Origin of the sequence: Methylobacterium sp. Leaf91, assembly GCF_001422815.1 — a bacterium.
In the GTDB taxonomy this organism is placed as follows: Bacteria; Pseudomonadota; Alphaproteobacteria; order Rhizobiales; family Beijerinckiaceae; genus Methylobacterium.
The window spans coordinates 167,724-218,855 of the sequence record NZ_LMMP01000051.1 but is presented as its reverse complement, the minus strand read 5'-3'; the positions used below and the strand labels follow the sequence as shown (position 1 = coordinate 218,855).

General features: G+C 66.6%; 38 protein-coding genes and 6 pseudogenes (1 of these 44 cut by a window edge). 18 read left to right on the top strand and 26 right to left on the bottom strand.

Annotation, left to right across the window (positions count from 1 at the left end; all coding sequences use genetic code 11):
* Positions 1–297: 297 nt before the first annotated feature.
* Positions 298–836, bottom strand: a pseudogene (locus tag ASF32_RS23075) (IS630 family transposase); the annotation flags it as partial.
* 657 nt (positions 837–1,493) lie between these two features.
* Between ASF32_RS23075 and ASF32_RS24935 the strand changes: the two are divergent.
* Positions 1,494–2,630, top strand: coding sequence for a glycosyltransferase (locus tag ASF32_RS24935; protein WP_082490497.1), 1,137 nt, complete (start codon positions 1,494–1,496; stop codon positions 2,628–2,630).
* 152 nt (positions 2,631–2,782) lie between these two features.
* Positions 2,783–3,022, top strand: a pseudogene (locus ASF32_RS26750) (IS630 family transposase); the annotation flags it as partial.
* Positions 3,023–3,044: 22 nt separating this feature from the next.
* Here the strand turns inward: ASF32_RS26750 and ASF32_RS24930 are convergent.
* The 6 genes and pseudogenes from ASF32_RS24930 to ASF32_RS23050 form a co-directional block, all read right to left on the bottom strand.
* A pseudogene (locus tag ASF32_RS24930) lies at positions 3,045–3,353 on the bottom strand (IS3 family transposase); the annotation flags it as partial.
* Between the two features lie 328 nt (positions 3,354–3,681).
* On the bottom strand, positions 3,682–3,942 hold the full coding sequence (locus tag ASF32_RS24925; RefSeq protein WP_082490496.1) for a helix-turn-helix transcriptional regulator: 261 nt from the start codon (positions 3,940–3,942) through the stop codon (positions 3,682–3,684).
* A gap of 655 nt (positions 3,943–4,597) precedes the next feature.
* Positions 4,598–6,277 carry an ABC transporter ATP-binding protein gene (locus ASF32_RS23065; protein WP_056434246.1) on the bottom strand — a complete coding sequence of 560 codons (1,680 nt, stop codon included), beginning with the start codon at positions 6,275–6,277 and terminating at the stop codon, positions 4,598–4,600.
* Positions 6,274–7,185 carry an ABC transporter permease gene (locus tag ASF32_RS23060; RefSeq protein ID WP_082490495.1) on the bottom strand — a complete coding sequence of 304 codons (912 nt, stop codon included), beginning with the start codon at positions 7,183–7,185 and terminating at the stop codon, positions 6,274–6,276. The genes ASF32_RS23065 and ASF32_RS23060 overlap by 4 nt, the downstream gene beginning before the upstream one ends.
* The gene (locus ASF32_RS23055; RefSeq protein ID WP_056434244.1) at positions 7,182–8,114 is read right to left on the bottom strand and encodes an ABC transporter permease; all 933 of its coding nucleotides are present in this window, start codon (positions 8,112–8,114) and stop codon (positions 7,182–7,184) included. Before ASF32_RS23055 ends, ASF32_RS23060 begins: the two co-directional genes overlap by 4 nt.
* A gap of 5 nt (positions 8,115–8,119) precedes the next feature.
* On the bottom strand, positions 8,120–9,742 hold the full coding sequence (locus ASF32_RS23050; protein ID WP_056434242.1) for an ABC transporter substrate-binding protein: 1,623 nt from the start codon (positions 9,740–9,742) through the stop codon (positions 8,120–8,122).
* A 343-nt stretch (positions 9,743–10,085) separates the two neighbouring features.
* Here ASF32_RS23050 and ASF32_RS23045 point away from each other — a divergent pair, with 343 nt between their 5' ends.
* From ASF32_RS23045 to ASF32_RS23020, 6 genes are all read left to right on the top strand, one after another.
* Positions 10,086–11,426: an LLM class flavin-dependent oxidoreductase gene (locus ASF32_RS23045; RefSeq protein WP_056434240.1), complete on the top strand. Its 1,341-nt coding sequence runs from the start codon at positions 10,086–10,088 to the stop codon at positions 11,424–11,426.
* A gap of 843 nt (positions 11,427–12,269) precedes the next feature.
* A complete protein-coding gene (locus ASF32_RS23040) occupies positions 12,270–13,019 on the top strand; it encodes an ABC transporter ATP-binding protein (RefSeq protein WP_056434237.1) in 750 nt (249 codons plus the stop codon).
* A 14-nt stretch (positions 13,020–13,033) separates the two neighbouring features.
* Positions 13,034–14,251 (top strand): ABC transporter substrate-binding protein, encoded by a 1,218-nt coding sequence (locus ASF32_RS23035; RefSeq protein ID WP_056434293.1) that lies wholly within the window; start codon positions 13,034–13,036, stop codon positions 14,249–14,251.
* Entirely contained in the window at positions 14,248–15,096 is an 849-nt protein-coding gene (locus ASF32_RS23030; protein ID WP_056434235.1) for an ABC transporter permease, read from the top strand. The genes ASF32_RS23035 and ASF32_RS23030 overlap by 4 nt, the downstream gene beginning before the upstream one ends.
* Positions 15,097–15,107: 11 nt before the next feature.
* A complete protein-coding gene (locus tag ASF32_RS23025; RefSeq protein WP_056434233.1) occupies positions 15,108–15,656 on the top strand; it encodes an OsmC family protein in 549 nt (182 codons plus the stop codon).
* Positions 15,653–16,735 carry an acyl-CoA dehydrogenase family protein gene (locus tag ASF32_RS23020; RefSeq protein ID WP_056434231.1) on the top strand — a complete coding sequence of 361 codons (1,083 nt, stop codon included), beginning with the start codon at positions 15,653–15,655 and terminating at the stop codon, positions 16,733–16,735. Before ASF32_RS23025 ends, ASF32_RS23020 begins: the two co-directional genes overlap by 4 nt.
* A gap of 10 nt (positions 16,736–16,745) precedes the next feature.
* Here ASF32_RS23020 and ASF32_RS23015 read toward each other — a convergent pair whose 3' ends face one another.
* The 5 genes from ASF32_RS23015 to ASF32_RS22995 all read right to left on the bottom strand — a co-directional run bounded on the left by ASF32_RS23015 (position 16,746) and on the right by ASF32_RS22995 (position 19,323).
* Complete coding sequence (locus ASF32_RS23015; RefSeq protein ID WP_056434229.1) at positions 16,746–16,928, bottom strand: hypothetical protein; 183 nt, start codon at positions 16,926–16,928, stop codon at positions 16,746–16,748.
* Between the two features lie 11 nt (positions 16,929–16,939).
* The gene (locus tag ASF32_RS26745; RefSeq protein ID WP_244483695.1) at positions 16,940–17,188 is read right to left on the bottom strand and encodes a hypothetical protein; all 249 of its coding nucleotides are present in this window, start codon (positions 17,186–17,188) and stop codon (positions 16,940–16,942) included.
* Positions 17,166–17,540 carry an ABC transporter substrate-binding protein gene (locus ASF32_RS26740; protein ID WP_056434225.1) on the bottom strand — a complete coding sequence of 125 codons (375 nt, stop codon included), beginning with the start codon at positions 17,538–17,540 and terminating at the stop codon, positions 17,166–17,168. Before ASF32_RS26740 ends, ASF32_RS26745 begins: the two co-directional genes overlap by 23 nt.
* A 344-nt stretch (positions 17,541–17,884) precedes the next feature.
* On the bottom strand, positions 17,885–18,847 hold the full coding sequence (locus tag ASF32_RS23000) for a sulfonate ABC transporter substrate-binding protein (RefSeq protein ID WP_056434223.1): 963 nt from the start codon (positions 18,845–18,847) through the stop codon (positions 17,885–17,887).
* Positions 18,844–19,323 (bottom strand): OsmC family protein, encoded by a 480-nt coding sequence (locus tag ASF32_RS22995; RefSeq protein ID WP_244483694.1) that lies wholly within the window; start codon positions 19,321–19,323, stop codon positions 18,844–18,846. The genes ASF32_RS23000 and ASF32_RS22995 overlap by 4 nt, the downstream gene beginning before the upstream one ends.
* A gap of 537 nt (positions 19,324–19,860) precedes the next feature.
* Between ASF32_RS22995 and ASF32_RS22990 the strand changes: the two genes are divergently transcribed.
* Both ASF32_RS22990 and ASF32_RS22985 read left to right on the top strand, forming a co-directional pair.
* Positions 19,861–20,181: a gamma-butyrobetaine hydroxylase-like domain-containing protein gene (locus ASF32_RS22990; protein ID WP_056434219.1), complete on the top strand. Its 321-nt coding sequence runs from the start codon at positions 19,861–19,863 to the stop codon at positions 20,179–20,181.
* Positions 20,174–20,395 (top strand): annotated as a pseudogene (locus ASF32_RS22985) (FAD-binding protein); the annotation flags it as partial. The gene ASF32_RS22990 and the pseudogene ASF32_RS22985, both read left to right, overlap by 8 nt.
* Here ASF32_RS22985 and ASF32_RS22980 read toward each other — a convergent pair.
* From ASF32_RS22980 to ASF32_RS25675, 4 genes and pseudogenes are all read right to left on the bottom strand, one after another.
* Positions 20,377–21,576, bottom strand: coding sequence for an HlyD family type I secretion periplasmic adaptor subunit (locus ASF32_RS22980; protein WP_244483697.1), 1,200 nt, complete (start codon positions 21,574–21,576; stop codon positions 20,377–20,379). The pseudogene ASF32_RS22985 and the gene ASF32_RS22980 overlap by 19 nt on opposite strands.
* A 133-nt stretch (positions 21,577–21,709) precedes the next feature.
* Positions 21,710–23,956: a peptidase domain-containing ABC transporter gene (locus tag ASF32_RS22975; protein WP_082490492.1), complete on the bottom strand. Its 2,247-nt coding sequence runs from the start codon at positions 23,954–23,956 to the stop codon at positions 21,710–21,712.
* A 61-nt stretch (positions 23,957–24,017) separates the two neighbouring features.
* The gene (locus ASF32_RS26945) at positions 24,018–28,166 is read right to left on the bottom strand and encodes a hypothetical protein (protein ID WP_162239927.1); all 4,149 of its coding nucleotides are present in this window, start codon (positions 28,164–28,166) and stop codon (positions 24,018–24,020) included.
* Positions 28,167–28,987: 821 nt separating this feature from the next.
* Positions 28,988–29,262, bottom strand: a pseudogene (locus ASF32_RS25675) (transposase); the annotation flags it as partial.
* On the opposite strand from ASF32_RS25675, the gene ASF32_RS22960 reads away from it, so the two are divergent.
* Positions 29,222–29,773, top strand: a complete 552-nt coding sequence (locus tag ASF32_RS22960) for an MFS transporter (protein ID WP_082490489.1) — start codon at positions 29,222–29,224, stop codon at positions 29,771–29,773. The pseudogene ASF32_RS25675 and the gene ASF32_RS22960 sit on opposite strands and share 41 nt — an antisense overlap.
* A 336-nt stretch (positions 29,774–30,109) precedes the next feature.
* The gene (gene katG, locus ASF32_RS22955) at positions 30,110–32,431 is read left to right on the top strand and encodes a catalase/peroxidase HPI (RefSeq protein ID WP_056434208.1); all 2,322 of its coding nucleotides are present in this window, start codon (positions 30,110–30,112) and stop codon (positions 32,429–32,431) included.
* A gap of 139 nt (positions 32,432–32,570) precedes the next feature.
* On the opposite strand, the gene ASF32_RS22950 is transcribed toward katG, so the two are convergent.
* The gene (locus ASF32_RS22950; RefSeq protein ID WP_056434206.1) at positions 32,571–33,059 is read right to left on the bottom strand and encodes an Lrp/AsnC family transcriptional regulator; all 489 of its coding nucleotides are present in this window, start codon (positions 33,057–33,059) and stop codon (positions 32,571–32,573) included.
* 106 nt (positions 33,060–33,165) lie between these two features.
* Between ASF32_RS22950 and ASF32_RS22945 the strand changes: the two genes are divergently transcribed.
* The 4 genes and pseudogenes from ASF32_RS22945 to ASF32_RS22930 all read left to right on the top strand — a co-directional run bounded on the left by ASF32_RS22945 (position 33,166) and on the right by ASF32_RS22930 (position 37,752).
* Positions 33,166–35,559, top strand: coding sequence for a transketolase (locus ASF32_RS22945; RefSeq protein ID WP_056434204.1), 2,394 nt, complete (start codon positions 33,166–33,168; stop codon positions 35,557–35,559).
* Between the two features lie 99 nt (positions 35,560–35,658).
* Positions 35,659–35,979: pseudogene (locus ASF32_RS24905) on the top strand (L-lactate permease); the annotation flags it as partial.
* Between the two features lie 137 nt (positions 35,980–36,116).
* Positions 36,117–37,262: an alpha-hydroxy acid oxidase gene (locus tag ASF32_RS22935; RefSeq protein WP_056434198.1), complete on the top strand. Its 1,146-nt coding sequence runs from the start codon at positions 36,117–36,119 to the stop codon at positions 37,260–37,262.
* A gap of 256 nt (positions 37,263–37,518) precedes the next feature.
* Positions 37,519–37,752, top strand: a complete 234-nt coding sequence (locus tag ASF32_RS22930; protein ID WP_056434288.1) for a hypothetical protein — start codon at positions 37,519–37,521, stop codon at positions 37,750–37,752.
* Positions 37,753–38,147: 395 nt separating this feature from the next.
* Here ASF32_RS22930 and ASF32_RS22925 read toward each other — a convergent pair whose 3' ends face one another.
* The 3 genes from ASF32_RS22925 to ASF32_RS22915 form a co-directional block, all read right to left on the bottom strand.
* Positions 38,148–38,921 (bottom strand): NADPH-dependent F420 reductase, encoded by a 774-nt coding sequence (locus tag ASF32_RS22925; protein WP_280136577.1) that lies wholly within the window; start codon positions 38,919–38,921, stop codon positions 38,148–38,150.
* A gap of 7 nt (positions 38,922–38,928) precedes the next feature.
* The gene (locus tag ASF32_RS22920; protein WP_056434192.1) at positions 38,929–39,363 is read right to left on the bottom strand and encodes a MarR family winged helix-turn-helix transcriptional regulator; all 435 of its coding nucleotides are present in this window, start codon (positions 39,361–39,363) and stop codon (positions 38,929–38,931) included.
* 320 nt (positions 39,364–39,683) lie between these two features.
* Positions 39,684–40,976 carry an alpha/beta hydrolase gene (locus tag ASF32_RS22915; protein WP_244483693.1) on the bottom strand — a complete coding sequence of 431 codons (1,293 nt, stop codon included), beginning with the start codon at positions 40,974–40,976 and terminating at the stop codon, positions 39,684–39,686.
* 309 nt (positions 40,977–41,285) lie between these two features.
* Between ASF32_RS22915 and ASF32_RS22910 the strand changes: the two genes are divergently transcribed.
* Positions 41,286–42,326: a YihY/virulence factor BrkB family protein gene (locus ASF32_RS22910; RefSeq protein WP_056434187.1), complete on the top strand. Its 1,041-nt coding sequence runs from the start codon at positions 41,286–41,288 to the stop codon at positions 42,324–42,326.
* A 183-nt stretch (positions 42,327–42,509) separates the two neighbouring features.
* Here ASF32_RS22910 and ASF32_RS22905 read toward each other — a convergent pair whose 3' ends face one another.
* The 6 genes from ASF32_RS22905 to ASF32_RS22880 all read right to left on the bottom strand — a co-directional run bounded on the left by ASF32_RS22905 (position 42,510) and on the right by ASF32_RS22880 (position 50,159).
* Positions 42,510–43,886 carry an aspartate aminotransferase family protein gene (locus ASF32_RS22905; RefSeq protein ID WP_056434185.1) on the bottom strand — a complete coding sequence of 459 codons (1,377 nt, stop codon included), beginning with the start codon at positions 43,884–43,886 and terminating at the stop codon, positions 42,510–42,512.
* Positions 43,883–45,643, bottom strand: coding sequence for a putative 2-aminoethylphosphonate ABC transporter permease subunit (locus ASF32_RS22900; RefSeq protein ID WP_082470094.1), 1,761 nt, complete (start codon positions 45,641–45,643; stop codon positions 43,883–43,885). Before ASF32_RS22900 ends, ASF32_RS22905 begins: the two co-directional genes overlap by 4 nt.
* Positions 45,644–45,651: 8 nt before the next feature.
* On the bottom strand, positions 45,652–46,749 hold the full coding sequence (locus ASF32_RS22895; RefSeq protein ID WP_056434180.1) for a putative 2-aminoethylphosphonate ABC transporter ATP-binding protein: 1,098 nt from the start codon (positions 46,747–46,749) through the stop codon (positions 45,652–45,654).
* A 56-nt stretch (positions 46,750–46,805) separates the two neighbouring features.
* Complete coding sequence (locus ASF32_RS22890; RefSeq protein WP_056434178.1) at positions 46,806–47,825, bottom strand: putative 2-aminoethylphosphonate ABC transporter substrate-binding protein; 1,020 nt, start codon at positions 47,823–47,825, stop codon at positions 46,806–46,808.
* 345 nt (positions 47,826–48,170) lie between these two features.
* Positions 48,171–48,998, bottom strand: coding sequence for a phosphonoacetaldehyde hydrolase (phnX, locus tag ASF32_RS22885; protein WP_056434176.1), 828 nt, complete (start codon positions 48,996–48,998; stop codon positions 48,171–48,173).
* Positions 48,999–49,052: 54 nt separating this feature from the next.
* The gene (locus tag ASF32_RS22880) at positions 49,053–50,159 is read right to left on the bottom strand and encodes a 2-aminoethylphosphonate--pyruvate transaminase (RefSeq protein ID WP_056434173.1); all 1,107 of its coding nucleotides are present in this window, start codon (positions 50,157–50,159) and stop codon (positions 49,053–49,055) included.
* Between the two features lie 127 nt (positions 50,160–50,286).
* On the opposite strand from ASF32_RS22880, the gene ASF32_RS22875 reads away from it, so the two are divergent.
* Positions 50,287–51,132, top strand: partial view of a LysR substrate-binding domain-containing protein gene (locus ASF32_RS22875; protein ID WP_056434171.1) — the 5' portion only. Its footprint extends 30 nt past the window's final position; 846 of the gene's 876 nt are visible here — the first part of the coding sequence; its start codon is at positions 50,287–50,289; the stop codon falls past the right edge of the window.

Here is a 51,132-nt window from a genome sequence, read left to right as displayed (position 1 = left end):
GGGTGGGATCTACCGAGCTCCGGCCGTCACCGCGTAGGCGGGGCGGACGCGAGGCTGTCGGAGGGCGTGAGGAGGTCGACGGACAGGTATGGCGCAACGTYGGTGARACGGAGTTGGGAGAACCAGGCGCACGGGGAGCGCTTCGAGYGCGCTGTAGTSATGTGGTCCCGACTCTCGCACTCCCATACGGGCCCGCGGCATGTAACCCGCCGCATCAGAGGCCGGACACATGGCAGCACCCGATCACGCACCGCACCCGTCCARAGATTTTGCTTGCACCCGAAGGGGCGTCCCTACATGCCCGTGAGGCACGGCGATCCGACAGCGCTGGCCGCGTGGCGCGCGACTGTAGCGGCGGGCCATCTTGGTCGTGGCGGCCGTCTCGTCGAGGAAGACCAGGCGATCCGGATCGAGATCGGGTTGACCCTCGAACCAGTCCTCGCGTGCGGCCTTCACATCCGGCCGCTCCTGCTCAGCCGCGTGGACAGCCCCTTTTTACGGGTGATCCCATGCGGGGCGAAGAAGCGTGACAGGCTGCTCGTGCTTGCCCGGACGCCGCGTTCCGAGAGAGCGTCGCGGAGTTCACGCAGGAAGGATTGCGGATGTTCTTCGTTGATCCGAAGGATCAGGGCCGCCTGCGCTTCCAGGCGCTGCGAGTTGTGGTCGCCGCCCATGGGCTTGGGCGCGATCCGCCCGTCTTGCCGAAAGCGCTCGTACCACCGGATCGCGCTGGCTGCCCCGACCCCGAAGCGTTTGGCAGCCTGACGCCGCGATGCACCCGCTTCAATCGCGGCGACCACACGCTCGCCCAGATCGACTGACAGGGCTGAAAGCATGGCAATCTCCCCTCATAAGCCCATCCAGTGAATCACACGCCAGCCAGATCGCCTACCCCGAGCGATTCAACCCGCCAGGGCACGGCTCTAGTGACAGACCACGCAACGAGCACGACACCTGCAACCTTCTCGCTTCCAAGCCCTCCATTCCCTGCTAAAATAATTGGGTCGAGTAAGCTACAAAACGACACCGATTTGTTAGAAGCTATCCATACACAAACCCGTTTCTCGGCGATGAAAACTGACGCAAATGCAAGACGCCTCAACCAGCGACTCTGGATGAAACATTCGAGCAGTCTAGCCTTCTCGCTAAATACAGGACAGATAATGCGTCCACCTATATTGCCGCAGAGGACAAAAAACTCCCCTCGTTCTGCTGGTCAAAACCAGGCGTTCGCTCACACCTATCTAAAAATTACAATTAAAGAAAAATACTCTGAATGATACCTTGAGTTTAAATACTCCATATGATTAGATGTTTATTTAAAGATTAGACAATTCAATATAAGATAGCACCTTAAGATATGTCTCTATTCAATATAACAATTCGAGCCGAGTCAAGAATTGGCTGGAGAGTACAAGTCGCCCATGGTTGAAGGTGCGATGAAAGTGCGGTAGGAATGCAATCATTTGCTTTGACATACGCGAGAGAGATTTATGAAAGTTGCGATTGTTCATTACTGGCTTGTAGGAATGCGTGGCGGCGAAAAGGTTATTGAAGCACTATGTAAGATTTACCCAGATGCCGATATCTTTACTCATGTCTATGTGCCCGAAGCAATCTCAAGCACAATCAATAAGCATCGCGTAACAACATCTTTCATTCAGAAGCTACCCAAGTCTGCGCGTATGTATCAACGCTATCTGCCCTTGATGCCATTGGCTCTCGAGCAACTAGATTTGCGGGGTTACGACCTTATTATCAGTAGCGAATCTGGCCCGGCTAAAGGAATTATTCCTCCCCCGGGATCTTTGCATATTTGTTACTGCCATTCTCCGATGCGATATATTTGGAATATGTTTCATGATTATCGTGAACGATCGGGGCTTCTAACGCGTATGATGATGCCGGTGCTTGCACATTATGTGCGAAATTGGGATGCAATATCAGCAAACCGTGTTGATTATTATATCGCTAATTCGAAAACTGTTGCGGATCGACTTCAGAGATACTACCGGCGAGAGTCATGCGTGATAAACCCTCCTGTGAGTGTCGTTGATTTCGCCCCAGTTAAACCAGGAGATCTCGGTGACTATTATTTGATGGTTGGTGAATTAGTGGCCTATAAACGCCCGGAACTTGCGATTGAAGCTTTCAATCGAACGGGCAAAAAACTTGTTGTCATTGGTGGTGGTCAGATGCTGTCGCAGCTTCGTGCGCTGGCGCAATCCAACATCACCCTCCTCGGTTCACAGCCCTTCCACGTTTTACAAGAGCATTATGCACGTTGCCAAGCCCTGATTTTTCCAGGCGAAGAAGATTTTGGAATTGTGCCTGTCGAAGCAATGGCAAGTGGTCGTCCTGTTATTGCTTTTAAGCGGGGGGGGGCTACTGAGACAGTCATCGACGGTCGCACGGGAGTGTTCTTTGATAATCAGACCCATGAAGCGATACAAAATGCGATCGAACGGTTTGAGTCAATGTCCTTTAACTCAGAAGAAATAATCGCACACGCAGGTAAATTTTCAGAGAGAGTTTTCGATAATAAAATAAGAAAATTCATTCAAGAAGCTATCAACGCCCGAGCAATTACTAACGAAGGCCGGCAAGCGTTAGATCAAATAGGATGCTGATCACTGATCTTTGCTTGGGAAATATTTGGTTTTCTAGAATGTTGCCGTTTCACCCGAGTCGGGGTTGGGGCAGGCCCGAAGCGGATTGATGGGTGATTCACAGCATAGCTCCCCCGACGGAGCGATGTATGGGATGTCCCTACAGCTGAGATGTGCCTGAGCGCGTGGTGGATGCCGCGGCGGCCACCGCACGGCATCAAGCCTTTGTGCGCTTCAACGGTGGGATTGCGACAGCTATTTGCTGGATGGCCGCCGTCAAAGCGATCGGCACGGTGGCAGTACGCCCGCAGGGTCGACCGCGCACGTCAAAGCTCGATCCGCACGAAGTGTTCCTGCGCGACCTGATCGACGCAAAAAACGACGTCATCCTGGAGGGGATACGCGCCCGCTTGAAGGTAGAGCACGGCCTGTTGCTGGCAGTGCGGCTGAGAAGTGTTGCTCCACCGGGTTGGGCGCGATCGGCAGATCGTGGCGGCTGTCGGTGGTGCAGGGTCGGAGTCCACGCCCTACCAGGGCCCGGATGCCGTGGTGGCGCATGAGACGCTCCACGCGTCCGCGAGTGGCTGTTCGGCCCTCTGCTCGCAGGCCAGCATGGATCCAAGGCGAGCCGTAACGCCTGTAATGCCCGATGTGGATACGCCGGACGTCGTCGAGGAGGCGACGATTGGACGTCGACCAAGCGCTCTCGGGGCGAGGCCGCCAATCATGCCCCGCGACAGCAATCGAGCCCTAACCCTTAAGGCAACGCAACGTGCAACATGGTGTGCAACATTTCCAGATAAGATTAGAAAAAACTCCTTTGTTTTGAGTGCATTAACTGCGCGGTGTGGCCAATCTCGAATCCCACCCCTTCCGCCATCCGGCACCGTAAGTTATTGTTGTTGCTGATATTTTTATGAATCGCCGCTGTCGGCCCTATTGTCGGCCCTAACGACGCTGGCGGACATCTGCAGTCGTTCGCACCGGCAGTCGGATACTCGCTTCATAAGATTTGTACCTTCTGAGGATCGGTTCAGTAGCGGGATACACCCCTCCCCGGTGCTTTGGCCGTTCAGCTTCGGCGGCGCCCGGGCCTCAGTGGCGACGGAGGTTGTTCGTTGTCGGCAGGCAACGCAAAAAGCTTCGAGACATCGACCGACAGAGCGGACGCGAGGCGATCTAGAATGTCTACGGTGGGGTTGAAGCTACGACGCTCAATGCCGCTTACGTACCCACGGTCCACGCCAGCATCAACGGCGAGCGCCTTCTGAGACAGCCCCCGTTCAACCCGCAATCGCCGCAGATGCCACGCCACGCGTGCTCGTCCGTCCATGACGCGGACGCGAACAGCTTGCACCCGGGGAAACCATCGAATATCTGCGATACAATTGCTGCGAGAATCTGAGACGAGACGGTTATCCCCGTTGCGCAATCGGTGCGGCGTATGGGGCTCGTCCATTCGATGCAGGTTCGTATCCACCGCGGGGCGCGTGAGATCGGCGGCACCTGCGTGGAGTTGGTCCACGAAGGCGCCCGCATCCTCCTCGACCTCGGTCTTCCGCTAGACGGCGAACCGGATGATGTGTCTTGCTACCCATCCGTGGATGGCATGGCCGGCGGCGGTGATCTGAAGGCCCTCATCCTCTCACACGGCCACCGTGACCATGTCGGGCTGGCTCACCTCACCGGACCTCCCGGTGGTCATGGGCGCCGCGACACAGGCGATCCTGACGGCCGCCGCCCCGTTTGTACTGGACGCCTACCTACCGCCATCGACTGATCAAGTCTGCATCCCCATGGGACCCAGCAAGTCCGCTGCAGGTAGGGGGCAACAGGATCCTGGCAGCCCGCCTCGAAGCGGACGTCCGGCATCCGACCCAACTACCCCGTACGAGCAACCCTACACAATTCCCAGAAGCGGTCGTTCGTAGAGACCATGAGCCTGCGCAGAGCCCCGACTGTCAGGAACCTGCTTGCGAAAGCCCGGCTCAGGCTAAAGCTTGGTCCAGTTCGAGGCGTGGCTGAGAGGCTAGAAGCGCTTTCGTGTAGGCATCTGTCGGATGTGTCAGGATCTCGCCCACTGGCCCCTGTTCCACCAGCTTCCCGTGGTGGAAGACGAGTACGCGATCCGCGAGATGCTGAATGACCCCAAGGTCGTGTGAGATAAATAGGAGCGCCGTTCCGAGGCGCGCCCGCAGATCCGCGAGTAGATCGAGTACCTGGGCCTGGATGCCGATGTCGAGGGCCGAGACCGGCTCGTCGCAGACGATGAGGGCCGGCTCGGCTGCCAGCGCCCGGGCTATCGAGACGCGCTGGCGTTGACCTCCCGATAAGGAGGACGGGTTGCGCGCTGCAATGTCGGCGGCCAGGCCGACCTGCTCGAGAAGTTCGACCACGCGCGCGGCCCTGCCCGCGCGTGCATGACTTGCGAGGTTCTCCCCGATGATGTCGGAAACGCGGTATCGCGGGTCGAAGCTGCTCAGAGCGTCCTGCGGGACGTATTGCAGGCGCGGGCGAAGGCCGCGCCGCTGCGTTTCCGGGATGCCGCTCCAGGGCTGCCCAAGGAGGCGGACGCTGCCACGATCCGGCGCCAGCAAACCGAGGACGATTTTGGCGCAGGTCGACTTTCCCGAGCCGGATTCACCCACGAGGCCCACGACCTCGCCAGCTCGTACCACGAAGCTCACATCGTCGAGGGCCTTCGTGGCGAAGGCCGGGCGGCCATAGCCCGCGGCCCCCGCGTAATGCTTTGCGATCCCGCGCACCTCCAGGACGACCTCCTGGCGGGGAGCGGGTCTCGGATCGCCACCATCCCGGTGAATTGCCTGAGCCGCCCCGGTGAGCCGGCGCCCCCGCGAGGCGGAGGAAGGAATCGCCGCGATCAGACCCTTGGTATAGGGGTGGCGCGGCCGCGTTAGGACCTCCGCCGTTGGCCCGCTATCGACCACCCGGCCGTGCCGCATGACCAGTACCCGGTCCGCGATCCCGGCAACCACCGCGAGATCGTGGCTGATGAGCAGGAGCCCCGCACCCGCCCGCACCCGCCCCGCGAGCACCTGCAGAACCTGCGCCTGTACCGTCACGTCGAGAGAGGTGGTCGGCTCGTCGGCGATGATCAGGTCGGGTTCGCCCGCGATGGCCGAGGCGATGAGGGCGCGCTGGCGCAGCCCCCCGGAGAGCTGGTGAGCATATTGGCGGGCGCGGTGCCCCGGGTCCGGAATTCCCACCCGGGCCAGGACGTCGAGGACGCGCGCGCCGATGGCTTTCCGTCCCGGCAGGAGGCGATGCTCGGACAGGACCTCCGCCACCTCCTGCCCGATGGTGCGCAGCGGATCGAGCGAGACCAGGGCGTCCTGCATCACGAGGCCCGTCACTGTGCCGCGCAGGCGGCGCCAGTCGGCGGCCCCGAAGGCTTTCGCATCGCGACCCTGGAGGCGGAAGCGGTGGGCCTCCACCGTCGCGCCCGCGCCAGCGAGGTTCAGGAGGCTGCGTGCCGTCAAGCTCTTGCCGGACCCGGACTCGCCGACGAGCGCGACGCACTCTCCGGCCCGGACGACGAGATCGACCCCCTGGACGATGGGCGGCCCACCGAAGCCAATGGACAGGTTGCGGATGTCGACCAGCGGCGGAAGCGCGCCGGTGGCAGAGGCCTCGGCCGCGCCCTTCATGCGATGCGTCCCTCAAAGCGCTTTTGTAGGAAGACCCCGACGGTGCTGAAGGCGATGACCGTCAGGGTGATGGCGGCGCCCGGAAACACCGCCGGCCACCAGGCGACGCGCAGAACATCGCGGCTCTCGGCCAGCATGACGCCCCACTCGGGGGTCGGCGGCTGTGGGCCGAGGCCGAGGAAGCTAAGGCCCGACACGGTCAGGATGGTACTGCCGATATACACGGTGGCGATCACCGGGACCGCCACCAGAACGTTCGGCAGCACGTGTTGGAGGAAGATCTGGCGCCGGCCGAGCCCGTAGATGGCGGCCTGCGTCACGTAATCGGCATCGCGGACCAGTTGGGTCTGGGCGCGCACGATGCGGCCGAACTTCGGAATGCCCGCGATGCCCACCGCGAGGGCGATGTTGAGCATGCCCTGGCCGAGGAAGGTGACGACCAACATGGCGAGGAGAACGCCGGGAAACGACGAGAGCACGTCGAAGAGGCGCGAGGTCACCTCATCCAGAAAGCGGTTGCGCTGGCCGGCCAGGATCCCGAGGAAGACGCCCGCCAGCACCGAGACCGTCATGCCGCCGAGGCCGATCAGCAGGGAGTAGCGGGCCCCGTACAAGGTGCGGGCGAGGACATCCCGGCCGAGCCGGTCGGTGCCGAAGGGATGGGCCCAGTCCGGCGCCTTCAGGCCCTCCAGGACATCGCCAACCAGCGGGTCGTGAGCCGTGAAAAGGCCGGGCGCCGCCGCCACAGCGAAAAGGGCGGCGAGGAACAGGGCAGAGCCCAGGACGGGAAGCGGATAGGCGCGGTGCCGGTTCAACGCGACGCTGGCGGGATCATGTCCGGCCCGCGCGGGCGCGCCGAGCTCGTGGAGCAAGCCAGAGGGAGGAGCGATGCGAGCGGAAGCAGTCATGCGGTCCTCAATCTCGGGTCGATCAGTAGGTACAGGATGTCGAGGAGCGTCGAGGCCGCAACGTGAATGAAGGCGGCGAGGAGCACGACCGCGAGCACCACCGGAACGTCATGAGTCAGCACCGCGCCAAGGGTGACGCTGCCGAGTCCCGGCCGGCCGAACACCTTTTCGGTGATGACCGCGCCGCCCAGCAGCCCACCGATCAGCCAGCCGCCGAGGGTGACGGCCGGCAGTGAAGCATGACGCAGGAGGTGGCGGGTCCGGATCGTGAGTTCGCCGACCCCACGGGCGCGGATCGTGGTGACGAAGGGCTGGTCGAGGGCCTTCTCGATGGCCTCCCGGAGCACCTGCGCCAGAAGGCCGGCAGTGGGCAGCGCCAGGGCGATCGCGGGTAGGACCAGGGATTGCCAGCCATTCGCTCCCGAGACCGGAAACCACCGCAAGGTGAAGGAGAACAGCATCAGCAGCAGGATGCCGATCCAGAAGACCGGGGTGGAGGCTAGGACAAGTTCAATGGCGGAGGCGACCTTCCGGGACAGCCGGCCCCGCCCGGCGGTGAGAAGCGCCACCGTCACGGCGAGCGCCACCGCCAGCACGCCTGCCGTCAGTGCGAGCTGAACCGTGGGCCAGAGTTGCGAGCCAACGATCTCGCGTACGGGCTGGCGCAAGACGTAGGAAGTGCCGAGGTCGCCGCCGGCGATGCGGGATAGGAAGGCCCGATATTGCGCGAGCAGGCTCTGATCGAGCCCCCATTCGGCGGCGATGGCCTCGCGCAGCCCCGGGGTATCGATGTCGCCCGCCAGGATGTCCTCGATCCGGCCCGGGAGCGCATGGAGGGCGAGGAAGGCCGCCGTGACGCTGGCCCAGGCGACGATGATGCTCGTGCCCAGGCGTGCGACGACGCGGGACCAGAGGGCGCGCGAACCCATGGGAGCTACTCCTTTGCGAGCCAGACGTCGTAGGCGTTCGACGGCGAGTCGAGCCCCGCCTCGAAGCCCAGCCCGCGCACGGCCGTCTTCGCAGCCAGGAACCAGCTCGGCGCGAACAGGGGGACGATGAACGCCTTCTCGACGCCCAGGACCTGGATGCGGTCCGTGAGCGCGCGCTTGGCGACTGGGTCCGTTGCCTGGAGGGCCTGATCGATCAGGCCGGTGATCTCCGGGTCGGGATTGGGCACCTTCGTGTAGAGGAAGCCCTTTGAGCCGAGCATGTCCCATAATTCGCGGGCCGGGTCGGCGGGGTTGTCGGTGTTGGGATAGATCGACCAAGTGCCGGTGGCGTTGCCCTTGGCGTACTCGCCCGCCGTGACGATGCGCAGGTTGAGGTCCAACCCGATGTTCTTGCGCAAGGCCGCCTGGATGCCCTGGATGAGGATCTCCCGGTTGTCGCGCACGTAGGGTTGCGGATACCCGACATCGAGGGTGAGGCGCCGGCCCTCCCGGGTGCGGAACCCCTGCGCGTCGCGCTGCGTCCACCCGGCCTCGTCGAGCAGCCGGTTCGCGCCCGCGATGTCGTTGCCCCAGGCCCCCACCAGAGCCTTGTTGTAGGCCGGGTTGGCCGGCCCGATGATCGACCAGGCCCGCTTCACGTGGCTGAGATAGACCTGCCGCACGATCGGCTCGGGATCGAACCCGTCGCGTAGGGCGCGTCGAACCCGGATGTCGTCGGCCGGCGCCCGGGTGTAGTTGATGTTGAGGGTGAAGGACGTGCTGGCACCCGACGGGCCGATGAGGAGCCGGTACTGCGGATCGTCCGCGAACAGGGACACGTCGGTGGCCTGAACGCCCTCGATGACGTCTACCTGCCCCGACGTGAGGGCGCCGGTGCGCACGGCGTATTCGGGCAGGAACCGGAAGCTGAACCCGTCGAGATGGGCCGGTCCCCGACGGGCCGCGTAGCCGGGGGGCCAGGCGTAGCGCTCATTACGCACGAAGCTCGCCGACTGGCCGCGCACGTAGCGCTCGAAGACGAACGGGCCGGTGCCGGCGAGGGACGGACCGCCGCCGCAGAGATCGCCCTTGGCCAGGGACTTGGGCGAGATCAGGCCGAGTTTGACGTTGGAAACCGATTCAAGAAACGTCGAATCCGGCTTCGAGAGCGTGAGCCTGACCACGTGCGGTGAGATCACCTCGGCCGAGCTGAAATATTCGAGCAGCGCGACGGCGTTCGCTGCGTTGGCGGGGTTCTTCACGAAGTCGAAATTCGCTTTCACCGCCGCCGCATCGAACACCTCACCGTCGTGGAAGATGACGTCCTCGCGCAAGGTGAAGGTATAGACCTTTCCGTCCGGCGATATCGTCCATTCCGTGGCGAGCCAGGGCGCGAAGGTCCCGTCCGCCCTCTTGCCGACCAGCGAGTCGATGTAGTTGCGCGCCACGAAGAAGGCGGCCTGCTGCGACGAGCGATGCGGATCGAAGCAGGACGGCTCCGTCGTCACGCCCCAGGTGAGGGTGCCGCCGGGCCGAGGCTGCGGTTCCGCAGCATCGACGGGTGACAGAGGAGCGAGCCCGGTCGCGGAGATCGTGGCCAGCGCAAGCAGGGAAACGAATTTTTTCATCAATCTCAGCTCGGGATATGCTTTGTCTACGACCAGACTCAACGCGAGCAAAACATTCCCTAATTGATGCTGAGGGAATTTTTTGACTTCATCTCTGATTTTGATCGGTCTAGTTGTTGCTGGCGTGATCTAGTGCGACGTAGAAGCCAAAATCAACTGGGAAATACCAGGCAACTGACAGCATCGCGCTATTTGAAAACTTACCAGCGCCGAGCCGGCGTTGCGGAGACGAAAACTTCGACTCGCATTGGCGCGAAGAACCGGATCGTCTCCCGGACATGACCGCACCGCGCCACTCTCGCCCCGACACGTCCCACCCCGCGATCGACGGATCACCTTCCCGATGTCTCCACGCCAGCTGCATCTCAACGTGAACCTGCTGCATTCGGGCGTGTACCCGTCGGCCTGGCGCTTGCCCGGCAGTCAGCCCGACGCCTTCGTCGACATCGCCCATTACGTCCGGGTCGCCCAGGTCGCCGAGCGGGGCTTGTTCGACGCGATCTTCCTCGCCGACACCCCCTCGATCTCGGACCGCCTCGATTACCGCCCGTTCAATGCCCTGGAGCCCACCATCGTGCTGGCCAGCATCGCCGCGGCCACGGCGCGGATCGGGCTGATCGCGACGGCCTCGACCAGCTATAACGAGCCCTACAACCTCGCCCGCCGCTTCGCATCACTGGACCACGCGAGCGGCGGACGGGTCGGTTGGAACGTGGTCACCACGGCCGATGCCGCCGCGAGCCGGAACTTCGGGCTGACCGCCGCCGTCGAGCACGGGACGCGCTACGCGCGCGCCCGGGAATTCGTCGAGGTCGCTCACGCCCTGTGGGACAGCTGGGAGGACGATGCCCTCATCGGCGACAAAGCCAGCGGCCGCTTCGTCGACCCGGGGAAGGTGCATGCCATCCGCCACCGGGGCACTCACTTCTCCGTCGACGGGCCCCTCAACGTGCCGCGCTCACCCCAAGGCCGCCCGGTGACGGTTCAGGCCGGCGGCTCGCAGGATGGACGTGATCTGGCGGCGGCCACCGCCGAGGCGGTTTTCACCCTGTCGCAGACCATCCCGGATGGAGTGTCCTATGCGCGGGACCTGCGGGCTCGCGCCGCAACCTTCGGACGCTCGCCCGAGTCCATCGTCATTCTGCCGGGGCTGGCCACTATTCTCGGCAGTACCGAGGCGGAGGCGCGCCAGCGTCAGGACGACCTGTGGAACCTGGTTCCGATCGAGTACAGTCTGGCGCGTCTCGCTGGCACGCTCCAGATCGCACCGGAGCGCCTCGCCCTCGACAAGCCGCTGCCGGACGCGCTGCCACTGCCCGCCAATGCCAACCACACCATGTTCCTCGGAACCGTGGCGCTCGCCCGTCGCGACAACCTCACGGTGCGTGAATTGCTGCGGGCCCTCGGAGGCGGTGTCGGCCACCGCATCATCGTAGGCACGCCGGAGGCCGTGGCCGACGACATCGAGGCGTGGTTCCGGGCCGGAGCGGCGGACGGCTTCAACCTGATGCCCGACGTGCTGCCCGACGGTCTGGAGACCTTCGTAGACGCCGTTGTGCCGATCCTCCAGAAGCGCGGCCTGTTCCGCACCGCCTATTCGGGAACCACTCTGCGGGACCATCTCGGTCTCGCCCGGCCGCCGAGCCGTTTCGCGGATAGCCCGGAGGTTCGAGTTCCGGCCTGAACCCAGCGATCTATCCCCCAACTCGCTACTGGCGCGGGCTTACGGCACGATCGAGGTCAGAACCTCGGCAAGAGGAGGCTTTCGTTAGCCTGCTGACTTTCAAGCTGAACGGAGCAGACCGTGACGTCGAAGTTCGGTCCTCCTCGGGCTACCGAGATCGTCAGGCCGCCGGGATATGGGAAGGCGCCGAGGCGCATGCGGTCGCGGCGGGTCGGTATCGCATGCCTGCCTCAGGCTGTGCCGACGCGGTACTCGCGTGGCGGGCCGTGCTGTTGACTGCGAAGGCGCCGACGATGCGGTCGCGGTAGATCGACGAAGAACCTGGCTTCAGACATGCGATGTTCCCAGGAGCGATTTCGCCTTGGGCTCGTCCTTGTAGGCCTACCATAGCGCCAGCATCTTCACACAAGGACCCAAGTGGCTTTTCCTTTGGAAGTGCATCGGCTGCTTCACGGCCGCGGTTGTCGCAGAATTCGATTCGACCGCCGTCGAGGCCAGATCGTCGAGTTCGTGGGCCTTCCGGAGCGCATCCAACTCGATGAAGCGCGGCCCACGCGAACTCTGACGATATCGGTCACGGTCGACCTCGCACCGGTGCCGAATGAAACCCGATCGCGTCTCCAGCTGTGAAAGGCTTCACTCGTAGGCGCGCTGGGTATCATGCAGCCAATAGGGAGAGGTTTTTCTTCGTTAATCCGAAACTCAGGAATTCGCCTTCTACTTCGGCCTCGATTTTTATTATATTAATCTATCGACTTGGCTCGCCGAGGTCTTCATGTTCTACAGACGAGACTTGATGGTCTTGGCTCGATGAAAAACTCTCGGTTCGGCGTACCATTCCCTGTGCCTGAGAATCTTGCGCCATCGCCGCAATTCGTCTTCGATGCCGTTGGTTTCCGGCGCGGCGGCCGACCGATCCTCAATGGGATCTCGCTGAGGATCGCCCCCGGTGAACGGATCGGCATCGTCGGGCGGTCCGGCGTCGGGAAGTCGACGCTGCTGCAGATCGCCGCCGGCCTTGTCCCGCCATCCTCCGGTGACCTGACGATCAACGGTGCGCGCGTGAAGGGCCCCGTCCCGGGGGCCACGATGATGTTCCAGCGGCCCGCCTTGCTGCCCTGGGCGAGCGTCCTCGACAACGTGCTGCTGCCGGCCCGCCTGTCCGGCCGACCCCTGGGAAGCCCCGGCGGCGACCGCGCGGACGCACTGCGCATCCTCGGAGAAGTCGGCCTGGCCGACAGGGTCGATGCCAAGCCACATGAGCTCTCGGGCGGCCAGCAGCAGCGCGTGGCCCTGGCGCGGGCGCTCGCGAGCCGGCCGCGCCTCCTCCTCCTCGACGAGCCGTTCTCCGCCCTCGATCCGGAGATGCGGACCGCCCTGCGCGCGGACGTGAAGCGCCTTGCGAGCGAGCGTGGCCTGACGCTCGTGATCGTGACCCACGATCCGGCCGACGTCGCAGCTCTGGCCGAACGTGCCCTCGTTCTTGCAGGCACTCCCGCCGTGATCGTCGCGGATTTCCCCGTCCGATCCGAGGTCGAACTGAGGGCGCGGCTCGGCGCATCACCCCTCCCCGTCGACCGCGAAGCGGCGTGAACCGGACCCTCCTGATGACCGCTCCCGACGACCTCTCCGCCCTTTGGACGCATGAATGGGCGCGCGCGGACTGGACCCGCCGCGACACCCTCGACAGCCTCGCGCGCGGCGGCCTCGCCGCCCTGCTGGGTGGTGCCGGCCTCGGCCTGTCGAGCCGGGCCGTGCACGCGGCCGACGACGATGTGGTGCGCATCGGCTACCTTCCGATCACCGACGCCACCGCCCTCCTGGTCGCCCACGCCAAGGGCTATTTCGAGGAGGCAGGCCTCAAGGTGGCCGAGCCAACCCCCGTGCGGTCCTGGTCGGCCCTGGTCGAAGGTTTCGCCGCCGGCAAGTTCAACCTCGCCCACCTGCTCAAGCCCATCCCGGTCTGGATGCGCTACAACAACAAGTTCCCGGTCAAGGTTCTGGCCTGGGCCCACACCAACGGCTCCGGCATCGTCGTCGGGGGCAAGGGCGGCATCACCGACTTCAGGGGGCTCGCCGGCAAGCGGGTCGCGGTTCCGTACTGGTACTCGATGCACAACGTGGTGCTGCAGTACGCGCTGCGTGAATCCGGCATCACGCCGGTGATCCGGGGCGAGGCGGGCCCAGGTGAATGCGCTCTCCAGATCCTGCCGCCACCCGAGATGCCGGCGGCGCTGGCGGCCGGCAAGGTCGACGGCTACATCGTGGCCGAGCCGTTCAATGCGCTCGGCGAGATCAAGGCCGGCGCCCGGATGCTGCGCTTCACCGGGGACATCTGGAAAAATCACCCCTGCTGCGTGGTCGTCGCGCATGAGCGGACAACGGTGGAGCGCCCCGAATGGACGGGCAAGGCCATCGACGCCATCGTGCGCGCGCAGGCCTATGCGTCCGCCAACAAGGAGGCCGTGGCCCGGCTCATCTCGAAGGACGGACGCGGTTACCTGCCGATGGCCGCCGACGTGGTGGTCAAGGCAATGACCGATTACGGTCCCGCCTATGCGGCGAGCGGTGCCATCCGCCACGCGGACTGGGCGGCGAGCCGCATCGACTTCCAGCCCTGGCCCTACCCGTCCGCGACCCGCCTGATCGTCGAGGCCATGGGCCGGACCGTGGTGGAGGGCGACGCGACCTTCCTGAACGGCCTCGATCCGGATTTCGTCGCGCGCGACCTCGTCGACGACCGCTTCGTGGCCGCATCCCTCAAGCGCTTCCCGGATGCGTTCCCCGGGTCCGGCACCGACCGCACCGAGACGCTGTCGCTATGACCGCGGGCCTCCTGAAGTCCGCACCATTGGACATCGGCGGCCCCACGTCCGCGCGCGCCTGGCCGGAGAGCCGATCCTTTGCCGGCGTGCTGCATTGGACAGCGCCGCTTCTCGGTGTCGGCACCATCCTTTTGCTGTGGTTCGCGGCCGGCTGCCTCCTCGCGAAGGATCCGGCCTATACCGCCTTCGCGGGCTTCGCTGCCGGACCGGCCATCGCGTCGTTCGCCGATCTTCTCACCTCCGGCGAGGCCTGGCGGGCCGCGCTGCCGAGCCTTGCCAGGATCGGCCAAGGCCTCGCCTACGCCTTCGTGCTCGGGGTGCCATTCGGATTGCTCGTCGGGGCCTCGCCGTTGGCCGAACGCGCCCTGCAGCCCCCCTTCCAGCTCCTGCGCATGGTCTCGCCGCTGGCCTGGATGCCGGTGGCGGTGCTGGCCTTCCCGACCTGGGAGGGCGCCATCGTGTTCCTTATCGCGGCCGCCGCGATCTGGCCGATCCTGTTCTCGACCGCGGCCGGCGTGAAGCGGATCGATCCGATCTGGCTCACCCTCGCGCGCAACCTCGGCGGCGGCCGGATCGCCACCCTGCACCGGATCGTGGTTCCGGCGGTGCTGCAGGACATCCTCACGGGCCTGCGCCTGGCGCTCGGCGTCGCCTGGATCGTGCTCGTGCCGGCCGAGTATCTCGGGGTCACTAGCGGCCTCGGCTATGCCATCAACGATGCGCGCGACACCCTCTCGTACGACCGCTTGGCGGCCCTCGTCCTGCTGATCGGACTGATCGGCTACGCCCTCGACGCCGGCCTCGGACGGCTCGCTGCCCGCGCCCGCTGGATTCCCGCGACCTGAAAGGAACGCCCATGTCGTCCGCCTCCGTGAGAGAGATCGTCCAGACTTTCGAGACCATCGACCGGGACGCCCTGGCGGCCCTGTCGGAGAAGGGCCGCGCCGATCCGACGGCCGTTCGCACGGTGCGCGCCCGGACCATCGCCGAGGGTCGGCGCTTCCGCCATCTCAACTACGTGCGCAACCTCGACGCCCACGTGGTGGACGAGCCGCCCGGCCTCCTCGGCGATGACACCGCCCCGAACCCCACCGAGGCGCTGCTCGCAGCCCTCGGCACCTGCGTGGCGGTTGGCCTCCAAGCCAACGCGGTCGCGCGCGGCTGGACCGTGCGCGGCATCGAGATCGAGAGCGAGGGGGATATCAACATCACCTCGGTCTGGGGGACGGGCGACCTGTCGCCGAAGACCGTCGGCCTCACTGCCGTGCGCCTGACTGCGCGCCTCGACATCGAGGGTGCGAGCCAAGCCGAACTCGACGACCTCGTGGCCCATGCGGGTGACTGGTCGCCGGTGCTCAACACGGTCAGGAATCCCGTCGCCGTCAGCCTCGTCCGCAATCGATGAGCGCGGCCCTCGCCCGCCCCGCGGCGCTTCCCGAAGTCCCTCGGGACGTCGCCGGCGTCGTGCGTGACGAGCTCGCGCCGATCGTCGGTGCGATCGACGGGGGGCTCTATCCAGACGGCGTGCTGCGCGGCCTCGGCGCAGCCGGTGCCTATGCCCACCACACGCAGGGTACACCCGAGGGACTGATCCGAGCCGTGGAAGCGATGGCGGCGGTGGGGGCCACCTGCCTGTCGACGGCCTTCTGCGTCTGGTGCCAGGACGCCCTTGCCTGGTACCTCGCCCATGGCGATGCGCTTGCCCGCGACCGCCATCTGGCCGACATCGCCAACGGCGTACGCCTCGGCGGCACCGGACTGTCTAATCCGATGAAGGCGTTCGCCGGCATCGAGCCCCTCGCCCTCACGGGTCGACGGGTGCCAGGCGGCTACAGGGTGCGCGGGCGCTTGCCCTGGGTCTCCAATCTCGGCCCCGACCACCCGTTCGCCAGCATCTTCGCCCTGGACGACGGCCGCCGTGTCATGGCGGTGTTCGCGGCAGGCCAGGAAGGGGTTGCCATCGCAGCCAATGCCCGCTTCGTAGCCCTCGAAGGCACCGGGACCTACACGGTGATGGTCCGCGACGCCTTCGTGCCTGACGACGACGTGATCGCCCCTGACGCCGCGGCCTTCGTCCCCCGCATCCGCAACGGCTTCGTTCTACTCCAGGCCGGCATGGGACTGGGGCTCGCCCGTGGCGTCGCCGCGCTGATGCGCGCGGATGGCCGGGGCAGCCGGGACGGCGCGGCGCTTCCTCTTGGGGCCGAGGGGATCGACGCGCGGGCGGCCGACCTGTGGACGCGGTTCGTGCACGCGGCCGAACGCCATGCCGACCCGGCGGCGGGCGCGTTCCGCGAGACCCTGCGCCTACGCCTCGACATTTCCTGGCTCGCCCTGGAGGCGGCGCAAGCCGCCATGCTTCAGTTCGGCGCGCGCGGGTATCTCGAAGGCTCCGAACCCTTCCGGCGACTGCGTGAGGCGCAGTTCGTGGCCATCGTCACGCCCTCGGTGAAGCACATCACGCGGGAACTCGCGGGCGGGTGACGGCTGCTTGTCAACGCGCGGTGCTCGACAGGTGCGGCCGGATGGATCCCAGCAGGAAGCCCACAGGAACCCGCGCAAGGCTCGCGGCTAGGTCCGACGGCAGTTCACCAGAGATCAGCCATTCGTGCAGCGCCTGCGCCACGACGGTCGGCGGCGGGAAAAGCACGGTGTTGACGATGCCCGCCTGCGACACGGCTTCCTAGATCAGGAGAAACAGCGGGAGCGACAGGTATCCCACGGCAGCATCAAGGAGTGACCCGTGCCGACCGGCTTTTTATTGTAAGGGTTCGAGAGCACGTCCGTGCCCTCATAGAGGTGCTTGGGAAGCACCTGCGCGCCATTGCTATTGAGGGACGATAGGATCGCAGGCGAGGGCTGGCTGAGGCGCAGGATCACGGTAAGCGGATCGGGCGTCTCGACGGTCGTCACCTTACCAAAGGTGATCTGGGCCAAAGCTGATCTGGTCGCGCGGATGGATCTTGGTCCAGACGTTCTCGAGGGTCCATTTAACGTCCGCCGCCGTGAAAGGCTGGCCGTCGTGCCAGCTCACGCCGGAGCGCAGGTGCAGGGTCAGACTGAGCCCGTCGCGTGCAGTCTCCCAGGCCGTGGCGAGAGCCGGAATCGGCTTGAGGTCGCGGTCGTAGTCGACGAGCCCGTCGAAAATTGTCCCGCTTACCACCCCGGTTGGAGCGGCTGAACTGACCGCCGCGGTCAGGATCACCGGCTCTGGCTGGACGATCGCGGTCAGGGTCCCGTCTTGCCGCTCGGGCTCTGCGCATACCGGACTTACCGCGAGCGCTAGCATCACACCTGCGACGCCTCGCATATTTCTTAACACCATTCCGCCGCCCCCAATCACACACGCCGAAGGCCAAGACAGCCGAGCTGTCCCGCCAAGCCACGATGTCCGCGTATTGAACAATGTACTCATCAGCTACACTACAATAAGATCGACTGAATACTATATTAATTCGATTTAGTAGATGGTTTTTCTACGGGGTAGCAAGATCGATACCGACATCTGTTCGTCTAATGCCGGGCGGTTCTTCCGGCAACTCAGTTTTCGGACGAAAGCCGAACGACGTCGTATTCGTCTCATCGGGCGTTCTAAAGGCGATTCAACTCTGCAACAGACCGAGGCAGCCGCGTTCAGGTGCGAGGCGGTGTCCATACGGCGTCACGGACCTGGATGGCGCGGGGAATCAGGCCGAGGCGATGGAACCGGTCCGCCGTCGCCTGTTGGTTCGCAAGGATCGGGTCGGAAAGTGGCCGCACACCGAACTGCGTTCGGTCCGCAGCCGTCTTCTGGATCGCAAAGGGAATACCGGTCACGGTCGCTAGCGCTTGGGCCACTTCGTCGCGATGTCCTTCGGCCCAGGCCGCCGCCTCGGAGAGTGCCGACAGGGCGCTGACCACGACGCCCGGATGCTTGTCGGCGAAGGTCTTGTTCGCCAGGAAATAGGCGGACACGTCGAGGGTCTGGCCCGAGGTGGCAAGAACTCGTGTCTTGCTCCGCGCCTGCGCGACAGCAAAGTAAGGGTCCCAGATCGACCAGGCGTCGACGCTGTCGTTGGCGAAGGCCGAGCCGGCATCGGCCGGCGTCAGGTAGGCCGGCGTGATGTCGGCGAAGGTCAGGCCAGCTTTCTCAAGAGCGGCGATGAGAAGGTTGTGCGCAGAGGTGCCACGTCCGAACGCGATCTTCTTGCCCTTGAGGTCGGCAACCGAGCGGATCGGTGAATCCTCCTTGACCAGGATCGCCTCTCCGTCTCCCGAGGGCGCCGAGGCGGCGACATAAACGAGATTGCCGCCCGCAGCCTGATTGAAGATCGGTGGCGCGTCGCCGGTATAGCCGAAGTCGATGCTGCCTGCGCTCAAAGCTTCGAGCAGGGGTGGTCCCGCCTGGAACTCGACCCACTGTACCTTTGTGCCCTGGGACGCCAAGCGCTTCTCGATCACGCCCTGCTGGCGTGCGACGACGATAAGGCCGATCTTCTGATAGCCGATGCGGAAGTCCTTGGGTGCGCTCTCATCGGCGACCGCCCCAGTAAAGGCCGCGAGGCCCGTTCCGAGGGCAAGAAGCAAGGCCGGCACACGGCGTCGGGTCATCGTCACGGGTTCGTCTCCTGTAGAGTGGCATCCGCCCCATGGCCGGGCGCGGTGTGGGTGAAGCGGCCGCTCACGGATTGTGGCAGGCGAAGCAGATTGAGGATGGGGCAGGCCTTCTCGACCCGGGCCCGAAACGCCTGGACCGTCGACGGTTCGGCCGGTGAATCGAGGCGTACCTCGTAGGTCAGGTCCCGCGGATGCACGGGGATATCCTCGAAGCCCTCCGTGCCCGCCCGCGGGTCGAACGTCCCCGCGACCTCGACCTCCAGGGAGGTGATCGGCAGATCCTGAAGGGCGGCCTGGATCAGGATCGTATGGGCGAGGCAGGAGCCGAGGACGCCGAGCTGAAGCTCCGGGGAGCTCGGCCCGAGGTCGAACCCCGCGAAGTCGGGCTGGCTGTCGGACACGATCGCGTGCCGGCGAATTCCGATGCGGCGCACGCCGCTGCGGCCCTCCACCGACGCGCGCGCCGTCAGGGGCACCGCGGAAACCTTGCCCTGCCGGACGCGCTCTTGGCGAGAATCAAGCGCGCGGCGTTTGTCTTCGAGATACAAATCTATTTCGCTCATCGGCTGGCCGCTACAGTGCTTGCATCCGCGGATGAACCCAGAGGCGTATTGCGTATGCCTCTGTATAGCCTTCATGCAGCAGAATGAGCGTTCGTTGTTGTGATGAATATGGGAACGATATTCTGGAAAATCCCGATGTCAGGGTTTCCCGATGCCGCCGACTCTGACGAGCGGGACCTGGAACCGCCCGTCGGACAGCGTTCGGTTTGACGTCATGGCCCGCATGCTCATCCGCTTGAAAAGGGGGATGTTTGCAACGTCAGCGCTCGCGTTGCCGGCACGGACAGGCTCTGGGCGGCAAACCGCCTTGCAAGGCTTGGCGTGATGGCTTGGCTTTAAGGCCGGGCTCGCCGCCGAGGCAATTAGTTTCTTAACAACCGGGCACGCCCTCCGCTCTAACCGTTCCGAGCCGCCGGTCTCCCTGGCCTTCGGCTCGACGAGAAGGAGGCGATGGTGGACATCCCACGCGAGATCAGACTGACGAAAGGGTCCAGACGCCTCGACGTCCGGTGGGAGGACGGCACCGTCTCGTCCCTGTCGGCCGCGACCCTCAGGGCGGGAAGTCGGAGCGCAGGCTCGGTGCGGGCATCCGTGGATGCGGTCCCCTCGGTCCCAACGGCGGATCTGGTGATCCGCGATGTCCTGCCGGTGGGCGCCTATGCGGTGAACCTCGTCTTCTCCGACGGTCACGACCGGGGGATTTTCCCGTGGTCCTACCTGCGCACGCTGGCCGAGGGCGCCAGCACCACATCCGAGGCCGGCCATGGATGAGATTCACGATGCCACGTCGGAGATCGCGTGCGACGTCCTGGTCATCGGCGGCGGCACGGCGGGCCCAATGGCAGCCCTGAAGGCCAAGCTGCGCAACCCGAAAGCCAGGGTCGTGCTCCTGGAGAAAGCAAATGTGAAGCGTTCGGGCGCGATCGCAATGGGAATGGACGGGCTGAACAACGCCGTCATCCCAGGCTATGCCACTCCCGAGCGATAGTCCAGCACCGTGCGTCGGCCCACAGAGACATCCGCTGCCACCGGCATGCCCGATACCACCCGAAACCCCTCCGGCACGTCGTGCAGGGCTGTCCGGTCGAGGGAAATCCTGACCCGGTAGTATGGCTCGGTGCTATCCTGCCGCGGCAGGGATGCCGCGGCCGGGTCCGAGCGCTCGGTGAAGCTTGCAGGGCTGATCGCCTGGACGGTTCCCTGTGCCGTTCCGTAGCGCGAGAACGGCAAAGTATCGAACTTCACCGTCACGGCCTGGCCGGGCCGGACCCAGCCGATATCACGACCCGACACCGCCGCTTCCACCTCGAGATGAGCGTCGTTCGGCACGAGGGTGATCAGTTCCGCGCCGGATTGCAGCACCGACCCGACGGAAACACGGGCGACACTCAGCACGATCGCATCGGCCTGTGCCCTCAAGGAGACCAGTCCTTGGCGCAAGTTCGCCTTGGCCAGAGCCGCCTGGGCGCCTGAGAGCCGGCTTTGTAGCAACGTCAGGTCCGCCTCGTTGTGGGCGATCCGGCCGCGGGCATAAGCCTCGCGTTCGCTGGCTTTGGCTTCCAGGGCGCTCAGTCCCGCCGTGACGGCACTCTGTGCCTCCTCGAGGGATTGTTGCATCTGCGCCTGTGTGTCGTTGGCCGCCAGCGTGTTCATCAGGCTGCCGACCTGCAGCCGCTGCAACTCGGCCCGGCGGCTCGCCAGATCGGTGGCGATGCCGAGACGCTTGGTGCCGATCGCGACGTCGGTCTGCGCCCGCTGCAATTGCGCCTGAAGCGCGCCGGTCTCGGCGTCGAAGCGCGCGAGGGTCGCGCGGTGTTCGGCCACACGTTCTTCGAAGAGGGCGGCCTGCTGCACGTGCACGGGATCCTGCGTCGAAGGGGCGTAGGGCCGACCGGCGATCTCCGCCTGGAGTCGCTCGATCTGGGCCGTCAGGCTCGCGACCTGCTCCTGCCGGCTCGACTGGTCCGAGCCGGTGAAGGTGGGATCGAGTTGAGCGAGCATGTCGCCCTTGCGAACCAGTTGCCCGGGTTCGACGTGGATGGCGCGCACGATACTGGTGTCCAGCGGCTGCACCACGAGCGTCCCGTTAGGGGCCGCCACGATGCCGCGTCCGGTGACCACCTTGTCGATCGGGATGAACGCGAGCGCCGCGAGACTGCTCAGCATCAGCGTACTGATCACTAGGGTAGTGCTGCGCGCCAGCGGCTGCATTGGCAGCGTGACCAGGGCGCGGCTGGGGCCGGCGAAGTCGAGGAGAGCGGCAGCGCCGTCGTCCGGCTGACGATGGAACCCGTACATCTCAGATCTCCGCCGCGACAAGTTCGTGGGCATCGGCCGGCGCCTGGACCGGCCGCCCCTTGGGTTCACGAGCGAGGTAACGGTTTTGCTGACGCCAGAGCTGCTGGTAGATCGCGCATCGCTCGACCAGCGCGTCGTGCGGCGCGATATCGACGAGGCGTCCTTGGTCGAGAACCGCGATGAGGTCGCAATCCAGGAGCGAGGACAGGCGGTGCGACACGATCACCATCGTGCGACCGCGGGCGATCCGCTGCAGGTTGGCGTTCACCACTGCCTCGCTCTCGGGATCGAGGGCACTCGTGGCTTCGTCGAGGATCAGCACCGGCGGGTCGGCGACCAAGGCTCGCGCGATGGCGAGACGCTGACGCTGGCCCCCGGACAGATTGGACGAGCCCTCCTCGATCCACGTGCCGTAGCCCTGCGGCAGGCGCTCGATGAACTCGTCCGCTCCCGCGAGACGGGCCGCCTCCATGGCGTCTTCAAGGGTGAGATTGGGACGTCCGGCCAGGATATTGTCGGCGACCGTCCCGCGGAACAGTACGTTGTCCTGCAGCACGATGCCGAACGAACGGCGCAGATGCGCCAAGTTGATCTCACGCAGGTCGGTCCCATCGACCCGCACCGTTCCGGAATAGTCTCGGCTGATCCCCTGGAGAAGCCGCGTAATGGTACTCTTGCCTGAGCCGGAGCGGCCGACGATACCGAGCATCGTTCCGGCCGGGATTCCGAATGAAACGCCGTCGAGGGCCGGTCCACGGGCTCCGGGATAGGTGAAGCTTACGCCTTCGAGGCGCAGGGCGCCGGCGATCCGCGGTGAGATGCCGCCTTGCATCGCCGCGGTCTCGGTCGGGTTGTTCAGCACCAGCGCGACCTGCTGCACGGATGTGCGAACCTCCTCCACGTCTTCGAGCAGCCGGGCGAAACCGATGAGGGGCGCCGCGAGTCGGCCGCTCAGCATGACGAAGGCGACGAGCGCACCGACCTGTACGCCGGAGACTCCGTCGAGAACGAGGTAGGCGGCAACCAGCAGGACCCCGCGATCGATGAAGCGCTCCGCCGGGAGGGTCAGGGTGCGCGGCCAGCGGCCGAGCCGGCCCGCCGCAACCTGCGCGAGGCCAGCCTCGGCGACGGCGGCGTCCCATGCCTCCCGCCGTTGCGGCTCGAGCACCAGCGACTTGACCGTCCGGATGCCCTGCACCGTCTCGACCAGAAGCCCGCTCTTGCGCACCTCGGCAGCGATCGCCCGGCCATAGGCGCGGCGCATCGCCGGCATGAAGGCTATGATCACGAGGGCGACGACGCCGGACGCTGCCAGCACCATCGCGGCAAGGATGGGTTGAAGCCAGAACACCACCGGCAGCAACACCAGCAGCGTGGTGCCGTCGAGGACGGTACTCATCAACTTTCCGGTCAGAAACGCGCGAATCCGGAAGATCTGGCCGATGCGGTGGTTGGTCTCGCCCGTGGGATGCCGCTCGAAATGATCGAGCGGCAACATCAGGAGTCGCTCGAACACAGCAAGATTGAGCTGTGCGTCGATCCGGGTAGACAGAACCTGTAGCGCTTCGCCTCGAGCATGGGTCAGCAGCGCCTCGAACAGCACAGTGATGCCGACCATGACGCCCACCAGGGTCAGGGTGGACCAGCTCTGATAGACCAGCACCCGATCGAGCACGATGGAGGTCAGCAGCGCGGGAACGATGGCCAGGACGCTGAGGACCAGGGATGCCAGCACGACGTGGCGAAGGATTTCGCGTTCGCCAAAAACCAGGCGGGCCACGGAGGCGAAACCGAACGGTGCCTCGGCCTGCGCAACGCCACGTCCCTTCCGAACCAATAGCGCCTCGCCCGACCACCATTGTGAAAGCCGCAGGGCGTCCATCGGGACCGGCTCGCCCCGTGGATTAGCCGGATCCCGCAGCCAGGCGAGGTCGCGCTTGGTATCGGCTGCGACGACCAGGCCGGCGCTTCCATCGGTGAAGAGCACGACAACCGGGCGGTCGGGTGCGGCCTGGGCGAGTTGGCGCCAGGAGAGCTTGACCGCCCGCGCCCAGAGCCCTGCCTCCGATAGCCAAGCCGCCAAAGCAGCGGTTGAGGGTGGCACGCCCTCCTCCCTCAACCGGGTGCGATCGAGGTCGATGCCGTGAAAGCGCGCCGCCGCCGCGACGGCGGCGATGCGCAGTTCAGCCGGATCGGAACCGTCCGGCCCGCCAGGAGGCGGGCCGGCGGTGGAAGGGGAGTCCGGCATCGTTGTGGTCCTGGCAGATCTGAGGGTGTCCGGCCTCCCGAAAGAGGCCGCACGGCTCGTTTCAGCGTTGATGGAGGCTTGAGGTGGCTTGACCGGACTCGTGGGCGAGCCCCGCTACTCCGTGACGGTCGTCCTCTCCGGGCATCGGCAAGAGACCGGCCTGCGCCTCCGGATCGTGGATCGCCGCCGCGACTCCACCGGCTGGCGCGGGAACCGGGACCGCAACTCCGGGAGGAGACGAGGCCTGAAACAGCATGCTGTTGACCGCATTCCGTGGATCGCCGGTTCCAAGGCTGCTGATCTGCCCTGGCGGCAGGGTGAACAGCTCCGTCGCAGGTGCCGCATCGGCGCCCCCCGGAGCGGCTGCGGCTACGGCCGAGGAATCGGCTGAGGCAGTCCCGGCCGGCTGAGCGAGGCTCACCAGAGTTCCCCCTTGGCCGTCGCTCGCCAGGGTCAAGGCAGCCTGCGGTGCCAGTCCCTCGATCGCCAGAACGGCATGGTCTGTGCCGTTGCCGATCAGCACCTGCGAGGCTGCCATACCGCCGGCGGCGGTTGGTGCGCTACCGGGCGCACCGATGGCCTGGGTCATCGCCCCCTGCTGGTACGCGACGCCGGCGAGGTCGATCGCGTCGCCGGCCGCCAGTCCGGAGATGCCATTGAGGAGGGCGCCGCTTCTCGTGACCGCCGCGTCCACCTTCAGCGTGCCCACATTGCCGGTTGCAAACGTGATGTCGCCGGTGCCGGCCGCACCGGCCGCACCGAGTTCGAGGGTGCCGCCGTCGATGACGGTGCCGCCGGTATAGGTATTCTGCACCTCGAGCGCGACCGTGCCGGGCCCTGCGGCGATTACGGTACCGGCACCGGTCGCGCCACTTGCGTCATGTGACCCGGTCTCGTCGGAAATGACGTCGTTGATGGTCGTGGTTTGACCGGAGAGAGCCCCGAGTGTGATCGCCTGATTGCCCTGAATGAACCAGCCCGCGCCATAGGCCTGACCGTCGCCGCCGCCGTTCTGTCCCTGGCCGCCGGCGACGGTATCGCCCGTGCTGCCGGAATTGACGACCGTCAGGCTCGACCCCTGCTCGACGAAGACCGCGCCTCCCGCACCCAGGCCGCCGCCACCGCCCAGTTGGCTACCTGCGATGCTGCCGCTCCCGCCGGCTCCGCCGCCAAATCCCCCTTGATGGCCCGTGTCCTGCAGAATTGGAAGACCGCCCCCGCCGCCGCCGCCGAAGCCACCGATGCCGCCGCCATTGCCCAGACCAGCGCCACCGCCGCCTCCGAAGCCACCATTACCACCGAAGGTGTTGTTGCCGCCGCCGCCGCCGCCCCAGCCGCCCGTGCTGCCATCGCCCCCCTCGCTCGTGTCGGCACCGCTCAAACCGTAGATGCCGCCACCGCCACCATTGGTTGGGTCTTGATCGATGTTTCCACCGTTGCCGCCGCCGCCCTCAATGCCACCGGTGACGCCTTTGAGACTGCTTCCTTGATCCGTTGGGGCGTTGATAAGAGTACCGACGACGCCCTGCGCATTGCCGCCGTCGGAGCCCACGCCATCCCCACCCGTAGAGGCCCTGCCGATCCCGCCGCCGCCGCCATTGGCACCATAATGAGAGCCGGACGACATGCCGTCGCTCGATCCGTCGCCCCCATTTCCACCAAGGCCGCCGCCGCCACCTACGCCTGTGCTCAACGCGCTAGCACCACCGATACCGCCCTGGGCGGTATCGTCGGAGAAGTTGACGTCGTCGAGGGCAACGTTCGCGGTCCCGGCCACCATGAGGCCGCCACCGAGACCCGCTCCGCCGCCGCCGCCGGCTGCCCCGCTCCCGCCTGTTCCACCCTGTGCCACAGTATCGGCGATGGCGAGGTTATTGACGGCAACGAGGCCCCCGAACACCATCAGCCCACGCGCGGCATGATCACCATCCAATGTGTAGCCGTTGCCCATGAGCGCGACAGAATTTGCTGCGTCGAGAATGGGCAGGTCACCGCTAGCGAGGGTGATGTCGTTGGTGAACTCGATCGCCAGCGGCCCCGGCGTTGTGCCGGCATTGGCCTGATCGATGGCCGCCGTGAGCTGCGCCTCGGTGCCGACGCGCAGGACGATGCTTCCCGGGGCCGGCATGCCGAAACTCGCATCGGTGGCGGGCGGCGTGCCGCCGGTCCCGGCCGGAAGGGTGAGTGCGGCGGACAGCACCGACTGGTTGCCCGAGGCGTCGGCAGCCATGGCCACGACGGGGCCGGCACCGACATCCGGCAGAGTATCGGGCGACAGGCTGAACGTGCCATTCGATGTGGCGGTCGCAGTCCCGAGTTGAAGCAGGATGCCAGCCTGCGCTTGCACCTGATACAGGGTGACGGAGCTTCCGGCCTGGGCCTGACCGGACACGACCGGCGAGCCATCCGCAGCGGTCGTCTCGACCAACCCAGTCGGTGCCGGCATCGCCTGGGTCATGGTCAAGGTCGAGCCGCCCTGGCCATCGCTCGCCACGGCGAAGGTAGCCCCGGCGTTCAGACCTTCGATCAGGACCGACTCCGACTGCGCGCCGTTCGAGGCCGTGACCTGTGTCGCGGTTTGCCCGTCCGTAGCCATGGCTCCGCCGACCGTCCCAACCGTGACCTGGGTCGCACCGGCGAGACCTGCGAAGTCTACCCGATCACCGGTCTGCATATCGCGCAAGCCCGTAACGAGAAGGCCGCCAGCGGGAAGGGCGGGAGCATCCACGCGCAAGGTCGCGCCGTCGCCGGTATCTCCGAAGGCGATCGCACTGGTGGCGCCTGCGGCCCCGCTCACCGCGAGCTCCAGCGTAGTGCCGTCACCGATGACGATGCCTCCCGAGAGGGCGTTCTCTTCCGTGATCGCGACGGTACCGCCGCCGACGGCCATCACCACTGCCGCGCCGCCCTGACCGCTCGGATCATGGACGCCGGACTGGTCGGAGATTCCCCCACCGAGTGTCGTCGTCTCGCCCGGCTTGGCGAAGGCCGTCAGGACCTGATTGCCCGAGAGGAAGATCGAATTTCCGTATCCCTGGCCGCTTCCTCCACCGCTCGCACCCTGGCCACCGGTCGCCGTGTCGCCGGTGAAGCTGCCACCTTCGATACTGATCGTGCTGGTAGCGTCGGCGAAGGCACCGCCGCCGAGACCCGCTCCACCGCCACCGCCGTCCGTAGCACCGGCACCGCCGCCGAATCCGGCCTGGCCCTGGTCGACGCCCATGATGCCAACGGCGCCGCCACCACCGCCACCGCCACCGCCGTAGCCGGCGGCTCCACCACCACCGCCGCCGCCGCCGCCATACCCGCCATTACCGCCGACGTCGCCGCTGTCGCCATCTCCGGCGCTGCCGGCGCCACCGCCTCCCCAACCGCCCTGAACGCCATTGGCGCCGAGGCCTCCACCGACGCCCGCGGCATCGTTGTTGGCGGATGTGCCATCGTCCAAGCCCAAGCCACCATCCGCGCCGGTCAGGATGGAACTGCGCCCACCAGGGCCGCTGGCGCTCCCCGTCGCCGCAATGCCGAGGCCGCCGCCACCGCCGCTGCTGCCGTCCCGCCCATCGTCCTCGTCGGCCTGAACTAGGGGGTTGAGGTGCTGGCCGATATCGCCGAACACACCCCCGACGCTCGAATGCCAGGCGCTTCCCGCTCCCCCGGCGCCGCCCATGCCACCGCCGCCGCCATAGCCCGCACTCCCGAGCAGAGCGCCGGCCTCCCTTGCGCCGCCCTGTCCGCCGGTGGCGGCGTCGTTCGTGAACGAGACGTCATCGAGGGCGATCGTCGCGTGGTTGACCGCAAGCACGCCGCCACCGAGACCCGCGCCGCCGCCGCCGCCGGCCTTGCCAATGCCGCCGGCGCCCCCCTGGGCGACAGCGTCCTGAATAGTAAGGTCTTTCAAGAGAGCCTGCGTATCGTCCACCATCAGGCCGCGGTAAGTATCGGCACCGTCGAGCACGTGTCCTTCGCCGTCGATCCGAACCACGCCGAGGGGCTGGTTCAGCGCTGGAAGGTCCGCATTCAGGGAGATGTCGGCCGTGACATGGATCGCGTAGTTGCCAGGCGAGGCGTTGACCGTCTCGATGGCGGCGGCGAGCTGGGCTTGATTGGCGACAGCGAGGACTTGCACTGCCCCATGGGTGGGGAGGATCGATGGCGCCGTGGGCGTGCCGTCCGGGTTCCAAGGGGTGCCGGGTTGCAGCGTCGACACCTGCTCATCCGGCGACCCCTTGGCCACCGGATAAAGTAGGATGCCCGCCGCGACCACGGCAGAAGCCGGCCCGGCGAACTCGCCTCCGACTCTCACAGCGTTTCCAAGATACCCAAGTGATCTAATGAAGACTGCAGCTCCATCTGGCGACAGTGAGCTCGCGAAGTTGGCCGCCCAGTCATTGAAGCCTTGTGCGAACGCCGATCTAGTCCCGTAATTCTCCGCATCCCTCAGAATCGTGGAGCCATAGCCGCTCGATTCATCGAGCACGCTGTCTTCGCCTGCCACCCCCGGGACGGTCGGTGGACCCCCGTTAGGCCCGACTGCCCTTCGCAGTCCCTGCAAAAGGATGCTGACTTCTGTACCGCCGGCGGTCGTATTGACGGCCTCCTGTACAGTCCCACCCTCAGGATTTGCCTGATTTTCGATAGTCGCGCCAGACATGCTCTAACCTTTTGTCGTCACATCTGGGGATACGGTCCATCTTTATGGCCCGCTCCTGAAGCAACGAGGCAACGGCGCAGCCAGAACTTGATAAACAATTGAATGCCGTAGCTGGGATGACACCAAGGTGAGCGGAACCTTAATAAAACGACATGCAATGAATTGTTGTACGTGGTCGCCCCGACCTCGTTCGATCCACCGATCCCAGGCTGACTCTGACGCTACCGCCAAGCTCGTCTGCGCTCGGGCAGCCGGGCGAACTGCCAGAGCAAATCGGTTGTCATGCTGCAGAATATGGACACGAGCTTCTTTCCGCTGAAAGGAAAGAGCCACGCTCCTTATGAGCCCCGAGCCACCACCCTTAGAGCGTTCGCGATTTAATCTGGCTCATATCCTGCTGCGGCGAAGAAGTTGGCGCACTCGTCGGGTGTGACGGCGTCGACGAGGCGCCCGATGGCCGACCACATTCCCTCGACGGTCCGTTCCTCGGCTTTGCGCAGCAGCGCTTTCAGCTCCGAGAAGGCCATCTCGATAGAGTTGAAGTCGCTGCGCGGTCCTTCGGTTCAGGGCTGTAGGGCGGGAGGAACAACAGCTGTGCGCCCGCGGCCTCGATGGCGGCTCGCACGGCAGGCCCCTTGTGGCTGCCGAGGTTGACCCAGCAGACCCTGTCCTTCTACGTCCAGGACCTGCTCGGCCTCGATTCTGCGGCTGCGACGCGACACGTCGGCTTCGCCCTGGCCGGTTTCGCGTTGGCCGCCCTGGCGAGCCAGATCCTCATCGTCAGACAGCTCTCGCCGACGCCGCGTACGATGCTGAGACTTGGAGCGGCAGGACTACTGACAGGTTTCGTCGCCCTCGCCTTGGCACAGAATCTTGCCCTCATCGTCGCTGGCTGTACCGCCTTGGGCGTCGGCTACGGCGTCATCATGCCGGGTCTGCAGACCACGGCCTCCCTGGCGGTCGGGCAGGCTGAGCAGGGCGCCGCCGCCGGACTGGTCTCCGCCGCTATGGCTCTCGGATTCGTGGTGGGGCCGATCCTCGGCATCTCCCTCTATTACGTCGAGCCGCGTCTCCCCTTTCTGATGGCCGTCGGCCTCAGCATCGGCCTCCTGGCGGCGGTCGCATCGGATCGCCTCGCTCCCGTCGCCCGGAGGATCGGATGATAACGCACCCGATCCCCCTCGCGATCTCCCTCGGCAGAGCGACGTTTGCGGTACTACCGCTGTGCGCATCATCGCGCTCGGCTCTGAAGCGGGTTGCGCGCCGAGGCCTCGCGCAAACGTGAGGCGGCTTCGCGTCAGGCGTTTCCGACGGCGTCCCGCAAAGATCGAAGGCGACCGCACCTTGATTTTTGTTAGACGCGCCAGATTTCGCTCGCAGCGTCGGGTCGCGCGAAAGTTGCTGTCGCTCGAGGCGTTGCACGCTCCACGTCGCATCAGGCGACAGACAGGCGACCCGATCCGTCCGATGGCGCCGGCCCTGCGCCAAGGGAAACGTTGATGAACGAGTTGATGATCGACAAGACCAATACCGAATCGTACCCGATGGCCGGCAAGTGCCCGTTTGGCGGCGATCGCATCGGCGGAGCACTCGGCAGCCGTCCGGCACTGGAGAACTGGTATCCCCACCGTCTGAGGGTCGAACTCTTGCACCAGAATGGGGTCGCGTCGGATCCGCTCGGACCGGATTTCGACTACGGCAGCGCATTCCGGACGATCGACCTCGATGCCCTGAAAAGCGACATCAAGCAGTTCCTGACCTCGTCGGTGGCGTGGTGGCCGTCCGATTACAAGAATTACGGCCCGCAGATGGTCCGCATGGCCTGGCACTCGGCCGGTACCTACCGCATCGCGGACGGGCGGGGCGGGGCCGGCACCGGGATGCAGCGCTTCGCGCCGATCTCGAGCTGGTGGGACAATGGCAACACCGACAAGTCGCGCCGGCTGCTGCAGCCGATCAAGCACAAATACGGCAACGCCCTCTCCTGGGCCGACCTGATGGTGCTCACCGGCAATTGCGCCCTGGAGATCATGGGCCTGCCGACATACGGATTCGCTGGCGGACGTCTCGACGCCTGGGAGGCGGACAACGCCACCTACTGGGGCCCCGAGGTCGTCGAGATGGGCAAGGTCTCGAGCTTCGACGAGATGGTCAACCGTGACGAGCGCTGGCGCGGCAAGAACGGCGACGCCGACTACGACCTGGAGAACCCCCTCGCCGCCTCCCACCAATCGCTGATCTACGTGAACCCCGAGGGACCCTACGCGAACGGGGACCCGCAGGGCTCGGCCAACGACATCCGGACGACGTTCACCCGCATGGCCATGAACGACGAGGAGACCGTGGCGCTCATCGCCGGCGGTCATGCCTTCGGCAAGAGCCACGGCATGACGCCCGCCAAGGAGATCGGACCGCCGCCCGAGATGGCGCCGATGGAGGCGATGGGGCTCGGCTGGCACAACCCGAAGGGCGCCGGCTCGGGCAAGGACACGATGACGAACGGCATCGAGGGCAGCTGGACCCCCGATCCGACCCAGTGGGACAATGCCTACCTCGAGAACCTCTTCCGGTTCGAGTGGGAGCAGACCAAGAGCCCGGCCGGTGCCCTGCAATGGACCCCGACGGATCCGAACGCGCCCAAGACCCCCGACGCCCATGTGGCGGGGCAGATGCATCCCCTCATGATGATGACCTCCGACATCGCCCTCAAGGTCGATCCGGAATACCGCAAGGTCTGCGAGAAGTTCCTCAACGACTTCGATGCCTTCACGCAGGCCTTCTCCAAGGCCTGGTACAAGCTCACCCACCGCGACATGGGCCCCAAGCACCGCTACCTCGGCCCGGAGGTGACGATCGAGAACGGTCTGCTGTGGCAGGATCCGATCCCCGATGCCGCCTATGCCCCGGTCGGCGAGTCCGAGATCGCCGCCCTCAAGCAGGCGATCCTGGCCCGGAACCTCTCGGTCTCGGACCTGGCCTTCACGGCCTTCTCGGCGGCCTCGACCTACCGGGACAGCGACAAGCGCGGCGGCGCCAATGGCGGCCGGCTCGCCCTGGCCCCGCAGAAGGATTGGGCCGTCAACCGGCGAGCCGCACCCGTGGTCGAGGCGCTCCGTGGGGTCATGGCCGACTTCAACCATGGGCGCAGCGACGGCAAGCAGGTCTCGCTGGCCGACCTCATCGTGCTCGCCGGCTGCGTCGCCGTGGAGAAAGCGGCTCGGGACGCCGGGGTCGAGACGCAGGTGCCGTTCACGCCCGGCCGGGTCGATACCACGCAGGACCTGACCGACGTCGAGATGTTCCAGTGGCTGAAGCCCGTCGTGGACGGCTTCCGCAACTACGTCGATGACGGGTTCGGGGAGATGGCGCAGCGTCTGGCGCCGGAGGAGATGTTCCTCGACAAGGCCAACCTGCTGACGCTGACCGCGCCGGAATGGGTGGTGCTGACCGGCGGCCTGCGTGCCCTCAACGCCAACCACGACGGGTCGAACCGGGGCATCTTCACCGACCGGGTCGGCGTGCTGACGACGGACTTCTTCCGGAACCTGACCGATACGAATCTGGTCTGGGAGAAGGCCGACTCGGCCGGGACGTCCTTCGCCCTCAAGGACCGCGAGAGCGGGCAGACGAAGTTCCAGGCCACGCGCAACGATCTCGTTTTCGGGTCGAACGCGCAGCTGCGCAACATCGCCGATGCCTATGCCGGCAGCGATGGCCAAAGCCGGTTCGTGGCGGATTTCGTGCGGGTCTGGGACAAGGTCATGATGCTGGACCGGTTCGACGTGAAGGGTCACCGTCGTTACGGACCCATGGCGGCCTGATCGTCGCGGCTGCGAGCAACCCGTGCCTCCGTTCCACCCTTCGGTGGGCCGGGGGCACCACGAGAGCAGGTCGGCTCAGAGGCGATGTGTCATCGCCTGGTTGTTCCGACCCCAGCGGATCGAGGGCGAGGCCCGGTCATCACCGTTTTCCATCCTCCGCTCGGATCGGCAACGCGTTCGCGCGCTTGATCTGGCCGAGGGCGAAGCTCGATTCGATCGCTGCGACGCCGTCGAGGCGGGTGAGCTTGTTCTTGAGAAAGCGCTCGTAGGCTTCGAGATCCTCGACGACGATCCGGAGCAGGTAGTCGCGCTGCCCCGTCATCAGGTAGCAATCGACCACCTCCGGCCAGCGGATGACGGCCATGGTGAAGCGGTCGAGCTCCTCCTCGCGCTGGCGTTCCAGCTTCACCGAGGCGAAGACGCTGACCGGCAGCCCGACCGCCGTCTGGTCGACGACCGCCACGTAGGCCTTGATCACCCCGGCGGCCTCCAGGCGGCGCACGCGCCTCGCGCAGGGCGAGGCGGAAAGCCCGACCCGTTCGCCGAGCTGCAGCACCGTCAGACGGGCATCCTCCTGGAGCGCGACGAGGATATTGCAGTCGATGGCGTCGAAATCGGCTTTTGGCACAGAACACTCGCGATCGTGACCCCGGCAGCCGATCTGAGCCACAATCCTTGCATCCGGCAAGTGGGTTTGGTCCCTTTTCGCCCCACGCCATGGCTACGATTGGCCCATGAGCGATCCGCGATTACCCCACCTGACCGCGCTGGCCCGGAAGAGCCTCTGGCTCTCGACCTGGATCATCCACAACGCCAACCACCTCCGCGCCTCGGCGGACGGGTTGAAGGTGGGCGGCCACCAGGCCTCCTCGGCCTCGCTCTGCGCGATCATGACGACGCTCTACGGCGCCGTGCTGCGCCCTGAGGATCGGGTCGCGGTGAAGCCCCATGCGAGCCCGGTCTTCCACGCCCTGCAATACCTGTTCGGCCAGCAGACCCGTGAGAAGCTGGAGAACTTCCGCGGCTTCGGCGGCGCCCAGTCCTATCCGTCGCGCACCAAGGACGTGGACGACGTCGACTTCTCCACGGGCTCGGTCGGCCTCGGCGTGGCGCAGACGCTCTTCGCGTCGCTGACGCAGGATTACGTACGGGCGAAGGGGTGGGGCGGCGAGCGGCCCGAGGGCAAGATGGTCGCCCTCATCGGCGATGCCGAGATGGACGAAGGCAACATCTTCGAGGCCCTGCTGGAGGGCTGGAAGCACGGCTTGCGCAACACCTGGTGGATCGTCGACTACAACCGCCAGAGCCTCGACGCGGTGGTGCGCGAGGGATTGTGGTCGAAGTTCGAGGCGATGTTCCGCAATTTCGGCTGGGACGTCGTCGTGCTCCGCCACGGCACGCTCCAGCGCGCCGCCTTCGCGGAGCCGGGCGGCGAGCACCTGAAGGACTGGATCGAGTCCTGCCCGAACCAGACCTATTCGGCGCTGGCCTTCCAGGGCGGCGCGGCCTGGCGGCGGCGCCTCACGGAGGAACTCGGCGACCAGGGCGACGTGTCGGCCCTGATCGACCGGCGCTCGGATGCGGAACTCGCCGCCCTGATGGGCAATCTCGGCGGCCACGACCTGCCCATGCTGCTGGAGGCCTTCGAGGCGGCCCGCGCCCATGACCGCCCGGTCTGCTTCATCGCCTACACGATCAAGGGCCACGGCCTGCCGCTCGCAGGCCACAAGGACAACCATGCGGGCCTGCTGACCCCGACCCAGGTCGAGGGCTTCCGGGCCGAAATGGGCATCCGGCCCGGCCGCGAATGGGACCCTTTCGAGGGCCTCGACATCGCGCCGGAGGCCATGCGGCGCTTCCTCGCCGAGGTGCCCTTCGTCCAGCGGGGGCGCCGCCGCTACGAGGCCCCGGCGATCCCGGTGCCGGAGCGCTTCGCGACTCCGAGGCAGGCCTCGCTCTCGACCCAAGCCGGGTTCGGCCTGCTGATGCACGAGATCGCCAAGACCGACGGCGCCTTCGCGGCGCGCATCGTCACCACCTCGCCCGACGTCACGGTCTCGACCAATCTCGGTGCCTGGGTGAACCGGCGCGGCCTCTTCGCCAAGCAAGCCATGGCCGACCTCTTCCGCCAGGAGCGCATTCCCTCGACCTTCAACTGGACCTTCGCGCCCACCGGCCAGCACCTCGAACTCGGCATCGCCGAATCGAACCTGTTCACCGCGCTCTCGGCGCTCGGCCTGTCGCACGCGATCTTCGGCGAGCGCCTGCTGCCGGTGGGCACCCTCTACGATCCCTTCATCGAGCGCGGCTTGGACGCCCTGAACTACGCCTGCTACCAGGATGCGCGCTTCATCCTGGTGGCGACGCCGGCCGGCATCACCCTCGCCCCCGAGGGCGGCGCCCATCAGTCGATCAAGACGCCGCTGATCGGCATGGGCCAGGACGGGCTCTCCGCCTTCGAGCCGGCCTTCGTGGACGAACTCGCCGTGCTGCTGCGCTTCGCCTTCGCGCATATGCAGCGGAGCGGCGCGCCCGAGCCCGACCCGGTCACCTGCCTGCCCGATGCGGCCGGCGGCTCGGCCTATTTCCGGCTCTCGACGCGGGTCGTGGAGCAGCCGGTCCGAGTGATCGATTCGGATCTTGCCGCCGACATGGTGGCGGGGGCCTACTGGCTGCGCCGGCCCGGCCCGAACGCGGAGGTCGTCGTCGCCTATCAGGGCGCCATCGCCCCCGAGGCGATCGCCGCCACGGGCCTGATGGCCGAGGATCGGCGCGATGTCGGCCTCCTCGCCGTCACCTCCGCCGACCGGCTGCAGGCCGGCTGGAATACCGCGCAAGGGCTGCGCGAGCGGGGGGCGCCGGGCGCGTCGAGCCATATCGAGCGACTGCTCGCCGACGTGCCCAGCCATTGCGGCCTCGTCACCGTCCTCGACGGCCACCCCGCCACCCTCGGCTGGCTCGGCTCGGTGATGGGCCACCGCACCCGCGCCCTCGGCGTCTCGCATTTTGGGCAGACCGGCACGATCGCCGACCTCCACCGGTATTTCGGCATCGATGCACGGGGCATCGCCACGGCGGCCCAGGCCATCGCCCCGGGTCGCCGGATCCGGCATCTCCAACTCGCTTGAGCCTGACGCCCGCTGCATCCGCATCCGCTTCCTCGCGCTGCACGCCGTTGGCGTGAGCGGTGCCGATGTGGTGCATCTGTCACCGCGTACTCCGGCACCGGTGCCATGCTGGGTTGGTTCGGTGTTGCCCTTGCGGCCTCGAACGTGTTGTTCGGCGGCCTGCAGAAGATCACGGCGGTGCAACTCGGGCTGTCGCCGGTCCTGATGGCCGCGTCCAACTCCTCCGGGGGCGTAATGGGCAAGATGATCGACGCGCAGTCCATCGTCGTCGCCTCCACTGCGACGCAGTGGTAGGGCACTGAGGCGAGGATATTGCGCTACGACATCTTCCAATCGATCGCGCTTGCCTGCCTCGTCGGTGTGCTGGTGATGCCGCAAACCTATCTGCCGTCCTTCACAGCCATGGTCCCGGCGCATTGAAACCTGCTAGAGCGCTCACCGCCGAAGTGGATGCCGGTTCGGCGATAAGAGAGCGCAGATCTTGGCAGGGGGCGCAGGAGCGCCCCCGCTTCTTTCCTTCATTCGGCGATGGCGCGACGCGCCCGCGGAGACCCACGATGCGTCTGAGCGACTGTCACAGCTTCCACGATTTCCGCCGCATGGCACAGGCGCGCCTGCCGGGACCGATCTTCGACTACATCGACGGGGCAGCGGACGACGAAGTGACCTACCGGCGCAACACCGCCGCGTTCGAGACTTGCCAACTCGTCCCCAACGTCCTGCGTGGCGTGGGCGAGATCGACATGTCCGTGACGGTGATGGGCCAGAAGCTCGCCATGCCGGTCTATTGCTCGCCGACCGCCTTGCAGCGGCTGTTCCACCACGAGGGCGAGCGGGCCGTCGCCGCTGCGGCCGGCAAGCATGGAACGATGTTCGGCGTGTCCTCCCTCGGGACGGTGAGCCTGGAAGAGGCACGCCGGATCAGCAGCGGTCCGCAGGTCTATCAGTTCTACTTTCACAAGGACCGCGGCCTGAACCGCGCGATGATGGAACGGGCCAAGCAGGCGGGTATCGAGGTGATGATGCTGACGGTCGACAGCATCACGGGCGGCAACCGCGAACGCGACAAGCGGACGGGCTTCTCCATCCCGTTTCGCCTGACCCTCGCCGGGATGATGCAGTTCGCGGTGAAGCCGGCCTGGGCGATCAACTACCTGACCCACGAGAGCTTCAAGCTGCCTCAGCTCGACGGCCATGTGGACATGGGTGGGGGCGCGCTCTCGATCAGCCGTTACTTCACCGAGATGCTCGATCCCTGCCTGTCATGGGACGACGTGGCCGCCATGGTTCGGGAATGGGGCGGCCAGTTCTGCCTCAAAGGCGTGATGTCGGTGGACGATGCCAAGCGCGCGGTCGAGATCGGCTGCACCGGTATCGTGCTGTCGAATCACGGCGGACGCCAGCTCGACGGCTCCTGCTCGGCATTCGATCAGCTCGCGGAGATCGTGGACGCGGTCGGCGACCGGATCGACGTGATCATGGATGGGGGCGTTCAGCGCGGTACCCACGTGTTGAAGGCCCTGTCACTCGGCGCGAAGGCGGTCGGCCTGGGTCGGTACTACCTGTTCCCTCTCGCCGCAGCCGGTCAGCCGGGCGTCGAGCGCGCCCTGGACCTGATGCGGTCCGAAATCGAACGCGACATGAGGTTGATGGGCTGCGCGTCCATCGACCAGCTGACGCGCAGCAACCTGCGGTTCGTCTGAGAGGGATACCGTCCCTTCCCGATGCCCGATCTCCGAGAACGTTGGGGATCGGGTGTCATGGGATACGTCCGCGTAAGATGGACGGGGCGGTGCCCTAGGAGCGCGCAAGTGCGTCTTCCGGTCGGTCCTTGCATTTGCGGGGAATCCTGATGGGATAGTCATGCGGAAGCCGCCGTCTCCCGCTCGAACCTTTATGCGCCCGGATACAGCTTTTGGGGGCGGTCCACCGATGGATCGCGCGAACCCCGGCCGTTCCATGCCTGTCACCATTCCGGTCGCCGCCCTCGCCTCGAAAGCGGCCGAGCCTCCCTCCAGACGCTTCATCGTTGGCCAGGACCCGCAGGGGAACTGGGTCGCCATGGAAGTCCACGGCCTCGGCGGCGGTCTGTTCCGCACACGGCACGATGCGCTGCACTACGCGACCGACCTCACCGGCCATCGTCCGGATGCGGTGGTGATGTCGGCCGACCAAATCGAGCTTCTTCTATGAGATCGACGCCTGAGCCGGCGGGCGCGGTGTATCCGTCATCAGGCTGCGCGCCCCCTCGCCTCTCGACGCGCCGGGCGCGTACGGCCTCGAAGCCACTGGGCTTCGGCGTGAGCCACCTGGAACGCCCATCCCGAGGCCTGTCCGTCACGAGAGGCGGACAGGAATGCTGGCTCTGAGCCGCGTTGAGGATCTGCGAGAGCCACACGATGAAGTCCCGACCCGGATTGGTCCCGAATTCGAACCGCTCCTGGTTAGACTGCGAACATCAGGTCCCGCCGCCTGCGCGAGCGTGCCAGATCGGCGGCCGCCAGTGCTTCGGGCAGGTCTGCCAGGGTCACCTCGGTGCAGGAGCAGGTTTTTAAGTCGCGTATTCCCAGGGTTCGCGTTGGCCGTTCTCAATTGCCGGAATGCACCGAACGGTTCATGGCGATGATGTCGGCATGGCTGGGGTTGGGACCGAGCTTTCCCATGAGGCCGTAGACCCGGTTCAAGGTCTTCGGAGCCTCTCCCTTCACCGCGGCGAGCAGGGCCTCGTGCATCGTCTCCGCGTCGTAGTCGCAGCAATAGCTCGGGGTGGCGGGCTGCTGACGCCAGGATTCCGCCAGCATTCCGGCATCCACCGGGTCGAAGCCGATCTGGTCCACGATGCCCATGACGGTCCGCTTCGCGGCATCGTCATCGCCGGCCACGGCGACGGCGATCCGGTCGGGCGCACCCGCCGGACGACCGAGTTCGGCGAGGGAATGGGCGAGGATGTTGTTGAACGCCTTGATGATGGGGCGGCCGACCTGTTCCGACACCCAGACGCTCTCCGTCTTCCCGGCGTCGAGTTCGGCGATCTGCGGATCGCGCAGGCCGGGATAGTAATTGCCCGTGTCGACGATGGGAGTGGCCGCGGGCAAGCCGTCGAACAGGTCCTTCGGCAGCGTCGCCACGGCGGGGAACGGGATCGACAGGATCACGAGGTCCGCGCCCTCGACGGCGCCACGGATATCGACCGGAGTCGCGCCGATCTCCTGGGCGAAGGCGCGGACGCCGTCGGGGCCCTTGGAATTCGCGACGCGGACCTCGTGCCCTGCCGCGCTGAGCTTGCGGGCGAGCGTGCCGCCGATATTGCCGGTGCCGATGACGCCGATGTTCATGCCTGGTTCCTGTGCAGTTGGATGGATGGCCCCTTCAGGGGGCGGTGGTCGGGCGCGCGAGAGCGTCCAGCGTGCGCCGTAGCGATTCGAGGCCGTCCGGGGTCAGCTGGCACGCCGTCCGGATCTTGTCGGGAATGCCGCGAAGCGCGTCTTCCATGGCCCGGCCATGCGGGGTGAGATCGATCAGAACCCGGCGTTCGTCGGACGCGTCACGCGTCCGCGTGACCACGCCAGCGGCTTCCAGCCGCTTGAGCAACGGCGTCAGTGTGCCGGTCTCCATGTCGAGCCGGGCACACAACTCGCCTACGGATTGCGGTGAGCCGTTCATCAATTCGAGGGCGACGAGGTACTGCGAGAACGTCAGGCCCAGCGGCTCCAGGAACGGCTTGTGCAGCCGCACCATGCGGTTGGCGGCCGCGTTGAGCGCGAAGGAGAATTCCGCGGCGGTGCTTTGTCGATCGTCTGCCATTTGTGAAGCTTGCTATCATGTAGTGTACTATATAACTGGCTGTGAGATAGCGGCTCGTCAACCCCCGCGATGCCGACATTGCAGCGGAGCAGGCGTGCCGACGAGGGGCCGGAACGGGTCGCGAGAGCGGTGGAGGAGATCGGTACGGCATCCCGAAGCCATGGACGCAGCCAAGCCGATCCTGACGACGAAGCAGCGCCTTGACGAAGCTAACGGAATCTCATCGGGTCGTAGCGCCGGGACGCCGGCATTCTCCGACGCCCGCCCTGCCCCTGCCCCGCCGTGAGACCGGACGTCTCCGCCTCCGTCCGAGCGACCCGCTAACGCCCGCTTCCACCCAGCGCGCGAACCGGGGCACCGGCGAGGTCGACTGTGGAGCCCACGGTGTCGCGGAGGCCCGAGCCCATGTTCGACAGGTGCTCGCCATATGTTTCACGGGTCTGCGGGTCGACGAGCGCGACCGGGGCCGCAACCGCCAACGCCGCCCCCGTCGCCACCGTCGATGCGGCACCCGCGGCCGTACTCACCAGCCGGTCGCCGATGCCGATCTGCCCGTCCGAGATCGGCTGGCCGTCGGCAAGCCGTCTACCCAGCAAGGCGACGACTTCGCCGGATGCGAACTTGCCGTGGTTGAGCGCATCGTCCGACTTCACTGTCGACAGGTTCAGGACTGCGACGTTCTCCCGTTCCAACTCGGAACGATAGGGCTCGGCAGCAGGGTCGATGGCCCCCAATCGTACGCTGTCACCCCAGACCAAGCGGGAGACGGCGAGAGCCTGGTCGTCCCCGGACACCATCAGCGTCAGGCGTGGGCGGTCCTTGCCCATGTCGTGGAACGCAGCGCGGGCGAGGTCCATATCGACGTCGGGTGCCGCCAGGATCACGTTTCGGATCTTGGGGGCCACGCGCTTGTCGCGGATGGCCATCTGACGGAGGCTTTCCAGGGCGAGCCAGTTGCCCATCGAGTGGGCCAGGACGGTGATCTCACCGACATTCGGGTCCCGCGCGAGGTCGCGCAACAGCGTCTCCAGGGCGTTGCGGGAGAAGTTGGTACTCTCCCGGTCGTACCCATAGGCGAGCACACTGCCGCGCGACGGCCACGTGAACAGGACGGGTGCGACCTCGGCGCCGGAATCATGCACGATCTGCGCGAACCGAAAGACCGCGTCCTCGAACTTGTTGTTGAAGCCGTGCACGAAGACGAGAGCGTGGCGCTTGGCCCCGCGCCGGACCGACCGACCTGTCCAGGTGGCGACCTTCGACCGCTCGACCGGGTCGGCGCGCAGTGCCACGAAGTCGGTGGCCGGATTGCCCGGAACGGATTTCGGCCATTGAACCGAGCCGGGCTGTCGCGTGGCGTCCGGCGGGATAGAGACCGCGAGGTCGGTATAGGTCACGGCCTCGCCCCGCTCGCCGGAGAACAGAACGCCCTTGTCCGCCGCGGATTTGCGGGTCGTCGCAACGAGCATGTCGACACGCGAGGTCCCGGGCACCGCCCCCGCATCGGCGATGGGCAGGAGCACGCCGGACGGGCGGCCGGCGCAGGCCGGCAGGGCGAGTAGTGCCGTCAGGACGAGCGCCGCACGCCCATCCCGTTCAATTCGTCCGAACACTCGTGCCCCCGAAAACTGCCGTCCCATGCAACCTGGACGACCGGCCGGTTAACGGGCTGTCAAGGTCGGTACGGGCTATCGCAGGATTGAGGCGGGACCCAGGCTCGGCTCGGATTGCGATCGCCTCATGCGCCGGTCTTTTCCAGCGCCGATGCGCCGTGCTTTTCTGACGCCGATGCGCTGTCCCGGCGGATGCCATAAGGTGAGATGGCGCCCATCGTCGGGTTCCCGGTTTCGCCGGTTCCGAGGCTTGCCGGTTCCGAGGCTTGCAGCCCGATGACGCGACCCGGCCCCCACAGAGATGCAGCCATGGTCCAGGACGTTGACGAGGGAGACGACTGGCGCTCGGTCGGCACGCGGTCGCAGGATTCCGCCGCCCTCGAGACGGCCCGGCAGCGGGCGCGGGAGCCGGACCGGGGCCGCGATGCCAGCCGTCCCTCCGACATTCCTGGGGCCGGATGGAAGGACATCCTCTGGCGTGTCCTGTGGGCCCTGCCGCAGGATCGCGTGCTGACCACCGCCGGCGGCGTCGCCTTCTTCGCCCTGCTCGCCGTGTTTCCCGGTCTCGTCGCCGTGGTCTCGATCTACGGGGTGTTTTCCGATCCCGCCGTGATCAGCCAGCATGTCGGCCTCCTGACCTACATCCTCCCCACCGCGGCCCTCGATCTTTTGGCCGAGCAGCTGGTGCGGATCGCCGAACGCAGCACGGGGTCGCTCGGTCTCACCTCGACGATCAGCCTGCTCATCGCCCTGTGGAGCGCGAATTCCGGCGTCAGCGCCCTCTTCGATGCCCTCAACGTCATCTACCGGGAGCGGGAGGACCGGACCCTGGTCCGGTTCTATGCCACGACCTTCCTGTTCACACTCGGCGGGGCCGCGTTTCTCCTCCTGACGATCAGCGTCGTCGTCCTCCTTCCCGCGATCCTGGAGCGGGTCGGGTTCGGGGGATTGGCCGACACGCTCCTGTCCGTGGCGCGGTGGCCGGTCATCCTGGTCGTGGTGAGTCTGAGCCTGTCGCTGATCTATCGCTACGGCCCGAGCCGGCGCCGGGCGAAATGGCGCTGGGTGACCTGGGGCAGTGCGCTGGCGGCGTTTCTCTGGGTCTGCACCTCCGGGGTGTTCTCCTGGTACGTCGCCAGCTTCGACAGCTACAACCGCATCTACGGGTCGCTCGGCGCCGGCATCGGCTTGATGTCGTGGATGTGGCTGTCGATCGTGGTCGTCCTGCTCGGCGCCGAGATCAACTCGGAGATGGAACGCCAGACCGCCCGCGACAGCACGGAGGGGCGGCCGAAACCCCTCGGCGGCCGGGACGCCTTCGCCGCCGACAACGTCGGACCGGGGCGCTGATGGCCCCCTCCATCGCGGTCGTCGGCCGGAAAGCCCGGTTTCATCGAGCTGTGTAAGGCCGGATAGACCTGAGTTCCCAATCCGGTGAACGCGACTGTTGCCTGAGGGGCGCCGAATGCATGGTTGTGCTCCCGGGACTTGACTGCGAACCGCAAGAACCGTCGCGGAGCAGCAGGGGGCCGGTTATCTCCGGCGCTCTCGTGTCGCTTCCTCGATGGCTGTCTCGACGATGTCGAGGGCGTCCATCATCTGCTCCGGCGTGACGGTCAGCGGCGGCGTCAGGGTCAGGACGTTGCCCATGGTGGTCTTGAACGACAGGCCGGCATCGAGCGCCCGGTAGAGCACCGCCTCGGCGAGGTCGGCATCGGGCTCGCGGCTGGCGCGGTCGCGCACGAGTTCGATGCCGATGAGGCAGCCCCGGCCGCGCACGTCGCCGATGGACGGGCAACGGTCCATCATGGCGCCGAGGCGGGCAACGGCCAGCGCCCCGACCCGCGCGGCGTTGGCGACGAGATCCTCGTCCTCGATGATCCGGATCGTCTCCAGGGCGGCCCGCGTCGTCACCGGGTTCTTCTCGTGAGTGTAATGGCCGAACGCCCAGGCGCCGCCGACATCGAGGCTCGGGTCGGCGATCACTGCCGCGATGGGCAGGATGCCGCCGCCGAGCCCCTTGCCGATCACCAGGATGTCGGGGGCGACGCCGTCATGCTCGCAGGAGAACATCCGCCCGGTCTTGCCCAGGCCGGTGGGGATCTCGTCGAAGATCAGCAATACGCCGTGCCGGTCGCAGATGCGCCGGACCTCCGCCCAGAAGCCCGGCGGCGGGATGTAGGGCACTGCCCGCGTCGGCTCGGCGACGAGGGCCGCCACGTCGGGGTCGCGGGTGAGGACGTAATCGATCATCCGGGCGCAGGCCCGGCCGCTCGCCTCGGCGCTGTCGGTGCCGTAGGGGCAGCGATAGCCGCCGAAGGGGGCGACGTGCAGGGCACCGGCCACCAGGGGCCCAGCGGGGCCGGAGCGGAACAGCATCTCGCCCGACATCGCCGCCGAGCCGGTGCCGGCGCCGTGGAAGGCATCCCAGAACGACAGAGTCTTGTGCCGGCCGGTGGCCGTGCGGGCGACCTTCACCGCCACCTCGACCGCGTCCGAGCCGCCGGTGGTGAACAGCACCTTCGCGAGGTTGCCCGGTGTGATCGCCGCGAGCTTCTCGGCCAGAGCCACGGCAGGCTCGCAGGCGTAGCGCCTGGGCGCGAAGGGCAGCGCGTCCATCTGCTCGGCAATGGCGCGCTTGAGGCGCGGATGGCCGTAGCCGATATGGTGGACGTTGTTGCCGTGGAAATCCATGTAGCGGCGCCCGGCCGCGTCCTCGATCCAGATGCCCTCCGCCCGCACGATCGCGTTGAGGCAGGGCGTCGAGACCGACTGGTGCAGGAAGGCGTCCGAATCCCGGGCGAGCAGCCCGCGCGTCGCCGTGTCGAGGCTCCGCGCCTGCCAGGCGGCGCGCCGGTCGGTGCGGTTGGTGTCGCCCTCGGATTCGGCGATCCGTGCGTCCCGGCTCATGCGGTCGCCTCGCGGCGGCGCCAGCCCTGGGCGCGGGCGATCACGAAGCGGTTGACCAGCGCCAGAGCGAGGCGGGCACCGAGGGCGGTCGCCATGATCACGCTCGCCATTGCGGCGGCGGCGGCCGTGGTGCCGGCCTCGTCCATGTGGACGATGGCGATGGCGGCGAGCTTGGTGCTCGGCCCGTAGAGGAAGATCACCGCCGAGACCGTCGTCATGGCGTTGACGAACAGGTAGACGAACAGTTCGAGCACGGTTGGCAGGCAGATCGGCAGGCTGACCCGGCGGAAGGTCTGCCAGAACGGTACCTTCAGGGAGGCCGACACCGCCTCGAATTCCGGGTCGATCTGCTTCAGGGCCGTCGTCGCCGTGACGTGGGCGACCGTGTAGTAATGCGCCAGCGTGTTGATCACGAGGAGCGCCAGGGTCCCGTAGAGGACGTTCAGCGGGTTCCAGGGCGCGTTGAAGAAGAACACGTAGCCGAGGCCGAGCACGAGGCCCGGCACCGCGAGCGGCAGCATCGCCAGCAACTGCGCGAAGGCCCGACCGGCGGGAAACAGCTTCAGCTTCTCGATGAGGTAGGCCCCGCAGAACACCGTCATCGTGCCGATGGCCGCGACCGAGAGCGCCATGGCGAGCGAGTTCCAGTAGGGCGACCAGCCATCGGAATCGGCCGCCGCGAAGTCGTAATGGTCCAGGGTCAGGCCGAGATTGTAGGGCCAGTAGCGGATGAACGAGGCCCAGACCGCGACCCCGTAGGTGCCCACGATCACGCCGGCCACGAGCATGGCGTAGACCAGGACGAGGCGGTCGCGGACCGGATGGGGCTTCGGTTCGTAGGGTACGGAGCGGGCCGAGAGCAGGGACGATTGCCGGCGCTGGATGAGCCGGTCGACGATGAAGGCCAGCACCGCCGGCACCAGCATCAGGAGGCCGACCACGGCGCCCATGGGGAAGTTCTGCTGGCCGACCACCTGGCGGTAGGCGTCGGTGGCGAGCACCGGGTACTGGCCGCCGATCACCTTCGGGATGCCGAAATCCGTGACCACGAGGGTGAAGACCACGAAGGCCGCGCTGACGAGGCCGTAGCGGGCACCCGGCAGCGTCACGGTCACGAAGGTGCGCAGGCGGCTCGTGCCCATGGCGGAGGCGGCCTCGTAGAGGCGTCCGTCCGAGAGGCCGAGGGCGGTGACGAGGATGATGAGGGCGTGCGGGAAGGCGTAGAGGCATTCGGCGAGGGTGATGCCGATCGGCCCGTAGACGCTGTGGCCGAACAGGAGCCCGCGTAGGAAGCCCTGGTTGCCGAGGATGTAGGTGAGCGCGATCCCCGAGAGCAGCGAGGGCGCGAACAGCGGCAGCAGGGCCAGGGCCAGGAATAGGGCCTTGAACGGCATTGCCGTGCGGGTGAGCGCGTAGGCGTAGCCGAAGGCCAGGGGCACCACGAGTGCCACGACGATGCCGGCCACGGTGAGGCTGTTGAGCAGCGCATCGACCAGGGTCGGCGTCGCGAAGTAGGTGCGGAAGTTGGACAGGCCCGCCATCCCGCCATCCGGCGCCTCCAGGCTCTTGATCAGCAGCGTGCCCAGCGGCAGCGCGATGATGAGCAGAAGGAACAGGCACAGCACCGCGATCAGGGCGGTGCCGATGGCGGCTTCGGGCACGGTGCGGCGCTTGGCGGGCAAGGCCTTCGGCAGGGACAGGGCCGCCTCCGGCAGGGAGACGACGAGGGAAGATGTCCCCAGGACGGACTCGGCCATGGCGCGGCTCACGGGCGGGCGGCCACGGGGAAGGCCCGCAGGGCCGCCGGCGGCAGGGAGACGTAGAGGTACTGGCCTTCCGTCAGGGCGAGGTCGCCGTGGAGATTGGCCGAGACGTCGGCGACCAGGGAGCCGCCCAGGTCGAGGCTCGGTTCCAGGCGGGCGCGGGTGAAGGCTCCGAGGAATTCGAGGCTGCGCACCCGCACCTGGAAGGCGTTGACATCGGTGGGACGCACGTTGCCGACCCGGATCTCCTCCGGGCGGAAGCCGAGGCGCACGGGACTGCCGGGGACGAAGCCGCGCCCGTCCTCGCAGACGAGATCGACGGCACCGACCCGGATCTGCCGGGCCGATCCCACCCGGGCGTCGAGGAACGTCATGGCGCCGATGAAGTCGGCCACGAAGGCGGTGGCCGGGTTCCGGTAGATCTCCGCCGGGGTGCCGACCTGCTCGATCGCGCCGCGATTCATCACCACGACCCGGTCGGCCATGGCGAGCGCCTCCTCCTGGTCGTGCGTGACCATGATGGTGGTGATCCCGAGGCGCTTCTGAAGCTGGCGAATCTCGTCGCGCAGCCGGGTACGGACCTTGGCATCGAGGGCCGAGAGCGGCTCGTCGAGGAGGAGCAGGGAGGGCGAGGTCGCCAGCGCCCGGGCGAGGGCCACCCGCTGCTGCTGGCCCCCCGAAAGCTGGACCGGATATTTAGGCCCCTGCTCGGGCAGCCCGACCAGGGCCAGGAGTTCGGCGACCCGCGCGGTGACCTGCGCCTTCGGCATTCGCCCGTTGACGAGGCCGTAGGCGACGTTGGCCGCCACCGTCAGGTTCGGAAATAGCGCGTAGGATTGGAACACGATGCCGAAGTCGCGCGCCGCCGGGGGCGCCGTCGAGACGTCGACGCCGCCGATCACGATACGTCCCGAATCCTGACGGTCGAGCCCGGCGATCAGGCGCAGCAGGGTGGTCTTGCCGCAGCCGGAGGGACCGAGGAAGCAGACGAACTCGCCCCGGCCGATTTCCAGGTCGATTCCGTCGAGGGCGGTGAAGGCCCCGTAACGCTTCGACAATCCCGAAACCCTGAGGAACGGCGTCGCATCGCGAAGCGTCATGGCGGTGCCCCCTACTCTTTCGTGTGGTCGTTCAGGCTCGCTTTGCGTCGTCGCGGCTACTTCTTGGCAGCCTTCGCCTCGTAGCGGCGCGACCATTCGGCGAGCACCCGCTCACGGTTGTCGGCCATCCAGCCGAGATCGTTCTTGATCATCGCGGCCTCGGCATTGGCGGGGTAGTTCGCCGGCACGTTGGCGACGCCCGGATAGGCCACCACCGCGTAGCTCTTGGCGTAGAGTTCGTTGGCGGCCTTGGTGGTGCCCCAGTCGGCGACCTTGCGGGCCAGATCCAGGTGCTTGGTGGTGCCGACGATGGCGTAGGCCTCTTCGTCCCAGCCCGTGCCGTCGGCGGGGACGACGACGGCCAGAGGTGCGCCCTTCGTCTTCTCCGAGGCGCCGCGCATGTCCAGCGACAGGCCGGCGGTGCGCTCGCCGCGCGCGGCCTGGACGCAGGGGGCCGAGCCCGAATGCAGGTAGGCGGCGATGTTCTCGTGGAGTTTGTCCATGTAGGCCCAGCCGGCCTCCTCGCCCATGCCCTGGAGCCAGCCGGCGACCAGCAGGTAACCGGTGCCCGAGGAGGCGGGATGCGGCATCACCACCTTGCCCTTCAGTGCGGGCACCAGGAGATCGGCCCAGCGCACGGGGGTCTTCACCCCGTCCTTCTCGGCTTCCGCCGTATTGAAACAGACCACGCCGATGGAGGCGTCGGTTCCGGTCCAGCTGTAGGGGCCGATGGAATCGCGGAAGGCGGGCTTCAGCGCATCGGCGCCCTTCGGCTCGTAGGTGGCGAGCAGGCCCTGCTTCTCGAACAGCAGCAGGCTGGAGGCGGCCAGCCCCATCACCATGTCGGCGCGGGGATTATCCTTCTCGGCCAGGAACCGTGCGGTGATGACGCCCGTCGAATCGCGCACCCAGACCACCTCGACCTCCGGCACCGCCCGCTCGATCCCGGCTTTGAAGGGAACGAGCTGATCGTTCTCGAGGGCCGTGTAGATCGTGAGCTTTGTGCGCTCGGCGGCCATGGCCAGGGTCGGCGACGTCAGGGCGAGGGTCAGAGCGAGGAGGCCGAGGATTTTCATCGATAATGCTCCGGAGTCTTGTCGTTCCGACGTTTAAATCCTGATGCATGACAGGAAGAAGACAAAACCCCGTGCAATCAAGTCCAGGCTTTTTGCATATGCTGCCTATTTCAAGATCATGGCGCAGAATTACTTACGTTGATTGCGGACGGCCGAAATCGACCCCCGGCGCTTGGCCGCGGGTCGATGTTGAAACCTTTCGATTGCTCCCGTGAAACGGTCTCCAGCCGTGACGCGGTGTCCCTTAGAGTGTTCTCCGCCGAAGCGGATGCCGGTTCGGCGAAAAGGAGCGCGGCAAAATAGAGGTCTAGAGCTGCACCCGGCCCAACGTGGTCGGGTGCAGCTCTAGCAGGCCTGTGGCATGCGTCCGGCCGCCAGCAATCCGTTGATATCGGCGACGACGCCCGGCAGGTCGGCGATCGTGTCGATGAGGAAGTGGGGCTTGGATTCCGCGAACAGGGTGGCGATCCGCCTCCGCTCGGAGGCGAGGCGATCGGCGGACAGCGCGCGGAACGCGTCGTAGGTCAGCCCCAGCGCGTTACCCGAGCAGGTGAGCGCCACCGTCCACATGCCGGCTTTGCGGCCTTCGAGGATGCCCGGCACCGTGTCGTCCACCTTCACGCAGGCGGCGACGTCGTCGATGCCGAGCGCGATGACGTTCGCCAGCGCCTGGGCCGGAAAGGGGCGCCCGTTCGGAACTTCGTCCGTGGCCACCACATGGTCGGCGACGTAGCCGTTGGTGGCGGCGAGCGCGACCACGCGCTCCATGACGCGCGCCGGGTAACCTGAGCAGGAGCCGATCTTGAGCCCCCCTGCCCTGAGGTCGGCGATGGCGTCGAGGGCGCCGGGGATCACGGCCGAGTGTTCGGCGATCTTCTCGATCTGCAACGGCATGAAGCGCTCGTAGATCGCGGTGACGTCGGTGTCGGTGGCCGGATGTCCGTGGGCGGCCGCGTAGCGCGCGGCGATCTCGGGCTGGTTCAGGAGCGTGCGGATATGGTCCCACTTGCCCATGCCCATCGGGCCGCGCGCCTCGGGCAGGCTGACGGCGACGCCGAATTCCGCGAAGGCCTCGACGAAGATCTGGGTCGGCGCGAAGGAGCCGAAATCGACGACGGTCCCGGCCCAGTCGAGGATCGCGGCCTGGAGTTTCTTCGGGGGGGTGTAGGACATGGTGGGACTTTCCGGGTGACCCGCGGAACGCGCGGGAGGCCGAGGAACGGGCGGTCAGACGGTCGTGATGCTCAGTTCGGTGAACACCGCCGCGACGGCCTCGACCGCGCGCTCCATGTCGGCGGATTCGACGTGGCCGATGCAGCCCACGCGAAACGTCTCCAGCTGCGTGAGCTTGCCCGGATAGAGGATGAAGCCCCGTGCGCGGACGGCGGCGTAGAAATCGGCGAAGCGGTACTTCGGGTCGCGCGGGGCGTGGAAGGTCACGATGATCGGCGCCTGGATCTCGGGCGCCAGGAAGGATTTGAGGCCGAGGCGCTCCATGCCGCGGATCAGCACCTCGCAATTGCGCGCGTACTTGGCGTGGCGGGCCGGCAGGCCGCCCTCCTCGTCGTATTGCAGCAGCGCCTCGTGGAGCGCCGCGACCACGTGGGTCGGCGGGGTGAAGCGCCACTGCCCGGTGCGCTGCATGTAATCGTGCTGGTCGCTGAGGTTCAGAGCCAATGAGGCCGAGTTGCCCTCGGCTCGCGCCAGGGCATCCGCCCGCGCGATCACGAAGCCCATGCCGGGCACGCCTTCGAGGCACTTGCCCGAGGCGGCGATCAACGCCTCGAACGGAACCGTGGCCGCGTCGATGGGGAGCGCCCCGAAGGAGCTCATCGCATCGACGATGAGGCCGCGCCCGTGGCGGGCGACCATTGCGGCGATCTCCGGCAGGGGGTTGAGGATGCCGGTGCTGGTCTCGCAATGGATCAGCCCGACATGGCTGATCGTGGGATCGGCCGCGAGCAGACCGTCGACGGCCTCGGGCGTCGTGGGCACGTCGTCGGCGGTCTCGTAGACGCTATGATCGCGGCCCAGAGCTTCGCAGATCTTGGCGAGGCGCTTGCCGTAGGCGCCGTTGACGAGGACCAGGACCTTGCCGGTGCGCGGCACCAGGGTGCCGATCGCCGCCTCGACCGCGAAGGTGCCGCTGCCCTGGATTGGCACGCAGACATGGCTGCCGGTGCCGTTGGCGATGGCGACGAGGCGCTCGCAGACGCTGGCCGTCAGGGCGTTGAAGCTGCCGTCCCAGGAGCCCCAATCGGTCATCATCGCCGCGCGGGTGCGCTCCGACGTCGTCAGCGGGCCGGGAGTCAGAAGAATGGGAGCGGCTGTCATGGTGATCCTGCCCGATCTGCCGTGAGCGCCGGGAGCGCTTCGGGACAGGTAAATCTTGCGTTCGGGCAAGCCATCAGATCAAATCGTTTCTTGTGATGCCCGTCATCAGTCTCGCCGATAGGTCGCCATGAACCTGTTCCAGCTGCGCGCCTTCGACGCCGTCGCGCGGGAGGGCAGCTTCACACGCGCGGCCCAGCGCCTCTGCATCAGCCAGCCAGCTGTGACCGGGCACATCAAGGCGCTGGAGGAGCGCTACGACCTCGTTCTGTTCCGGCGCACGGCGCGGGCGGCGGAACTGACTCCGCAGGGCCGGGCGCTGTCCGAACTCACCGGCCCGCTCTTCGGCCTCGTGGAGCAGGCGGAGGATCTCCTGGAGGCCAACCGGACGCTGGTTTCGGGGCGGGTCGAGATCGCGGTGGATTCGCCCCATATCGTGATGCCGCTGCTCGCCCGCCTGCGGGCCCGCCATCCCGGCATCGTCGTCGGGCTGATTCTCGGCAACGCCGCCGATACCCGCGAGGCCCTGCTGTCGGAGCGGGCGAGCGTCGCCGTGCTCACCGAGGCCGAGGCGCATCCGGACCTCCACCTCGCGGAGATCGCGGTCTCGCGCATCTGCGCCGTGGTCCCGCGCGACCATCCCCTGGCGGGTCGCGCGGCGCTGGATCTGGCCGAACTCGACGGCGCCGCCATGGTGCTGCGCGAGCCCACCTCCGTGACCCGGCGAACCTTCGATCGTGCCTGCCGGCGCATCGGCATCACGCCCGCCGTGCTGATGGAACTCGACAGCCGTGAGGCGGTGATCGAGGCCGCCGCTGCTGGCATCGGCATCGGCATCGTCTCGTCCCTGGAATGCGGGGAGGACGCCCGGATCGCCGCGATCCCGATCGACGGGCCGGACCTCGTCAATCGCCACGCGATCGCCTGTCTGGCGCGACGCCGGAACCTGCGCCTGATCCGTGTCGTGTTCGAACTG

Excerpts from the sequence above, each read along its gene's own strand:
- ASF32_RS22980 (WP_244483697.1), bottom strand. The coding sequence starts at position 21,576 with ATGCTGAGCAGTCTCGCGGCGCTCGCGTTCATCCCGATCGACAAGGTG.
- ASF32_RS23035 (WP_056434293.1), top strand. The coding sequence starts at position 13,034 with ATGACCGCTCCCGACGACCTCTCCGCCCTTTGGACGCATGAATGGGCG.
- ASF32_RS22935 (WP_056434198.1), top strand. The coding sequence starts at position 36,117 with ATGCGTCTGAGCGACTGTCACAGCTTCCACGATTTCCGCCGCATGGCA.
- ASF32_RS22880 (WP_056434173.1), bottom strand. The coding sequence starts at position 50,159 with ATGACAGCCGCTCCCATTCTTCTGACTCCCGGCCCGCTGACGACGTCG.
- ASF32_RS26740 (WP_056434225.1), bottom strand. The coding sequence starts at position 17,540 with ATGCTAGCGCTCGCGGTAAGTCCGGTATGCGCAGAGCCCGAGCGGCAA.
- ASF32_RS23055 (WP_056434244.1), bottom strand. The coding sequence starts at position 8,114 with ATGGGTTCGCGCGCCCTCTGGTCCCGCGTCGTCGCACGCCTGGGCACG.
- ASF32_RS22960 (WP_082490489.1), top strand. The coding sequence starts at position 29,222 with ATGGCGGCTCGCACGGCAGGCCCCTTGTGGCTGCCGAGGTTGACCCAG.
- ASF32_RS22990 (WP_056434219.1), top strand. The coding sequence starts at position 19,861 with ATGGTGGACATCCCACGCGAGATCAGACTGACGAAAGGGTCCAGACGC.
- ASF32_RS23030 (WP_056434235.1), top strand. The coding sequence starts at position 14,248 with ATGACCGCGGGCCTCCTGAAGTCCGCACCATTGGACATCGGCGGCCCC.
- ASF32_RS22930 (WP_056434288.1), top strand. The coding sequence starts at position 37,519 with ATGCCTGTCACCATTCCGGTCGCCGCCCTCGCCTCGAAAGCGGCCGAG.
- ASF32_RS23020 (WP_056434231.1), top strand. The coding sequence starts at position 15,653 with ATGAGCGCGGCCCTCGCCCGCCCCGCGGCGCTTCCCGAAGTCCCTCGG.
- ASF32_RS22945 (WP_056434204.1), top strand. The coding sequence starts at position 33,166 with ATGAGCGATCCGCGATTACCCCACCTGACCGCGCTGGCCCGGAAGAGC.
- ASF32_RS22900 (WP_082470094.1), bottom strand. The coding sequence starts at position 45,643 with ATGGCCGAGTCCGTCCTGGGGACATCTTCCCTCGTCGTCTCCCTGCCG.
- ASF32_RS23045 (WP_056434240.1), top strand. The coding sequence starts at position 10,086 with ATGTCTCCACGCCAGCTGCATCTCAACGTGAACCTGCTGCATTCGGGC.
- ASF32_RS23025 (WP_056434233.1), top strand. The coding sequence starts at position 15,108 with ATGTCGTCCGCCTCCGTGAGAGAGATCGTCCAGACTTTCGAGACCATC.
- phnX (WP_056434176.1), bottom strand. The coding sequence starts at position 48,998 with ATGTCCTACACCCCCCCGAAGAAACTCCAGGCCGCGATCCTCGACTGG.
- ASF32_RS23060 (WP_082490495.1), bottom strand. The coding sequence starts at position 7,185 with ATGACTGCTTCCGCTCGCATCGCTCCTCCCTCTGGCTTGCTCCACGAG.
- ASF32_RS24935 (WP_082490497.1), top strand. The coding sequence starts at position 1,494 with ATGAAAGTTGCGATTGTTCATTACTGGCTTGTAGGAATGCGTGGCGGC.
- ASF32_RS22975 (WP_082490492.1), bottom strand. The coding sequence starts at position 23,956 with ATGCCGGACTCCCCTTCCACCGCCGGCCCGCCTCCTGGCGGGCCGGAC.
- ASF32_RS22890 (WP_056434178.1), bottom strand. The coding sequence starts at position 47,825 with ATGAAAATCCTCGGCCTCCTCGCTCTGACCCTCGCCCTGACGTCGCCG.
- ASF32_RS22905 (WP_056434185.1), bottom strand. The coding sequence starts at position 43,886 with ATGAGCCGGGACGCACGGATCGCCGAATCCGAGGGCGACACCAACCGC.
- ASF32_RS22920 (WP_056434192.1), bottom strand. The coding sequence starts at position 39,363 with ATGGCAGACGATCGACAAAGCACCGCCGCGGAATTCTCCTTCGCGCTC.
- ASF32_RS23050 (WP_056434242.1), bottom strand. The coding sequence starts at position 9,742 with ATGAAAAAATTCGTTTCCCTGCTTGCGCTGGCCACGATCTCCGCGACC.
- ASF32_RS22910 (WP_056434187.1), top strand. The coding sequence starts at position 41,286 with ATGGTCCAGGACGTTGACGAGGGAGACGACTGGCGCTCGGTCGGCACG.
- ASF32_RS22895 (WP_056434180.1), bottom strand. The coding sequence starts at position 46,749 with ATGACGCTTCGCGATGCGACGCCGTTCCTCAGGGTTTCGGGATTGTCG.
- ASF32_RS23065 (WP_056434246.1), bottom strand. The coding sequence starts at position 6,277 with ATGAAGGGCGCGGCCGAGGCCTCTGCCACCGGCGCGCTTCCGCCGCTG.
- katG (WP_056434208.1), top strand. The coding sequence starts at position 30,110 with ATGAACGAGTTGATGATCGACAAGACCAATACCGAATCGTACCCGATG.
- ASF32_RS24925 (WP_082490496.1), bottom strand. The coding sequence starts at position 3,942 with ATGGACGGACGAGCACGCGTGGCGTGGCATCTGCGGCGATTGCGGGTT.